This window comes from Pseudomonas helleri (genome assembly GCF_001043025.1).
In the GTDB taxonomy this organism is placed as follows: domain Bacteria; phylum Pseudomonadota; class Gammaproteobacteria; order Pseudomonadales; family Pseudomonadaceae; genus Aquipseudomonas; species Aquipseudomonas helleri.
The window spans coordinates 346,029-402,026 of the sequence record NZ_JYLD01000004.1; the positions used below are offsets into that span (position 1 = coordinate 346,029).

At 57.1% G+C, this 55,998-nt stretch carries 57 protein-coding genes and 1 tRNA gene (1 of these 58 cut by a window edge); 24 read left to right on the plus strand and 34 right to left on the minus strand.

The features are described 5' to 3' along the window. Positions 1–404 precede the first annotated feature (404 nt). From TU84_RS09205 to TU84_RS09215, 3 genes are all read left to right on the plus strand, one after another. On the plus strand, positions 405–1,031 hold the full coding sequence (locus TU84_RS09205) for a response regulator transcription factor (protein ID WP_048368731.1): 627 nt from the start codon (positions 405–407) through the stop codon (positions 1,029–1,031). A gap of 8 nt (positions 1,032–1,039) precedes the next feature. Next, positions 1,040–4,663, plus strand: coding sequence for a transporter substrate-binding domain-containing protein (locus TU84_RS09210; protein WP_048368732.1), 3,624 nt, complete (start codon positions 1,040–1,042; stop codon positions 4,661–4,663). A gap of 96 nt (positions 4,664–4,759) precedes the next feature. After that, complete coding sequence (locus TU84_RS09215) at positions 4,760–7,711, plus strand: HD domain-containing phosphohydrolase (RefSeq protein WP_048368733.1); 2,952 nt, start codon at positions 4,760–4,762, stop codon at positions 7,709–7,711. A gap of 15 nt (positions 7,712–7,726) precedes the next feature. Here the strand turns inward: TU84_RS09215 and TU84_RS09220 are convergent, their stop codons facing one another. Further along, positions 7,727–8,209 carry a GAF domain-containing protein gene (locus tag TU84_RS09220; protein ID WP_048368734.1) on the minus strand — a complete coding sequence of 161 codons (483 nt, stop codon included), beginning with the start codon at positions 8,207–8,209 and terminating at the stop codon, positions 7,727–7,729. Beyond that, positions 8,202–9,095, minus strand: a complete 894-nt coding sequence (locus TU84_RS09225) for an ATP-binding protein (RefSeq protein ID WP_048368735.1) — start codon at positions 9,093–9,095, stop codon at positions 8,202–8,204. Before TU84_RS09225 ends, TU84_RS09220 begins: the two co-directional genes overlap by 8 nt. Positions 9,096–9,271: 176 nt before the next feature. On the opposite strand from TU84_RS09225, the gene TU84_RS09230 reads away from it, so the two are divergent. Beyond that, positions 9,272–11,590 carry a response regulator gene (locus TU84_RS09230; protein WP_048368736.1) on the plus strand — a complete coding sequence of 773 codons (2,319 nt, stop codon included), beginning with the start codon at positions 9,272–9,274 and terminating at the stop codon, positions 11,588–11,590. Between the two features lie 692 nt (positions 11,591–12,282). Here TU84_RS09230 and TU84_RS09235 read toward each other — a convergent pair. Next, complete coding sequence (locus TU84_RS09235) at positions 12,283–12,765, minus strand: glutathione peroxidase (protein ID WP_048368737.1); 483 nt, start codon at positions 12,763–12,765, stop codon at positions 12,283–12,285. Between the two features lie 23 nt (positions 12,766–12,788). Next, positions 12,789–13,184 (minus strand): peptide-methionine (R)-S-oxide reductase MsrB, encoded by a 396-nt coding sequence (gene msrB, locus TU84_RS09240; RefSeq protein ID WP_048368738.1) that lies wholly within the window; start codon positions 13,182–13,184, stop codon positions 12,789–12,791. Positions 13,185–13,396: 212 nt separating this feature from the next. Between msrB and TU84_RS09245 the strand changes: the two genes are divergently transcribed. The 3 genes from TU84_RS09245 to TU84_RS09255 all read left to right on the plus strand — a co-directional run bounded on the left by TU84_RS09245 (position 13,397) and on the right by TU84_RS09255 (position 16,769). Next, on the plus strand, positions 13,397–14,608 hold the full coding sequence (locus tag TU84_RS09245; RefSeq protein ID WP_048368739.1) for a pyridoxal phosphate-dependent aminotransferase: 1,212 nt from the start codon (positions 13,397–13,399) through the stop codon (positions 14,606–14,608). Between the two features lie 313 nt (positions 14,609–14,921). Then, positions 14,922–15,809, plus strand: a complete 888-nt coding sequence (gene htpX, locus TU84_RS09250) for a protease HtpX (protein ID WP_048368740.1) — start codon at positions 14,922–14,924, stop codon at positions 15,807–15,809. A 192-nt stretch (positions 15,810–16,001) separates the two neighbouring features. Next, positions 16,002–16,769, plus strand: coding sequence for a DODA-type extradiol aromatic ring-opening family dioxygenase (locus tag TU84_RS09255; RefSeq protein WP_048368741.1), 768 nt, complete (start codon positions 16,002–16,004; stop codon positions 16,767–16,769). A 200-nt stretch (positions 16,770–16,969) separates the two neighbouring features. Here the strand turns inward: TU84_RS09255 and TU84_RS09260 are convergent, their stop codons facing one another. Continuing rightward, positions 16,970–18,640 (minus strand): DEAD/DEAH box helicase, encoded by a 1,671-nt coding sequence (locus TU84_RS09260; protein WP_048368742.1) that lies wholly within the window; start codon positions 18,638–18,640, stop codon positions 16,970–16,972. Between the two features lie 371 nt (positions 18,641–19,011). Further along, a complete protein-coding gene (locus tag TU84_RS09265) occupies positions 19,012–19,767 on the minus strand; it encodes a spermidine synthase (RefSeq protein WP_048368743.1) in 756 nt (251 codons plus the stop codon). A 157-nt stretch (positions 19,768–19,924) separates the two neighbouring features. On the opposite strand from TU84_RS09265, the gene TU84_RS09270 reads away from it, so the two are divergent. Beyond that, complete coding sequence (locus tag TU84_RS09270) at positions 19,925–21,271, plus strand: class II 3-deoxy-7-phosphoheptulonate synthase (RefSeq protein WP_048368744.1); 1,347 nt, start codon at positions 19,925–19,927, stop codon at positions 21,269–21,271. Between the two features lie 106 nt (positions 21,272–21,377). Here TU84_RS09270 and TU84_RS09275 read toward each other — a convergent pair whose 3' ends face one another. After that, the gene (locus tag TU84_RS09275; RefSeq protein WP_048368745.1) at positions 21,378–21,557 is read right to left on the minus strand and encodes a DUF1127 domain-containing protein; all 180 of its coding nucleotides are present in this window, start codon (positions 21,555–21,557) and stop codon (positions 21,378–21,380) included. 95 nt (positions 21,558–21,652) lie between these two features. Here TU84_RS09275 and TU84_RS09280 point away from each other — a divergent pair, with 95 nt between their 5' ends. Continuing rightward, positions 21,653–22,510 (plus strand): LysR family transcriptional regulator, encoded by an 858-nt coding sequence (locus tag TU84_RS09280; protein ID WP_048368746.1) that lies wholly within the window; start codon positions 21,653–21,655, stop codon positions 22,508–22,510. Here TU84_RS09280 and TU84_RS09285 read toward each other — a convergent pair. From TU84_RS09285 to earP, 3 genes are all read right to left on the minus strand, one after another. Continuing rightward, positions 22,500–23,252 carry a sulfite exporter TauE/SafE family protein gene (locus TU84_RS09285; RefSeq protein WP_048368747.1) on the minus strand — a complete coding sequence of 251 codons (753 nt, stop codon included), beginning with the start codon at positions 23,250–23,252 and terminating at the stop codon, positions 22,500–22,502. The two genes, TU84_RS09280 and TU84_RS09285, sit on opposite strands and share 11 nt — an antisense overlap. A 140-nt stretch (positions 23,253–23,392) precedes the next feature. Further along, a complete protein-coding gene (locus tag TU84_RS09290; RefSeq protein WP_048368748.1) occupies positions 23,393–23,962 on the minus strand; it encodes an elongation factor P in 570 nt (189 codons plus the stop codon). A 49-nt stretch (positions 23,963–24,011) separates the two neighbouring features. After that, a complete protein-coding gene (gene earP, locus TU84_RS09295) occupies positions 24,012–25,145 on the minus strand; it encodes an elongation factor P maturation arginine rhamnosyltransferase EarP (protein WP_048368749.1) in 1,134 nt (377 codons plus the stop codon). A gap of 105 nt (positions 25,146–25,250) precedes the next feature. Between earP and TU84_RS09300 the strand changes: the two genes are divergently transcribed. Then, positions 25,251–25,733, plus strand: a complete 483-nt coding sequence (locus TU84_RS09300) for a GreA/GreB family elongation factor (protein WP_048368750.1) — start codon at positions 25,251–25,253, stop codon at positions 25,731–25,733. A 10-nt stretch (positions 25,734–25,743) separates the two neighbouring features. Here TU84_RS09300 and TU84_RS09305 read toward each other — a convergent pair whose 3' ends face one another. Beyond that, positions 25,744–25,995 carry a hypothetical protein gene (locus TU84_RS09305; protein ID WP_048368751.1) on the minus strand — a complete coding sequence of 84 codons (252 nt, stop codon included), beginning with the start codon at positions 25,993–25,995 and terminating at the stop codon, positions 25,744–25,746. A gap of 178 nt (positions 25,996–26,173) precedes the next feature. Between TU84_RS09305 and TU84_RS09310 the strand changes: the two genes are divergently transcribed. The 3 genes from TU84_RS09310 to TU84_RS09320 all read left to right on the plus strand — a co-directional run bounded on the left by TU84_RS09310 (position 26,174) and on the right by TU84_RS09320 (position 28,238). Then, positions 26,174–26,494, plus strand: coding sequence for a DUF883 family protein (locus tag TU84_RS09310; protein ID WP_048368752.1), 321 nt, complete (start codon positions 26,174–26,176; stop codon positions 26,492–26,494). Between the two features lie 149 nt (positions 26,495–26,643). Beyond that, positions 26,644–27,846: an MFS transporter gene (locus TU84_RS09315; protein ID WP_048368753.1), complete on the plus strand. Its 1,203-nt coding sequence runs from the start codon at positions 26,644–26,646 to the stop codon at positions 27,844–27,846. Between the two features lie 95 nt (positions 27,847–27,941). Beyond that, positions 27,942–28,238 carry a DUF6388 family protein gene (locus tag TU84_RS09320; protein WP_048368754.1) on the plus strand — a complete coding sequence of 99 codons (297 nt, stop codon included), beginning with the start codon at positions 27,942–27,944 and terminating at the stop codon, positions 28,236–28,238. 49 nt (positions 28,239–28,287) lie between these two features. On the opposite strand, the gene TU84_RS09325 is transcribed toward TU84_RS09320, so the two are convergent. Then, the gene (locus TU84_RS09325) at positions 28,288–28,827 is read right to left on the minus strand and encodes a DUF4142 domain-containing protein (RefSeq protein ID WP_048368755.1); all 540 of its coding nucleotides are present in this window, start codon (positions 28,825–28,827) and stop codon (positions 28,288–28,290) included. A gap of 216 nt (positions 28,828–29,043) precedes the next feature. Here TU84_RS09325 and TU84_RS09330 point away from each other — a divergent pair, with 216 nt between their 5' ends. After that, on the plus strand, positions 29,044–29,919 hold the full coding sequence (locus tag TU84_RS09330) for a LysR substrate-binding domain-containing protein (RefSeq protein ID WP_048368756.1): 876 nt from the start codon (positions 29,044–29,046) through the stop codon (positions 29,917–29,919). Between the two features lie 94 nt (positions 29,920–30,013). Here TU84_RS09330 and TU84_RS09335 read toward each other — a convergent pair whose 3' ends face one another. The 4 genes from TU84_RS09335 to fae form a co-directional block, all read right to left on the minus strand. After that, on the minus strand, positions 30,014–31,378 hold the full coding sequence (locus TU84_RS09335) for an MFS transporter (RefSeq protein WP_048368757.1): 1,365 nt from the start codon (positions 31,376–31,378) through the stop codon (positions 30,014–30,016). A 142-nt stretch (positions 31,379–31,520) separates the two neighbouring features. After that, a complete protein-coding gene (locus tag TU84_RS09340; protein ID WP_048368758.1) occupies positions 31,521–32,954 on the minus strand; it encodes an NAD-dependent succinate-semialdehyde dehydrogenase in 1,434 nt (477 codons plus the stop codon). After that, positions 32,951–33,985 (minus strand): aldo/keto reductase, encoded by a 1,035-nt coding sequence (locus tag TU84_RS09345; protein ID WP_048368759.1) that lies wholly within the window; start codon positions 33,983–33,985, stop codon positions 32,951–32,953. The genes TU84_RS09340 and TU84_RS09345 overlap by 4 nt, the downstream gene beginning before the upstream one ends. A 10-nt stretch (positions 33,986–33,995) precedes the next feature. After that, complete coding sequence (fae, locus tag TU84_RS09350; protein WP_048368760.1) at positions 33,996–34,508, minus strand: formaldehyde-activating enzyme; 513 nt, start codon at positions 34,506–34,508, stop codon at positions 33,996–33,998. 125 nt (positions 34,509–34,633) lie between these two features. Between fae and TU84_RS26030 the strand changes: the two genes are divergently transcribed. Beyond that, positions 34,634–34,786 (plus strand): hypothetical protein, encoded by a 153-nt coding sequence (locus TU84_RS26030; RefSeq protein ID WP_153432905.1) that lies wholly within the window; start codon positions 34,634–34,636, stop codon positions 34,784–34,786. A gap of 80 nt (positions 34,787–34,866) precedes the next feature. On the opposite strand, the gene TU84_RS09355 is transcribed toward TU84_RS26030, so the two are convergent. From TU84_RS09355 to TU84_RS09370, 4 genes are all read right to left on the minus strand, one after another. Continuing rightward, positions 34,867–37,077, minus strand: coding sequence for an OsmC domain/YcaO domain-containing protein (locus TU84_RS09355; protein ID WP_048368761.1), 2,211 nt, complete (start codon positions 37,075–37,077; stop codon positions 34,867–34,869). A gap of 190 nt (positions 37,078–37,267) precedes the next feature. After that, entirely contained in the window at positions 37,268–37,642 is a 375-nt protein-coding gene (locus tag TU84_RS09360) for a type II toxin-antitoxin system VapC family toxin (RefSeq protein WP_048368762.1), read from the minus strand. Then, entirely contained in the window at positions 37,639–37,866 is a 228-nt protein-coding gene (locus TU84_RS09365) for a type II toxin-antitoxin system Phd/YefM family antitoxin (protein WP_048368763.1), read from the minus strand. Before TU84_RS09365 ends, TU84_RS09360 begins: the two co-directional genes overlap by 4 nt. 230 nt (positions 37,867–38,096) lie before the next feature. Next, positions 38,097–38,444, minus strand: a complete 348-nt coding sequence (locus tag TU84_RS09370) for a DUF6124 family protein (RefSeq protein WP_048368764.1) — start codon at positions 38,442–38,444, stop codon at positions 38,097–38,099. A gap of 465 nt (positions 38,445–38,909) precedes the next feature. Between TU84_RS09370 and TU84_RS09375 the strand changes: the two genes are divergently transcribed. The 4 genes from TU84_RS09375 (at position 38,910) to TU84_RS09385 (ending at position 40,220) form a co-directional block, all read left to right on the plus strand. Then, positions 38,910–39,173, plus strand: coding sequence for a CopG family ribbon-helix-helix protein (locus TU84_RS09375; RefSeq protein WP_048368765.1), 264 nt, complete (start codon positions 38,910–38,912; stop codon positions 39,171–39,173). Continuing rightward, positions 39,136–39,426: a type II toxin-antitoxin system RelE/ParE family toxin gene (locus tag TU84_RS25505; protein ID WP_082148654.1), complete on the plus strand. Its 291-nt coding sequence runs from the start codon at positions 39,136–39,138 to the stop codon at positions 39,424–39,426. Before TU84_RS09375 ends, TU84_RS25505 begins: the two co-directional genes overlap by 38 nt. A 277-nt stretch (positions 39,427–39,703) precedes the next feature. After that, on the plus strand, positions 39,704–39,943 hold the full coding sequence (locus tag TU84_RS09380; protein ID WP_048368766.1) for a type II toxin-antitoxin system RelB/DinJ family antitoxin: 240 nt from the start codon (positions 39,704–39,706) through the stop codon (positions 39,941–39,943). Further along, a complete protein-coding gene (locus TU84_RS09385; RefSeq protein WP_048368767.1) occupies positions 39,933–40,220 on the plus strand; it encodes a type II toxin-antitoxin system RelE family toxin in 288 nt (95 codons plus the stop codon). Before TU84_RS09380 ends, TU84_RS09385 begins: the two co-directional genes overlap by 11 nt. Before the next feature lie 154 nt (positions 40,221–40,374). Here TU84_RS09385 and TU84_RS09390 read toward each other — a convergent pair whose 3' ends face one another. Continuing rightward, positions 40,375–40,830, minus strand: a complete 456-nt coding sequence (locus TU84_RS09390; protein ID WP_048368768.1) for a GNAT family N-acetyltransferase — start codon at positions 40,828–40,830, stop codon at positions 40,375–40,377. 146 nt (positions 40,831–40,976) lie between these two features. Further along, positions 40,977–41,066: transfer RNA gene (locus TU84_RS09395), tRNA-Ser, on the minus strand. Between the two features lie 118 nt (positions 41,067–41,184). On the opposite strand from TU84_RS09395, the gene TU84_RS26035 reads away from it, so the two are divergent. From TU84_RS26035 to TU84_RS09410, 4 genes are all read left to right on the plus strand, one after another. Then, positions 41,185–41,382, plus strand: a complete 198-nt coding sequence (locus TU84_RS26035; RefSeq protein ID WP_157403793.1) for a hypothetical protein — start codon at positions 41,185–41,187, stop codon at positions 41,380–41,382. Then, complete coding sequence (locus TU84_RS09400) at positions 41,375–42,064, plus strand: crotonase/enoyl-CoA hydratase family protein (protein WP_048368769.1); 690 nt, start codon at positions 41,375–41,377, stop codon at positions 42,062–42,064. The genes TU84_RS26035 and TU84_RS09400 overlap by 8 nt, the downstream gene beginning before the upstream one ends. Positions 42,065–42,282: 218 nt before the next feature. Further along, positions 42,283–43,065, plus strand: a complete 783-nt coding sequence (locus TU84_RS09405) for a lysophospholipid acyltransferase family protein (RefSeq protein WP_048368770.1) — start codon at positions 42,283–42,285, stop codon at positions 43,063–43,065. Between the two features lie 83 nt (positions 43,066–43,148). Beyond that, positions 43,149–44,120 carry a magnesium and cobalt transport protein CorA gene (locus TU84_RS09410; RefSeq protein WP_048368771.1) on the plus strand — a complete coding sequence of 324 codons (972 nt, stop codon included), beginning with the start codon at positions 43,149–43,151 and terminating at the stop codon, positions 44,118–44,120. Between the two features lie 90 nt (positions 44,121–44,210). Here TU84_RS09410 and TU84_RS09415 read toward each other — a convergent pair whose 3' ends face one another. The 11 genes from TU84_RS09415 to TU84_RS09465 form a co-directional block, all read right to left on the minus strand. After that, positions 44,211–44,939, minus strand: coding sequence for an amidotransferase (locus TU84_RS09415; protein WP_048368772.1), 729 nt, complete (start codon positions 44,937–44,939; stop codon positions 44,211–44,213). 601 nt (positions 44,940–45,540) lie between these two features. Continuing rightward, entirely contained in the window at positions 45,541–45,882 is a 342-nt protein-coding gene (locus TU84_RS09420; protein ID WP_048368773.1) for a ribonuclease E inhibitor RraB, read from the minus strand. A gap of 276 nt (positions 45,883–46,158) precedes the next feature. Further along, the gene (locus TU84_RS09425) at positions 46,159–46,764 is read right to left on the minus strand and encodes an START domain-containing protein (RefSeq protein WP_048368774.1); all 606 of its coding nucleotides are present in this window, start codon (positions 46,762–46,764) and stop codon (positions 46,159–46,161) included. Between the two features lie 47 nt (positions 46,765–46,811). After that, positions 46,812–47,066 (minus strand): YkgJ family cysteine cluster protein, encoded by a 255-nt coding sequence (locus TU84_RS09430; protein WP_048368775.1) that lies wholly within the window; start codon positions 47,064–47,066, stop codon positions 46,812–46,814. 141 nt (positions 47,067–47,207) lie between these two features. After that, complete coding sequence (locus TU84_RS26585; protein ID WP_277620854.1) at positions 47,208–47,381, minus strand: hypothetical protein; 174 nt, start codon at positions 47,379–47,381, stop codon at positions 47,208–47,210. Positions 47,382–47,778: 397 nt separating this feature from the next. Beyond that, complete coding sequence (locus TU84_RS09440) at positions 47,779–49,218, minus strand: aminotransferase-like domain-containing protein (RefSeq protein WP_048368777.1); 1,440 nt, start codon at positions 49,216–49,218, stop codon at positions 47,779–47,781. Positions 49,219–49,456: 238 nt separating this feature from the next. Beyond that, entirely contained in the window at positions 49,457–50,272 is an 816-nt protein-coding gene (locus TU84_RS09445; RefSeq protein WP_048368778.1) for an OmpA family protein, read from the minus strand. Next, positions 50,269–50,625: a DUF4398 domain-containing protein gene (locus TU84_RS09450; protein WP_048368779.1), complete on the minus strand. Its 357-nt coding sequence runs from the start codon at positions 50,623–50,625 to the stop codon at positions 50,269–50,271. The genes TU84_RS09445 and TU84_RS09450 overlap by 4 nt, the downstream gene beginning before the upstream one ends. A 9-nt stretch (positions 50,626–50,634) precedes the next feature. Next, complete coding sequence (locus TU84_RS09455) at positions 50,635–51,453, minus strand: substrate-binding periplasmic protein (protein ID WP_048368780.1); 819 nt, start codon at positions 51,451–51,453, stop codon at positions 50,635–50,637. Positions 51,454–51,593: 140 nt separating this feature from the next. After that, complete coding sequence (locus TU84_RS09460) at positions 51,594–52,523, minus strand: electron transfer flavoprotein subunit alpha/FixB family protein (protein WP_048368781.1); 930 nt, start codon at positions 52,521–52,523, stop codon at positions 51,594–51,596. Positions 52,524–52,525: 2 nt separating this feature from the next. Further along, a complete protein-coding gene (locus tag TU84_RS09465) occupies positions 52,526–53,275 on the minus strand; it encodes an electron transfer flavoprotein subunit beta/FixA family protein (protein WP_048368782.1) in 750 nt (249 codons plus the stop codon). A gap of 525 nt (positions 53,276–53,800) precedes the next feature. Between TU84_RS09465 and TU84_RS09470 the strand changes: the two genes are divergently transcribed. Continuing rightward, the gene (locus TU84_RS09470) at positions 53,801–55,465 is read left to right on the plus strand and encodes an electron transfer flavoprotein-ubiquinone oxidoreductase (RefSeq protein WP_048368783.1); all 1,665 of its coding nucleotides are present in this window, start codon (positions 53,801–53,803) and stop codon (positions 55,463–55,465) included. An 83-nt stretch (positions 55,466–55,548) separates the two neighbouring features. Here TU84_RS09470 and TU84_RS09475 read toward each other — a convergent pair whose 3' ends face one another. Then, on the minus strand, positions 55,549–55,998 hold the 3' portion of the coding sequence (locus tag TU84_RS09475; RefSeq protein WP_048368784.1) for an AraC family transcriptional regulator. Its footprint extends 444 nt past the window's final position; 450 of the gene's 894 nt are visible here — the last part of the coding sequence; the start codon falls outside the window, past its right edge — the gene reads right to left on this strand; it ends in the stop codon at positions 55,549–55,551.

Genomic DNA, 55,998 nt, shown 5'->3' on the forward strand with positions numbered 1-55,998 from the left:
GCATTACCTTGTGGTCGTTGCTGAAGGAACAACCACAAGGTAATGAACACATAAGTTGTAACCGTTTTTATTTTTTAAACACTCTGCAGTTCAATACCCAGAAAGAATGACGTTATCGAGCATTTAAATCCGGGCAAAAAATTCACCATACAAAAACAGAAGCATATGTAGGAATAATCCTAATCTTAATAAGATTCTATAAACACACTAACGACAAAACAGCCATCAAACGATTCAGCACGATATTAAACCGCCGTCACCCCCCCGAACAATTCGTGAGTTCACGCCTTATTTAATGTAGGAATATTCCCATACTACGTTTGTAGGCTGATCGCTTCGTGTCTACATCCATATATCTGAGCTAAGGTGCGCGCTTTCTATGCAGCTCTTTATGGGAATTCAATATGAACACGATTTTTATTGTCGACGATCATCCAGTTATCCGCTTGGCCATTCGCATGTTGTTAGAACATGAAGGTTATGAAATAGTCGGTGAAACCGACAATGGCGTAGATGCTATGCAAATGATTCGCGAATGTGTCCCTGACCTGATCATTCTCGATATCAGCATCCCAAAACTCGACGGACTGGAAGTACTGGCGCGCTTTAACGCCATGAACTCAACCCTCAAAACCCTTGTCTTGACGGCCCAGTCACCGGCGTTGTTTGCCATGCGCTGCATGCAGTCGGGGGCAGCAGGATATGTGTGTAAACAAGAAGAACTCAGTGAACTTGTCAGTGCAATTAAGGCTGTATTCTCTGGCTACAATTACTTCCCCAGCCAAGCATTGACTCCTGAAAATATTGAAGGGCACAACTCTTCGGAGCTTGAGCTGTTCAAATTAGTCAACGACCGGGAACTGATGGTTCTCAAGCTCTTCGCCCAAGGCAAAACAAACAAGGAAATCGCCACCGGCATGTTTCTTAGCAATAAAACCGTGAGCACTTATAAAAAACGGCTCATGCAAAAACTTAAAGCCAATTCTTTGGTCGACCTCATCGAATTGGCTAAACGCAACGCCCTAGTGTGAGAAACAGGATGCCCATGCGGTTAACGTATTACTTTTATCTGCTCGCAGGACTGCTCCTGTGCGCCCCCGTGTTTGCCGAGTTACCTAAACCCGAAAGCTTTCCCCTGCTCAGCCGCTCGGGCACCTATCACATGGAAGTCCCGCTGGATAAACAACAGCGTTACTGGCTACACGAAAAACGTGAATTACAGTTGGGGGCCTCCGCCCCCGACTACCCACCGTTTGACATGACCGTCAGCGGTCAGGATTTCGAAGGCCTGACCGCTGATTACGCAGGCATCCTCGCTAAAGCACTGAATGTATCAATCAAGGTCAAACGCTTCGCGTCTCGCGATGCCGCCATCAAGGCACTGGAAGACGGCAGCATCGACGTGCTGGGCACGTCGAATGGTTTTGAAGCGGCCAATCAAAACCTGCTGCTGTCAGCCCCCTATGCCATCGACCAGCCGGTACTGGTCACCCGTGAGGGAGAGACCCGCTCTCTCTCTGACGGCCTGGCGGGCCTGCGGCTGAGCATGGTCTACCACTATTTGCCACTGGATGAGGTCAAGGCGCTTTACCCCAACGCCATCATCCAGTCTTACCCTTCTACGCAAAATGCCATTAACTCGGTGGCGTTCGATCAGGCCGACGTCTTTCTGGGTGACACGATCTCCACCCATTACATGATCAACAAGGGCTATTTGAAGAACATCAAAATGGCCAATTTTGGCAAGCATGAAGCTCACGGCTTCAGCTTTGCCGTACGCCGCGACAACTCGCAATTACTCGACATTATCAACGCCACTCTGCTTGCCGTGCCCAATAGTGAACGCGAAAGCATTGCCAAACGCTGGAACGCCGGCAGCGACCTGCTGCTCACCGATCAAAAACTGCAACTCACCGAGCGCGAAGAACGCTGGCTGGTCAAACACCCGGTGGTCAAAGTGGCGGTCAATGAAACCTTGGCACCCCTGACTTTTTTTGATGCCGACGGCAATTTCCGCGGCATTACCGCAGATCTCCTGGAAGTGATTCGCCTGCGCACCGGGTTGCGCTTTGAAATCCAGCGCGAGCGCAGCCTCAGCACCATGATGCGCATGGTTCAGCAGCACGACACCGACATCATTTCGGCCATCAGCCCCTCCGCTTCGCGAGAAAGCGCATTGGCCTTCAGCCGTCCCTATCTAGAAAACTCATTTGTGTTGCTCAGCCGCAAAGGCGCGGAGCAACCCGCCAGCCTCGATCAACTGGCCGGCAAGCGTCTGGCGTTGACCCACGGCAACCCGCTGACCGACTACCTGGTTGCCGAGTACCCGCAGATCACCCTGGTCGAGACCGATGACATCTACCAGGCCACTGAATTACTAGCCGAAGGTAAAGCTGATGGCGCCGTCAATACGCTGGTCATTGCCAACTACCTGCTCGCCTCGCAACTGTTCCAGGACCGCTTGCAGATCAGCACAACCCTGGGCACTCAACCGGCCATGTTCTCCCTCGCCACAGCTCGGGATGCCACCGAACTCGGCTCCATACTCAATAAAGCCCTGCTAAGCATTGGCCCCGACGAGCTGGGCGTGATCAACAGCCGCTGGCGCGGCTATGTGCCGGCATCCGACAGCTACTGGCGCAATTACCACCGCCTGATTTACCAGATCATTATTGGCACCAGCCTGCTGCTGTTGCTGTCATTGGTCTGGAATGCCTACATGCGCCGCCAGATCAATCAGCGTAAAAAAGCCGAGCGCGCGCTCAGCGACCAGTTTGAATTCATGAGTGCGCTGGTCAATGGCACCCCGCACCCCATTTATGTGCGTGACCGCGCCGGCATTCTGCAAACCTGCAACGACAGCTACTTGCAGGCTTTCTCGGCCCGTCGCGAAGACGTGATCGGCAAAAACGTGATGCAGACCCAAAGCCTGCTCAACAATCAGCATGAAGCCCATGACTATGAGGCGGATTACCAGCGCGTGATGCGCGAAGGCACGCCGATGATCGTTGACAGACCGCTGCATATCGGTGGCAAGACGCAAACCATTTACCACTGGATCCTGCCATATCGGGACTCATTGGGCGAAGTTCAGGGCATTATCGGCGGCTGGATTGATATCAGCGACCGACGCCAATTAATGGATGAACTGCGCGCCGCCAAAGAACAGGCAGATGACGCCAACCGCGCCAAAAGCACTTTTCTGGCGACCATGAGCCATGAAATCCGCACACCGATGAACGCCGTCATCGGCATGCTTGAACTCACTTTGAAGCGCGCCGATCAGGGCTATCTGGAACGCCCCTCCATTGAGGTCGCCTACAACTCGGCCAAAGACTTGCTGGAGTTGATCGGCGACATCCTCGACATCGCCCGCATTGAGTCCGGGCGGCTCAACCTGAGCACGGAGCGGGTGAACCTGCGTGAGCTGGCCAACTCGGTGGTACGGGTGTTTGATGGCCTGGCCCGGCAAAAAAACCTCAGCTTGGTGCTGATCTTTACCCCCGAAGACAATGCCCCCGATGTGCTGATCGACCCCCTGCGCTTCAAGCAAATCATGACCAACCTGGTCAGCAATGCGATCAAGTTCACAGAACGCGGCCAGGTCACACTTGAACTGAAGATGCTGGCGACCGGCGTTGCCGACGAGGTGGAGTTGCTGCTAAACGTCAGCGACACCGGGATTGGCATCAGCACCTTCGATCAGGCCCGCTTGTTTGAACCCTTTGCCCAGGCAGAAAACTGCGGGCAACTGGCGCTCAGCGGTGCGGGGCTGGGCCTGGTTATTTGCCGCAGCCTGTGCCAGATGATGGGCGGAACTCTGAACTTGAACAGCCAACCCGACATCGGTACGCAGATCCACATCAAGCTCAACGTCAAGACCCTCGAACCGTGCGCCGAAGCCGTGGCGCAAGAACCGGCCATTGCACCCGCCGTTCGGCAGTTGAATGTGCTGGTGGTGGATGACCACCCAGCCAATCGCTTGCTGATGTGCCAGCAATTGAGTTACCTGGGGCATCAGTTCACCACGGCGCACAATGGCGCAGCCGGGCTTGAGCTGTGGACAGGCGGCGCTTTCGACCTGGTGATAGCCGACTGCAACATGCCCGTCATGAACGGCTACGACCTGACACGTGCTATTCGCCGTCACGAACACGCCGCACAGCACGCGCCTTGCACCATCCTGGGCTTTACCGCCAATGCTCAACCCGAAGAGCGCCAGCGCTGCCTTGAAGCGGGCATGAATGACTGCCTGTTCAAACCCATCAGTTTGACCTTGCTGAGCCAGCGATTAACCGCCCTTGAGCCGCTGACGTGCGCAAAGGACGTCTTCAACATTGAAAATCTCTACGCACTGTCCGGCCAGGATGACAAGCGGATCAAGCTGCTGCTCGAAGAGCTGTTGCGCACCAACCAACAGGACCTCAACACTCTGAGCAAACTGAATGTTGAAGACGGCCAGGAACCCTTTGCCGCCATTGCGCACCGGATCAAAGGCGCAGCGCGTATCGTCGGGGCCGTGCAACTGATCAACCAGTGTGAACGTCTCGAACACGCCAGCCAGGCCACTCTCCAAGACTGCAGTCTGGGCGTACAACACGCCATGAGGACGCTCGAGCAGACATTGCTGCGCGAGCTGGCCCAGCGTGACGCTGCCACCTGACTGTTTGTTTGCACAAAACGGCCAATCCACAGGCAGATTGGCCACGGCTTACTATGCTTACAGGCATCAGCGCCCTGATGCTTACGGAGACATGTCATGCCTTTTACCGTGCCCGCCAGTCAGCGTCAGTTCCCGCTGCATATTCATATCAGCGTGGTGTTCACCTTACTGCTGCTCCTGATGGGCGTCGCACTGGGTGTTTTCAATTACCTGCAAAACACCCGCATCATCCTCGACAGCAGCCAGAAGCTGTTCGACCAGATCGAGCAGGATGTGCAGCTGGATCTGCTGAACACCTATCAGCCGCTGCGCAACACTTTGAACTTGCTGGCGCGCAACCCGGCGGTGCAGACCGATCAATTCGATGCACGGATGGAGCTGCTCCCCACCTTCGTCCAGGCACTGGATGACAACCCGGCATTGTCAGCGCTGTATATGGGCGACAATCAGGGCAATTTTTTCCAGGTCCGCCCTTTGCGCACAGAGGCGATCAAAAATCGCCAAAAAGCCCCCGCCCAAGCTGCCTATGAGGTGTGGTCCGTGCAACGTTCGGGCAAACCCTTGGGTACCGAATCAACCAAGCTTTTTTATGACGAGTCGTTAACGTTGCTGGCACAGCGCACCGCCATTAATGACAGCTACGACCCGCGCAAGCGCAGTTGGTATATCCCAAGCCATGCCAGCATTGATCAATCCACCACCAGCCCCTACTTGTTTTTCTCCACCGGCGAAATCGGTACCACCCTGTCCAAGCGCAGCTCGGCCAAGACGGTGATCGCCGCCGACCTGACGCTGTCTGAGCTGTCCAGTACCCTCGCCAAACACCTGATAACCCCCAGCACGCAAATCGTCCTGTTCGATGGGAGCGGTCAGGCGGTGGCGTACCCGGACGCCGCCAAGCTGTTAAGCGAAGAAAGTCCCACGCAATTGGCCAAGGTCACGTCCCTCAATCCGGCCCTGGAGCGCTTGATCAACCAGGGCGCAGACGCCAATCACCACCTTGATGACGGCCAGCGCCAATGGATCGTGTCGTTGGCCAAGGTGCAGGATGGCGGTTCCAACGGTTTGCAATTGGCGCTCATGGTGCCGGAGGACGAGTTGCTGGCCGACGCCTATCGGCTGCGCTGGCAAGGCACGCTGGTGGCGTTGGCAATGTTGCTGCTGTGCTTGCCATTGGGCTGGATGACTTCGCGCTTGTTGGTCAAACCGCTGAAAGGTCTGGTGCAGGAAGCCAACGCGATTCGCAGCTTCGATTTCAATTACCCGCTGCAGCAGCAGTCCCCCGTGCTGGAGATCCATCAACTGGCCGTATCGATGCGGCGAATGAAAGAAACCCTCGCCAGTTTCTTTGAGATCACTGCCAGCCTCTCGGCGCACACCCGCTTTGAGCCACTCCTGCAGTCGGTGATGGTTGAAATGATCAAGATTGGCCAGGCTCAGGCAGGTTTGATCTACCTGACTGAAAACGACAGTGCCGACCTGGAACTTAAAGGCCTGATCATCAATGACCAACCGTACGACCTCGGCACCCTGGCCCATGCCGTGATCAACCCGCAAAGCGATCAAGCCCCGCAATGGCTGCGCAACCTGAGCCAAGGTCAGGACAGCGTGGTGTGCACCCTCGACCTCGAACACGCGGGCGAACTGGCACCGGTGATGCGCGAGCTCGACAGCCAAAACATCCATGTGATCGGTATTCGGCTGCATAACCGTCACCGCGAAACCGTGGGGGTGCTGGCCTTGATCCTCAACAACAGCGACCCCCATGCCGAACAGGAACCGCTCAGCGCAGAACGCATTGCCTTTATCAAAGCGGTGTCCGGGGCGGCGGCGGTATCGATTGAGAGCCAGCGCCTGCAAGAGCGCCAAAAACAGTTGCTCAATGCCTTTATTCAATTGGTGGCCGGGGCCATCGATGCCAAGAGCCCGTACACCGGCGGCCATTGCCAGCGGGTTCCGGAACTGACCTTTATGTTGGCCAAGGCCGCTGAACAGGACCAAAGCCCGCAGTTTGCCCACTACAAACCTACCGAAGAAGAGTGGGAAGCCCTGCACATTGCCGCCTGGCTCCACGATTGCGGCAAAGTCACGACCCCAGAATACGTGGTCGACAAAGCCACCAAACTTGAAACTCTGTACGACCGCATACACGAAATTCGTACCCGATTTGAAGTGCTCAAGCGCGATGCGTGGATCAACTACTGGCAAGCATTGGCCAACGGCGGTGACGAACCGTCTTTGGCGCAACAGCGTGACGCCCGTCTGGCCGAGCTGGATGATGATTTTGCTTTTGTCGCCCGCAGCAATGTCGGCGGTGAAGCCATGGCTGAGGCCGATCTACAGCGTTTGGACAGCATTGCCCGGCAAACCTGGACCCGCACTCTGGATGACCGGCTGGGTGTGTCATGGGAAGAAAACAAGCGCCAGGCAACCCGCGAAGAGCAGAGCTTGCCGGTGACTGAAAGGCTGCTGGCTGACAAGCCTGAGCATGTGTTTGCGCGCAATGAATCAGAACTGATTGCCAGCGATAACCCATGGGGGTTCAAGCTGGAGGTGCCGCAGCACAAGTTCAATCGCGGCGAGCTTTACAACCTGAGCATCACCCGGGGCACGCTGACCGCTGAAGAGCGCTACATCATCAACAATCACATTGTGCAAACCATCCTCATGCTCAGCCGTCTGCCCTTCCCCAGCTATCTGGGCGACATTGCCGAAATTGCCGGTGGGCACCATGAACGGATGGATGGCAAGGGTTACCCAAAACGCTTGAACCGGGACGAAATGAGCCTGGCGGCGCGGATGATGGCGATTGCGGATATTTTCGAGGCCCTGACAGCCTCGGACCGGCCTTACAAGCGGGGCAAAACCTTGAGTGAGGCATTGAAGATCATGGCGGGCATGTGCCTGGACGGGCACATAGATCCGCCCTTGTTTGAGCTCTTTATGCGCGAGCAAGTGTTTATGCAGTACGCCCGCCGCTACCTTGAGCCGCAGCAAATCGACCCGGTCAATGTCGACGAACTGCTGCTCAAGGCGGGCGTCAGCTGACGGATGCTGCGTTGATCAGCAGTCGCTCAAACGCAAGAAAATCGCCGCCAGCGCTTCAATGCCCTGTTGATCCTGCTCGGTGAAGCGGCCAATGCTCGGGCTGTCCAGGTCCAGCACACCGATCAAGCGGCCGTCCTTGATCAACGGCACGACCAATTCGCTGTTCGAAGCGCTGTCACATGCGATATGCCCGGCGAATGCGTGCACATCTTCAACGCGCTGGGTCAGCCGGGTGGCCGCGGCGGTGCCACACACACCACGGCCAAACGGAATACGGACGCAGGCGATCTGACCCTGGAACGGCCCGAGTACGAGTTCTTCGTTGCGGTTGAGGTAAAACCCGGCCCAATTCAAGTCTTCAAGCTGGTTAAACAAAAACGCGGAAAACTGTGAGGCGTTGGCAATAAAGTCCCGCTCATCGGCCAGCAAAGACTCCAGTTGAGCCTTCAGCAGTGCGTAGCCGTCCAGGCCCTCGCCGGTGGCGTTTAAATCAATCATTCGTCTGCTCCAACAATTTCAAACCAACCCAGTAGCGCGCGAACTGATAAGCACAGCGGCCATTACGATTGCCGCGTCCGGTTGCCCAGCGCACGGCCAAAATATCCAGCGCCTGATCGCGTTGCCACTGCAGCCCGGCCTTACTGGCCAGCACGTTGATCCAGTGTTCAACCACGCTCAGGTAATGTTCTTGAGTAAACGGATAAAACGACAGCCAGAGCCCGAAACGGTCAGACAGGGCAATCTTGTCTTCCACGGCTTCATTGGGGTGAAGTTCACCGTCAACGTTCTTCCAGTTTTCGTTGTCGCTCTCTTTTTCGGGCACCAGGTGCCGACGGTTCGACGTGGCGTACAGCAGAACGTTGTCCGGTGCCTGTTCCAGCGAGCCATCAAGCACGCTCTTCAGCACCCGGTAATCGCTCTCACCCGACTCAAAGGACAAGTCATCGCAAAACAGCACAAAACGCTGCGCCAAACCTTGTAACTGCTCGACCACCCGCGGCAGGTCCGCCAGGTGATCACGCTCGATTTCAATCAGCCGCAACCCTGCGCCCGCATATTCAGCGAGCAAGGCGCGAATCAGTGAAGACTTGCCGGTCCCGCGTGAGCCCCACAGCAAGGCGTGGTTAGCCGGTAAACCATCAAGAAACTGTTTGGTGTTGCGCCCCAGTTGATCGAGTTGCTTGTCGACGCCGATCAAGTCAGTCAGGCGCATTTCCAGGCTGACGTCCAACGCCAGCAAATACCCCGTACGGCCATCACGCTGCCAGCGTGCAGCCAGGCAGTTATCCCATTCAATCGCCTGGCGAGTCGCTGGCAACAAAGGCTCAAGGCGAGCCAGAACGGCTTCGGCGCGCTCCAGAAAAGCACTCAGTTTAGGATCCATTTCATCTCCACAAACAGCTGCACAGTGATTGCGCATTGATACGCCAGACGCTGAACGTTCATTCGACGTGTAGGACGATTCGGGTAATTGAAAAAACCGCACGCCCACCAACAAGTTACCCCACACTTCGACTATTCTTGCGACCGGTAAGGGAATGGGAACAGGTGCAGCACCCAATGGACATAAAATTCACCCATCGTCTGTCTTTCAAGCAAGCAAGGCTGACAGTGCTGGTCGGGTTTGCTCTGGGGACAATGCTGAGCCTGGTGCAAATCGGTATCGATTATGCCAGTGAAAACGCTGCCATCAACCGGGAAATCCAATCCCTGCTGGACATCAGTCACAATCCGGCGTCGCGCATTGCCTACAACCTAGATACAGAACTCGCCCAAGAGCTGGCCATGGGGCTGCTGCGCTCGCCAGCCATCACCGGCGTGCAGATCAGTGATAACGACAAAAACACCCTCGCGCAGGTTCGCGACTCTCCTGATGGCGGGCGTTATCGTGCCCTGAGCGATTTTTTGTTTGGTGACACCCGAAACTTCGACGACCGGCTGTATTTCAATCATTTACCCGAACAAAGCGTGGGTGAGTTGCACCTTGAGGTGGACACCTACCCCTTTGGTGCGCGCTTTTTGCAACGCGCCGAAGTCACCTTGCTCAGCGGTTTTGCCCGCAGCTTTCTGCTGACCTTTATTCTGCTCGGTCTGTTTTACGTCATGCTGACCCGCCCGCTGGTGCGCGTCATTGGTGAACTGAGCAACACCAAGCCGGGCCACCCGAACCCCTCGCGCGTGCAATGCCCGCCGGGCCATAAAGATGACGAGATCGGGGTCTTGGTCGATGCGACCAATCAGCAGTTTGATGCCGTCACCCGTGAAATAGAGCAACGCCGCGCGGCTGAAAACCGCCTCACCGAATACCTCGCGCAACTGGAGAATATTGTTTCGGCGCGCACCCAGGAGCTGGAGGCCAGCAACATCCGTCTGAGCCACTCCAACGAAGAGCTGGAAGCCGCCCGCAGCACCGCCCTTGAAATGGCCCAGGCCCGGGCTGCGTTTCTGGCCAATATGAGCCACGAAATTCGCACCCCCTTGAACGGCCTGCTGGGCATGCTCGCCCTGAGCCTGGACGGCCCGCTGAACGCCGAGCAGCATCAACAACTGTCGATTGCCCACGACTCGGGCAAAGTGCTGGTCGAACTGCTCAATGACATCCTTGACCTGTCCAAATTCGACGCCGGCCAATTAGAGCTGGAACACATTGCATTCGACCTCAGCACGCTGATTGAAGACACCGCCAAGCTGCTCTCGCAGAACGCGGCGCCCAGCGTAGAACTGACGTGCCTGATCGACCCGGCCTTCCCGGTACTGGTCATGGGTGACCCGACCCGCGTGCGGCAAATCGTCAGCAACTTGCTCTCCAACGCACTCAAATTCACCCGCTTTGGCCGTGTCGATGTGCGCTTGAGCCGGCACGACGACCTGGTGCATATCGAGGTATGCGACACCGGAATCGGTATCGCCCAAGAAGCCCAAGCGCGTATTTTTCGCCCGTTCACTCAGGCGGGAGCCGGCATCACACGCCAGTTTGGCGGCACCGGCCTGGGGCTGGCCCTGACCCGCAGCCTGTGCGAAGCCATGCAGGGGCGGCTGACCATCAGTTCCGAGATCGGCTTTGGCAGCCAGTTCTGCGCCGAACTGCCCTTGCCCTGCCACACCCCGGCAATCCCCTTCAAACCGCTTAACGGGCGGGTCATTGCAGTGAGCGCCTCAAGCAGCGGCCTCAGCGAACTGCTCAGCAACTACCTGCCGCTGTGGGGGCTGGAGTATGAACGCTACTCACTGGGGCAATCCCTGGAGGGCGTCGACACCGAGTTGCTGATCACCGATTGCTCGGAATGCTTGTCCGAACTGCGCCCGGCCATCAGCGCGCCTATTTTGCTGGTCACCGCCTATGGCAACTTTATGCCCGGCGACCAGGTCAACGCCCTCGCCCCGCTGCAACAAAAAGCCCGCCCCCTGTCGCGCCTGGCGCTGTACCAGTCGGTGCAGCATTTGTTGCAAAAAGAAGGTGACGAAAGTCCCAGCCTCCCGGTCAGCAGCGACCCGGTGCTGCACCGCGCGCGGATACTTCTGGTCGAGGACAACCCGGTCAACCAATTGGTGGCCAAGGGCATGCTGAGCAAACTGGGATGCGAGGTGGTGATAGCGGCCCATGGTGGCGAAGCCCTGGGGCAACTGGAGCACAGCTACTTTGACCTGGTGCTGATGGACTGCAACATGCCAGTGATGGATGGCTACGAGACCAGCCGAAGGATTCGCCAGAGCGGCCGCTGGCCAGACCTGCCGATTGTGGCCCTGACCGCCAATGCCATGCCCGAAGAGCGCGAACGCTGCCGTGCGGCAGGGATGAACGACTACCTGGCAAAACCGTTTCGACGCGAAGAACTCGCGGCGCTGCTGGAAAGCTGGGTGCCCGTGAAAGATCTGTAGGAGCGGCCGCCCCGTCTTCGACGCCGCGCTGTCGCGCAGCAAACAGGACAGCGAATATCTTCAGCATCCCCCAATCGGTTCCCTCTCCTTCGGGAGAGGGCTAGGGTGAGGGGGCTCTTGATTTTTTGTACATATCCATTGCTGCGGCAACGGCCACTTAGGGTTCCGGCCTTACGCCGTGCCACTTTGAAAAGCGCAAAGTGGCCAAACGCTTTTTGCCCCAACCCCTCGGTGCCTCGCTTAGGCTCGGCATGCCCTCACCACAGGCCTTGCTCCGTGGGCCCGCCGCGATCGGCCATCCCTGGCCGTGTCGCGGCTAACCCGGCGTCCTGCCGGGTTACCCTCTGCGCAAAACCTGCGTTCGGCCAGCGTGGTTTAACGGGGCCTCTTAGATCAAGATCACAAGCCAGATCAAGATCAACAGCTCGCGAGCAAGCTCGCTCCTACAAGGCCTTAGGAATCAATTACTTATTTTATGTTTAATAAGAGCGAGCTTGCCTCGCGATCTGTTGATCTTGGTTGGGTCAGCTTCGCTACCCATCGCAGCCTTCGTACCTCGGCAGCGGCTACAAGCCGGACGTAGCCTCGCAAGGCTCGTCAACTGCTACGGGCAGTTCAATTTGTAGGAGCGAGCTTGCCTCGCGATCTCTTGATCTTTAAAAGATCGCGAGACAAGCTCGCTCCTACAAAGGTTATTTCAGGAGCTTCTCAATATCGGCCTTGAGGGCGCTGGGCTTGGTGGCCGGGGCGTAGCGCTCGACTTTGCCGTCCGGGCCGATCAAAAACTTGGTGAAGTTCCATTTGATCGCTTCCGAACCCAACACCCCCGGCGCCCGCTTTTTCAGCTCGACAAACAGCGGGTGCGCGTTGTTGCCATTGACCTCGACCTTTTTGAACAGCGGGAAGGTCACACCAAAGTTCACTTCGCAGAACTCTGAAATCTCTGCTTCATCCCCCGGTTCTTGCTGGCCAAACTGGTTGCAGGGGAAGCCAAGAATCACCAGACCCTGATCCTTGTATTGCTGCCACAACGCCTCCAACCCTTTGTACTGTGGGGTGAAGCCACATTTACTGGCGGTATTCACCACCAGCACGGCCTTGCCCGAGTAATCCGCCAGAGTCTTTTGCTCGCCGCTGAGGGTGGTACAGGGAATTGTGAGCAATGTATCAGTCATGACAGCACCTCAAGGAATGGGCATCAAGCACGTGGAACCAGGTCCAGGCACACCGAATTGATGCAGTAGCGTAGCCCGGTCGGCGGCGGACCATCGGGGAATACGTGACCCAAATGCGCATCACACTTGGCGCACACCACTTCGGTGCGGATCATGCCGTGGCTCACGTCGCGGATTTCTACCATCGCGCTCGCACCAATGGGCTCATAGAAGCTGGGCCAGCCGCAGCCCGAATCAAATTTGGCGCGCGAATCAAACAACGGTTCATTGCAGCAAATACAGTGATAAACGCCATCGGTTTTGGTGCCGTTGTATTTACCCGAAAACGGTCGCTCGGTGCCTTTAAGACGGCACACGTTGTACTGCTCCGGATCGAGCATGGCCTTCCATTCGTCCAGGGTTTTGTTCAACTTTTCCATGGTTCTACCTCTGCAACTGAAAAACCCCGACCGGTGGCTTTTCCAGGGGGCGGGTGGCACGTATGATTGCGCCTCGTTATGCGCCAGTCTGGCACCCGCTCTGTAAGCATTCAAACGGATTCTTGAAGCCTAGCGGTGTTCGCCAACGCAGAATTTCCCAGTGCACAGGTGCCCACCTTGCCTGGATCGTTCATTTTCGGGATCCCATCGCCATGCAGGTCAGCAAATCAAACAAGCTCGCCAACGTCTGTTATGACATTCGCGGCCCAGTGCTCAAGCACGCCAAACGTCTGGAAGAGGAAGGCCAACGCATCCTCAAGCTGAATATCGGCAACCCGGCACCTTTTGGTTTTGAAGCGCCGGACGAAATCCTGCAGGACGTTATCCGCAACCTGCCAACTGCTCAGGGCTACAGCGACTCCAAAGGCCTGTTCAGCGCGCGCAAGGCGGTGATGCAGTACTACCAGCAAAAGCAGGTCGAAGGTGTCGGCATTGAAGACATCTACCTGGGCAACGGCGTGTCCGAGCTGATCGTGATGTCGCTGCAAGCGTTGCTCAACAACGGTGACGAAGTGCTGGTGCCGGCGCCGGACTACCCGCTGTGGACCGCTGCCGTGACCCTGGCCGGTGGCCACCCGGTGCACTACCTGTGCGACGAGCAAGCCAACTGGTGGCCAGACCTTGAAGACATCAAGGCCAAGATCACCCCGAACACCAAAGCCATGGTGATCATCAACCCGAATAACCCGACGGGCGCGGTGTACTCCAAGGAAGTGTTGCTGGGCATGCTCGAACTGGCACGCCAACACAACCTGGTGGTGTTCTCGGACGAGATCTACGACAAGATCCTCTACGATGACGCCGTGCACATTTGCACCGCTTCGCTGGCCCCGGACGTGCTCTGCCTGACCTTCAACGGTTTGTCCAAATCGTACCGGGTGGCGGGCTTTCGTTCCGGCTGGATCGCGATCTCCGGCCCCAAGCAAAACGCCCAGAGCTACATCGAAGGCATCGACATGCTGGCCAACATGCGCCTGTGCGCCAACGTGCCCAGCCAGCACGCCATCCAGACCGCACTCGGCGGCTACCAGAGCATCAATGATCTGGTGCTGCCCAACGGGCGACTGCTGGAGCAGCGCAACCGCACCTGGGAACTGCTTAACGACATTCCTGGCGTCAGTTGCGTAAAACCCATGGGCGCGCTGTACGCTTTCCCACGCATTGATCCGAAAGTCTGCCCGATCCTCAACGACGAAAAATTCGTTCTGGACTTGTTGCTCTCGGAAAAACTGCTAGTGGTCCAGGGCACCGCGTTCAACTGGCCTTGGCCGGACCACTTCCGTGTGGTGACCCTGCCACGCGTCGACGAACTGGACATGGCCATCGGTCGAATCGGTAACTTTCTGAAGACCTACCGTCAGTAATTTCCGAACATGCTGTGCGACAAATGAAAAGTCGCACAGCATGTGTCCACTGAAAGAATCTTCATTTGTTAGCTTTCCCGACTTTTCCTGCACACCCGAAAAACCTAAAACCTGGCAAGGCCTTTAATTTATTGGCTTTGAGCCTGACTTTTGCCTGAATAAAGGGTCCATTCATATTAGGAAATATCTGGCGCCGCGCTCAATTCGACCTGTAGGACACAGTTTGAAATAGTCACTTGGTTGAATAGCCTGAGGCAGCACCTTATATACCCGCATGCGGCAACACCCTTAAGACGAGGAGATTCTTACAACCATGATGCGCATTCTGCTGTTTTTGGCCACTAACCTGGCGGTCGTGCTGATTGCCAGCATCACCCTGAGCCTGTTCGGCTTTAACGGGTTCATGGCGGCCAACGGGGTTGATCTGAACCTCAATCAGCTGTTGGTGTTCTGTGCGGTCTTTGGTTTTGCAGGGTCTTTGTTCTCGCTGTTCATTTCCAAATGGATGGCGAAAATGAGCACCAGCACCCAGGTGATCACTCAACCTCGTACACGCCACGAACAATGGCTGATGCAAACCGTTGAACAACTGTCCCGCGAAGCCGGGATCAAAATGCCTGAAGTGGGGATTTTCCCTGCTTACGAGGCCAACGCGTTTGCCACCGGCTGGAATAAAAATGATGCGCTGGTAGCGGTTAGCCAGGGCTTGCTTGAGCGATTTTCGCCCGATGAAGTGAAAGCCGTACTGGCTCACGAAATCGGCCACGTCGCCAATGGCGACATGGTGACCCTGGCCTTGGTGCAAGGCGTGGTGAACACCTTTGTGATGTTCTTTGCCCGCATCATCGGCAATTTCGTCGACAAAGTGATCTTCAAGAACGATGAAGGCCGTGGCATTGCCTACTATGTCGCGACCATTTTCGCGGAGCTGGTACTGGGCTTCCTGGCCAGCGCCATCGTGATGTGGTTCTCGCGCCGACGCGAATTCCGGGCTGACGAAGCCGGTACTCACCTGGCCGGGACTGGCGCCATGATCAGCGCCCTGCAGCGCCTGCGCTCCGAGCAAGGCCTGCCGGTGCACATGCCGGACACCTTGTCTGCCTTTGGTATCAATGGCGGCTTGAAGCAAGGCCTGGCGCGGATGTTCATGAGCCATCCGCCTCTGGAAGAACGTATCGACGCACTGCGTCGTCGTGGCTAACCGCTACGGGCTTACTCAAAAGGGCGACTTCGGTCGCCCTTTTTTGTGCCTGCTGTTCGGATATTGCCGACACGCCTGCTTAAGGGCGCTGAACCAACCTTTAAATTCGATAGATAAGCACTAAAACTTATATTGGATTTAGATCAATGATCAGGTTGAAGATGGCGCATCCAAACCTTGAGGACCCTCACCATGCTGCCTAGCCTGTACATTTCACACGGCTCTCCGATGCTGGCACTGGAACCCGGTGAAAGCGGCCCGGCCTTGAAGCGCCTCGCCGCGCAATTTGCGAAGCCCAAGGCCATCGTGCTGCTTTCGGCTCACTGGGAAAGCGCCGACCTGCGGGTTGCCAGCCACCCTGCGCCAGAGACCTGGCATGACTTTGGTGGCTTCCCACGTGCGCTGTATGCCGTGCAATACCCGGCGCCGGGCGATCCCGCTCTAGCCGCACGGATCGTGCAACTACTGGCCACACACGGCCTGCCAGCGCAACTGGATGCCAAACGCCCTTTCGACCATGGCGCCTGGGTGCCGTTGTCATTGATGTACCCGGCAGCCGACATTCCCGTGGTGCAGGTGTCGCTGCCCAGCCAATCGGGCCCTGCGGGCTTGAATGAAGTGGGTCAGGCGCTGGCAAGCTTGCGCAGCGAGGGGATCTTGATTATTGGTTCCGGCAGCATCACCCATAACCTGCGCGAGCTGGACTGGCAGGCGGGCCCGGAAAGCGTCGAACCATGGGCCAAAGCGTTTCGTGACTGGATGATTGAAAAGCTCGCCGCCGACGATGCGGCAGCTTTGCACCAGTACCGGCAACAGGCGCCGTTCGCCGCCAAAAACCACCCGAGCGATGAACACCTGTTGCCGCTGTACTTTGCCCGGGGCGCGGGCGGCCCGTTCAGCATTGCGCATCAGGGCTGGACCTTGGGCGCACTGGGGATGGACATCTACCGGTTTGGATAATGATGCGCCAAACCTCTGTGGGAGCGGGCTTGCTCGCGATGCAAACAACTCGGTACATCAGTTGCACCTAGTCGATCCAATCGCGAGCAAGCCCGCTCCCACCCCCCTGATCGAGGGATCAATCGCACCTTTAACCGCAGGCAAAAAAAATCCCCGAACCAGTCGGGGATTTTTTAGTGATCAATCACAGCACGCTGTGATTAATCTTCGCGGTAGCGACGCAGCTTCAACTGCTTGCCAGCGACACGAGTGTCTTTGAGCTTGGCCAGCAGTTTTTCCAGGCCTTCTTCCGGCAGTTCTACCAGGCTGAAGCTATCACGCACTTGAATGCGACCGATTGCTTCACGTGCCAGGCCACCCTCGTTGAGGATAGCGCCCAGCAGGTTCTTGGCAGCGATACCATCACGCGCACCCAGCGCGGTACGGCAACGAGCACGGCCTTCAGCCAATGGAGCCGGAGCACGACGCTCGCGATCACCACGGTCTGGACGGTCGCCACTGCGCTCCGAACGCTCACGTGGAGCACTGTTCGGCACCAGCGGGCGCTCACGCTCAATAGCTGCCAGGGTCAGAGCCTGACCGTTGGTGGCTTTGCGCAACAGAGCAGCGGCCAACGCACGCGGGCTGCAACCGATATCGGCAGTCAGACGATCCAGCAGGTCGCCGTGAGTCGATTCAGCATCAGCAACCAGTGGCGCCAGGCTGTTGGTCAGTTTCTTGATGCGGGCATCAAGGACTGCCTGAGCATCCGGCAGGCGGACCTCAGCAACCTTTTGACCGGTTACACGCTCGATCACTTGCAGCATGCGGCGCTCACGTGGAGTCACCAGCAACAGTGCACGACCTTCGCGACCGGCACGGCCAGTACGGCCGATACGGTGAACGTAGGACTCTGGATCGTAAGGCATGTCAACGTTGAACACGTGGGTGATACGTGGAACGTCAAGGCCACGAGCGGCTACGTCAGTCGCCACAACGATGTCCAGACGGCCATCTTTGAGGGAGTCGATAACGCGCTCACGCTGGTTCTGGGCAATGTCACCGTTCAGCGCAGCGGCTTTGTAGCCTTTGGCTTCCAGGGCGCTGGCCAGGTCCAGGGTAGCTTGCTTGGTACGCACGAACATGATCAGCGCGTCGAAGTCTTCAACTTCCAGCAGGCTCAATACAGCCGAGGTCTTCTGGTCAGCGTGAACCAACAGGTGAGCCTGTTCGATCGCGGTAACGGTCTGAGTCTTGGTCTGGATTTTAACGTGCTGCGGGTCACGCAGGTGACGCTCGGCAATGGCACGGATCGACTGCGGCAAGGTGGCCGAGAACAATACGGTCTGACGGGTAGCAGGCAAAGCCTTGAAGATCACCTCAAGGTCATCCATGAAGCCCAGCTTGAGCATTTCGTCAGCTTCGTCGAGAACCAGGTGGTTCACGGTCGCCAATACTTTTTCGTCGCGACGCAGGTGGTCGCACAGACGGCCCGGAGTGGCAACAACGATTTGTGCGCCATTACGGATTGCTTTCAGTTGTGGGCCCATGGGCGCGCCGCCGTAAACGGCCACAACGTTAACGCTAGGCATTTGCTTGGCGTAGGTTTCGAAAGCGGTTGCTACTTGCAGCGCCAACTCACGGGTTGGCGCCAGGATCAGGGCTTGCGGTTCGCGCTTTGCAGGATCGATGCGATTGAGGATAGGCAGGGCAAAGGCGGCGGTTTTACCCGTACCGGTTTGCGCCTGACCAATCATGTCGTGACCGGCCAAAATGATCGGGATCGATTGCTGCTGAATAGCCGAAGGCTCTTCGTAGCCAGTCGCGATGACGGCTGCAAGAATGTTCGGGTTAAGATCAAAAGCGGCGAAGCCGCCGGTTTCCTGGGTCATGGGTCTGCCTCTAAGTGCATCCGCAAAGACCCATGCTCCAAAGCTGCGCATGCCGTGTAAGACTACAAGAGTCGCCCTGGCTGCTTTGTCGGCGGGGATTTGCGAAAACGTTAAATGAATGGAGCGTTCAGGGTAGTCCGCGAAACGGACGAGCAGCCGAAGCGTACTTCGGGAAGTGCAACACCTAAACGTGGCCCGGCTAAAGGCCGGCGCGCACTATACCGGATTTATCACAAAAAAAAAGCGCTTTTTTAACAGTCGATCGTCTGCAAGCCTCTGTAGACCGGGCTTTTGCGATAATTTGGGCTTCGCAAAACGGGGCGTGGCCCGGCAATTACGGGCCTGTCGCTAAAACGATTCACCGTGGCGCTTCAGGTCGCAGGGCGAATAGCCTTGATCAACGCTTCGAGCGAATAACCCAAACGCGGCGCCAGGGCCTGTGCGCGAGCGGTCAGTGCGTCAATGTCCAGCGCCTGATCCAGATCGTCGGGCACCAGCAAGATGACGTTGCCCTCTTTGACCGGCAGCTCCCAATAGTGACGATGGAACAAGCCCCGCAACAAGGCGGCGCCCAGCGGTTTGCCGTCGTCGGTGGCCCACTGGTTGATCACCAGCCAGCCGTTGGGCTGGAGTTTTTTCTGGCAGTTCTCCAGGAAGGTCCAGGCCAAATGACCAGGCGCCGGCCCCAGGTCGTTGTAAAGGTCGACGAAAATCAGGTCGGCAGGCTCGGCGCTGGGCAAGAGCTCCACCGCGTCACCAATGCGAATGTACAGCCGCGGGTCGTCGTCCAGCCCCAAGTGCTCAATGGCCAGGCGCGGTACATCCGGGCGCAGTTCAATGGCTTCGACGTCTTCCAGAGGCAAAAACTTGAGGCAGGCCTGAGTCAGCGTCCCGGCACCCAACCCCAGAAACAGGGCGCTCTCTGGCGCTTCATGGCACAAGGCACCAATCAGCATGGCGCGGGTGTAGTCGTATTCCAGCCAACTGGGGTCCGTGGTGAACACGCAGCTCTGCTCGATCGCATCGCCAAATTCGAGGAAGCGGTAGTCTTCCACTTCAAACACTCGAATCATGCCGAAGTCATCATGGACTTCAGCGAGCAGGCGCTCTATGCGCTCCTCAGACATTGCCTCTCCTCGCCGCGCCCGGCACACACGGCCAGCGCGCTAAAAACCACCACTCGATGCCGAGCGCAAAGGCACGATTGTCGGCCATTGCAACGCAACAGGTCACGCACTAATTGCTGCTAACATGCGCCATCCCCTTTCGACACTAGAGTCTGCGATGAGCCAACCCTGGAGCCCTGACAGCTGGCGCGCCCTGCCGATCCAGCAACAACCCCACTACCCTGACGCGGCCCACTTGTTGCGGGTCGAGCAAAGCCTGGCGAGTTACCCGCCACTGGTGTTTGCCGGAGAAGCCCGCGAACTGCGCCGTCAGTTTGCCGAGGTCACCCAAGGTCGGGCGTTTCTGTTGCAGGGCGGCGATTGCGCTGAAAGTTTTGCAGAGTTTTCGGCAGCCAAGATTCGCGACACCTTTAAGGTGTTACTGCAAATGGCCATTGTCATGACCTTCGCGGCGGGCTGCCCGGTCGTCAAAGTCGGGCGCATGGCGGGCCAGTTCGCCAAGCCGCGCTCGGCCAACGATGAAACCATCAACGGCGTCACGCTGCCGGCGTATCGCGGCGACATCGTCAACGGTATCGGTTTCGATGAAAAAAGCCGCGTGCCTGATCCAGAGCGCCTGTTGCAGTCTTATCACCAGTCCACCGCAACCCTGAACCTGCTGCGCGCCTTTGCCCAGGGCGGTTTTGCCGACCTGCACCAGGTGCACAAGTGGAACCTGGACTTCATCGCCAACTCGGCGCTGGCAGAAAAGTACAGCCAACTGGCCGACCGTATCGACGAAACCCTGGCCTTCATGCGCGCCTGCGGCATGGACAGCTCGCCGCAACTGCGTGAAACCAGCTTCTTCACCGCCCATGAAGCGTTGCTGCTGAACTACGAAGAAGCCTTTGTGCGCCGCGACAGCCTGACTAACGATTACTACGATTGCTCGGCACACATGCTGTGGATTGGCGACCGTACCCGCCAGCTGGACGGTGCCCACGTGGAGTTTCTGCGCGGCGTGAACAACCCGATCGGGGTTAAAGTCGGCCCGACCATGAACACCGAGGAATTGATCCGCCTGATCGACATCCTCAACCCTGACAACGATCCGGGCCGTCTTAACCTGATCGTGCGTATGGGCGCCAACAAGGTCGGCGACCATTTGCCGCAACTGATCCGCGCCGTCGAAGGCGAAGGCAAAAAAGTGCTGTGGAGTTGCGACCCGATGCACGCCAACACCATCAAGGCCAGCAGCGGCTACAAGACCCGCGACTTCGCGCAGATCCTTGGCGAAGTGAAGCAGTTCTTCCAGGTACATGAAGCCGAAGGCAGCTACGCCGGCGGGATTCACATCGAAATGACCGGGCAGAACGTCACCGAGTGCATTGGCGGCGCCAATCCGATCACCGAAGACAGCCTGTCAGATCGCTATCACACCCACTGCGACCCGCGCATGAACGCCGATCAGTCGCTGGAACTGGCGTTCCTGATTGCCGAAACGTTGAAGCAGGTTAAGCGCTAAAAACCGTACGAGGCAGGTTGTTCGCGATGCAGACGACTCTATTTTTCAGCTAAATCGAGTGGATGACATCGCGAGCAAGCCCGCTCCCACAAGGCCCTGCTCTAACTCACTTCTTCAACGGATCATCCCAAAACGGGCGATAGCTTTCGGTTTCGATGTCTGCCCGGCTCAAGCCCAAATCCTTGAGCCCCGCATCACTGATTCGCCGCAGCGCCGCCCGCTCGCGGGACAGTTGATACCAACGCGCAATACGCGCCATCCACGCATTTTCTTTTAGACCTTTCATCACCTGAGCCTCCTGGGGGATGGCTCAAGTCTCTGCCCAGGCATAAGATCAATCCAACGAATGTTTCTTATGCGACCCATTTGCGAGATTGATGAATGGCCGGTTTTCCGAGTATCGACACTGACTTGCTGCGCACTTTCGCTGCGATTGCCGATCACGGCGGTTTTACCCGTGCCGCAGAAGCGGTCAATCGCACGCAATCGGCGGTGAGCATGCAAATGAAGCGCCTGGAAGAGGACGTGCTGCACTGCACGCTGTTCCAGCGCGATGGCCGTACAGTCAGCCTCACGCCAGAAGGTCAGGTGCTGCTGGGGTATGCGCGGCGCATCCTCAAGCTGCACAGTGAAGTGTTCAATACGCTGAGCCTGCCAAAAATGGTTGGCAACGTGAAAATCGGCTCGCCGGACGATTACGTTATGCGTTTTTTACCCGGCATCCTGTCGCGCTTTGCCCAGGACTATCAGCTGATCAACGTCGAGGTGCATTGCGAGCCATCCGTGCTGCTGTTACAGCGCAACGATCTGGACCTGACCATTGTGAGCCGCGAGCCCGGCACGGAGACCGGGCAGATCCTGCGTCAGGAGCGCTTTGTGTGGATGGTCGCCGAAGGCTTCGCCCCCCACGAACGCACGCCCATGCCACTGGCCATGTTCAATACCGACTGTTTTTGCAGCACTTGGGCGTGCAATGCTCTGGACATGGCGCAGCGCGAGTACCGGATTGCCTACACCAGCGCCAGCCTGTCGGCGATCAATGCAGTGGTGAGCACCGGGCTGGCGGTGACGGCCCAGTTGCAAAGCCTGCTGCCAGCAGACTTGCGCATCATTGGCGAGGCAGAAAACCTGCCCCAGTTGCCGTCTGCCAGCATCGTGCTGCTGCGCAAACACAACAGCGCGGCCTCGCCGATTATTGAGTGTTTTGCCGAGTACATCGTCGAAGGCTTTAAGCTTTAATAGCCAGCAACGCCGCACACAGCAGCAAAAAGGCGCAGTACATTCCCCGCAGCATGCGCTCTGGCAGCGCATGCGCCAGCTTGACGCCCCAACTGATGCTCAGCAGACCGCCGATGGCCATGGGGATGCCCATCAGCCAGCTCACTTCGTCGTGCACCGCGTACGTCAGCAATGTGACCGCCGTGCTGGGCGCCGCCAGCGCCAGCGACAAACCTTGGGCCATCACTTGCGTGGTGCCAAACACGCTGGTGAGCACCGGGGCCGCGACCACTGCGCCGCCGACCCCAAACAGCCCGCCCGTGGTGCCTGCCAGCGCGCCGAGCACCCCGTACCAGGGCCAGCCATAGCGCGAACCGGCCACCGGTTGCGCGGGCGAGCTATAGAGCTTGATCAGGTTGTACAGCGTGATGCACAGCAAAAAGACGATAAAGCCCCAGCGAATCAGCCGCGCATCGACGCCAACCGCAAGCATTGCGCCCAGCCAGGCAAAACAAAAACTCATCAACACCAGCGGCAATGCCTGGCGCAGGTCAATTTTGTTGCGTTGGTTGTAGCGGTACAGCGCCAGAAATACGTTAGGAACCGACATCACCAGCGCGGTGCCCTGGGCAATTTGCTGGTCCAGACCAAACCACAAACCCAACACCGGGATCGCGATCAAGCCGCCACCGATCCCGAACAACCCGCCCAGCGCCCCAAGGGCAAGGCCCAAGGCCGTGTACATTGCAAAATCTATAAACATCACAGCCCCTCAATCAGAGCGGCCATGCTAACCAGTCACTGACAGGGGGCAAAGCTTAAAACCGCACCTTAAGCGTAATTTCATGAATAAAAAAACCCGACGTTGAAGTCGGGTTTTTTATCGTGCGGTTTACGCCAGAATTACTTGGCGCGGCCCTTGTAGGAACCACCTTCACGGGTATCGATCTCGATCATGTCGCCGATTTCGATAAAGTCAGCAACGCTCAGCTCGGTGCCGTTTTTCAGTTTGGCAGGCTTCATCACCTTGCCCGAAGTGTCACCGCGAGCGGAGCCTTCGGTGTAGTCAACCTGACGCACGATAGTGGTCGGCAGCTCTACGGAAACCAGACGCTCTTCGAAGAATACGGCTTCGCAAACGTCGGTCATGCCTTCTTCAACGAATGGCAGAACGGCTTCGATGTCTTCAGCGTTCAGCTCGTACATGGTGTAGTCAGTGGTGTCCATGAACGTGTAGGTGTCGCCGCTGATGAAGGACAGGGTCGCTTCTTTGCGATCCAGGATCACGTCATCCAGCTTGTCGTCAGCGCTGTATACGGTTTCAGTCTTGTAACCAGTCAGCAGGTTCTTCAGCTTGGTCTTCATGATTGCGCTGTTACGACCAGACTTGGTGAACTCAGCTTTCTGAACCAGCCAAGGGTCGTTGTCGATACGAATCACTGTACCGGGTTTAAGCTCTTTACCAGTTTTCATTACGAGTATCCGAATTTGGATTGAGATTTACAAAAATCTAGGCCGCGTATCATATCCAATTTCTATAAAACAGTACTAGCGCTTGCGCAAGATCAGCCTGCAATGACTGCTCCAGACACCATTTCTCGGCGTGTTCGGTGATTTCTGACCAGTGTTCCTGCACGCCATTCCAGCTCGGCGCCATGTCTGAGCCGGCATTCCAGGCATGCCACAGGCCGGTAAAGGCTTGAGCGGCAGCGGGCGACAGGCCTTTGATGTACAGCGCCAGAAACGCATTGAGTTTGACCCAGTGCGCGTCTTCTTCCTGCTCGTAGATGTGCCACAGCAGCGGGCGCCCTGCCCATTGCGCGCGGACAAACGAGTCTTCGCCGCGCACCGCGTTGAAATCACAGCTCCATAACAGGCGGTCGTAATCTTGCTGTCGGACGAACGGCAACGCCTGCACGGTCAATGACCCGCGCTGCTCCACACGCCCCAGCGCCAGCGCGTCGATTTCAAGCCAACGCAGCAGGTCGCCCATAATCCGCCCTTGCGGCACAAGCAGGTGAATGGCCGTAGCCCCCGACGCCATGGCGTTCAGCCAACTGGCCAGCCCGCTGTTTTCGTAGGCAAACAGGGAGATCAGGCGGGCATTGTCCGCCGCCACAACGCCCAGGCTGTGCAAGAAAGCCTGTTTGGCGTGCGGGTCTTGCTCAAAAGCGCGGCGTCGGGCCAGCAAGTCAGCTTCGCGCAGCAAGCCGCCCGTCCCGGCTTCAAAGCCCGGAAAGAAGAACGTGCGCTTCAGGCCATCCGGCCGCAGGGACGCCAGACCGTGGCAACCGCTGACCCAGTCTTCAGCACTTAAATATTCGAGGTTGAGCCACAGCACCGGGGTTTGCCGGGCTTTTATGGCCTGTAGATAGTCGTCGGGCAAGGTGCAGGCGAAGGCTTCGATCACCACATCGGCGGCCTCTACCGGTTGCCAGTCCTTGGGCCACAGACGCACGTCAACGCCCTGCTGCCACTGCTGGGCAGCGCTGGCATCGGCCTCAGGGCACAGCGGCACAAAGGCTTGCAGATCATCAACCCACAGCCGCACCGGCACCTGATGCTCGGCCACCAGTTGCCGGGCCAAACGCCAGGTCACACCAATATCGCCGTAGTTATCGACCACACTGCAAAAAATATCCCAGGAGGCTTTCATTCCGGGCTCCACCAGTTAAAGGGCTGATTGTCTGCGCAAATCAGCGTGTACAGAAGGCTTGGGCCAAGGCGACAATCGCCGCTCGTTTCCCTTCAAGCCACCTTTATGAACAAAACCGCCGTGTACCAGCAGATGCTGGAAAAACTCGCCATCGACCTCGACGTGCTCCAGCGGGCGGCGCAAACCGCTTATGAAGCCGCGACCCACGAAGAAAACATCGCCGAAAACAAATACGACACCCTCGGCCTTGAAGCCTCGTACCTGGCCACCGGCCAGGCGCGCCGGGTTGAGGAAATCCGTCAGGCATTGAAACACTGCCAGGCCATGACCCTGGCGCCGTTTGATCCCGCTCACGGGGTTCAGTTGGGCGCGCTGGTCAAGCTGGAAGCTGACAACGGCAGTGAACAGTGGCTGTTCCTGGCCCCGGACGCGGCCGGGCTCAAGCTTGCCCATGACGGCCAGAGCGTGACCGTGATCACCCCGCGTGCACCGCTGGGCGCGGCCTTGATCGGCAAGCAGGTGGACGATGAAGTGCAGATCAAGGTCGGCGGTGCAGCACAGGGGTTTATTGTCTGCGAGGTTGATTAGCGCATGCGTATTACTTGGCGGCCATCAGGCGGTTGACTTCACTGCGCACCATGTTGGCGTATTCGGGCGGCGACATGGCGTCCAGCTCCGAACGCACCCATTCTGCCCATTTGCCCTTGCGTTTGGCGCGCTCGCCAAACAGGCGGGCTGCATCGCCTTTGGCTTTGCCCAGGTTGCTTTGCCACAGTTCGTACAGACGGGACTTTTCATCCTCAAGCGCAGCACGCTCAGCGAGTGACTTATTGGCGAGGTTGAAGCTCATGAGATTTTCCTGCTGCGTAAATTAGGCGACATCTTACACCCTCAAAAGAAGTGTCTCAGCCTGGATTTTTACTACGCTCACACCTCGGTTTCACAATGCGTTGAAAAATCGATGCAACTTTTTAGCATTGGGTTGACTCCATTAGTCATCACCCCATTCACCTGCAAGGAGTACCGCAATGGCTCGAAAAAATGCCGTACAAGCCGCTGAAGATCAAATCAAGGATCAAGCATTCAGCGAGCTTCAAGAATTGATCGCCGAATCTGACAAGCTGCTCAAGGACAGCGCGTCGCTGGTAGGCGAAGAAGGCGAAACCCTGCGTGCACAGGTTGGCCTCAAGCTCAAGCAAGCCCTGGACTCGGTCAGCAACGTGCGTGAGCGCAGCAAGCCGGTGGTCGATGCCACCGAAAACTATATCGGTGGCCACCCATGGCAAACCGTAGCGATCTCGGCCGGTGTCGGCCTGGTGGTCGGCCTGCTGCTGGGTCGTCGCAACTGATCCAGCGCTAGCACGGTTACCAAAGCCCCGCGTTGTCATGACGCGGGGCTTTGTCGTTTAAAAATCAAAATTCTCGACATATTCAGTGACATCTCGCGCAGGCATTCCGGATACTTCACGCCATTCCACTCTTATCAAAGAGACAGTCAATGTCCGAATCACCTGCTGCCACTAAACCTTTAAGCACTGCCCTGATCCTCCTGATGGCGGTTGCCACCGGCCTTGCGGTCGCCAGCAACTACTACGCCCAACCGCTGCTGCACACCATCGCCCAAGAGCTCGGCCTGAGCATGGAAAGCGCCGGCACCGTGGTGATCACGGCGCAATTGAGTTACGGCGCGGGCCTGTTTTTGCTGGTGCCGCTGGGCGACCTGTTTGAACAGCGCCGCCTGATCGTCACCATGACCGTGCTCAGTGCGGCCGGCCTGTTGCTCAGCGCTTTTGCGCCGTCATTGACCTGGCTGCTGATTGGCACGGCGGTCACCGGGATGTTTTCGGTGTCGGCGCAAGTGCTGGTACCGATGGCCGCCAGCCTCACCGACCCGCAAAGCCGTGGCCGTGTAGTCGGCACGCTGATGAGCGGCTTGCTGCTGGGCATTCTGTTGGCCCGCACCGTGGCCGGGGCGCTGTCTTCGGCCGGTGACTGGCGCAGTATTTACCTGCTGGCCGCAGGCTTGATGTTTATCAGCGCCATTTCGCTGTTTTTCGCCTTGCCCAACCACCACCACAGCGCAGGCCTGAGCTACCCGAAACTGCTGGGGTCGGTGTTCAAGCTGTTTGTCGAAGAACCCGTGCTGCGCCTGCGTTCAGTGCTCGGCCTGCTGACCTTCTCGCTGTTCGCCTTGTTCTGGACTCCGCTGGCGTTTCTGCTGGCCGTACCGCCTTACAACTACTCTGATGGCGTGATTGGTCTGTTTGGCCTGGCAGGCGCAGTGGGTGCCGTGGCGGCCAACTGGGCCGGGCGCATGGCCGACCGTGGCCGCGGGCAAATGGCGACCACCGTGGGCCTGCTGGTACTGCTGGCCTGCTGGCTGCCGATGGCGTTTGCCGGTCACTCGCTGATCGCCCTGCTGATTGGCGTGCTGGCGCTGGATTTTGCCGTGCAACTGGTGCACGTGAGCAATCAGAACGCGGTGTTCCAGGTGCGCCCTGCGGCCCGGAATCGACTGAACGCCGGTTACATCACCTGCTACTTCATTGGCGGTGCATTGGGCTCGTTGATCGGCGCACAAACCTATCCGGTGTATGGCTGGGACGGCATTGTGGTGGTCGGCGCCGTGATCTCGACCCTGGCGTTGGCCATCTGGGGCTTTATGTTGCAGCGCGAAAGCAAGCTGCAACCTGTGGGCTAATGGCACTTTTCATCAGGGGGTGAAGTCGCTAGCATGCGAAAAACGCCCTGACGACGGTCTGCCCCGCAGACCGTCCTAATGATCCGAGACGCCATATGATCCCAAAAGAATCCCGTAACGAACTGGCCCTGGATACCTTCATCAAGGCGCACCCGCATCTGCTGGAAGAAATGAAAGAGCTGAGCGCCGAGGACCGCCAGCAGCAAATTTTATGGGCCTTTGAAGACGAAGCCGAAAGCCGTGGCCTTGAGGCCTGGGAACTGGCGCTGCAACTGATCGCCCGCAGCCCCGAAGAACTCAAAGCCATGCGCCTTGAAGTGCATCAGGAAGTGGCCGAAGCCCTTGAGATGAGCTGGGAAGAGTACTGCGGTTTCAACGACATCGCTGTCTGACCTGAGCTGACGTAGCGGTGCCAAACCCACCGCTACGCCATTAACGCTGTCACTCCGGCAATACTGCGCCATCACCTTTGTGGTGCGCCGAGACCAGCCTTTTGGCCATGTCCAGGTGCATTTGCAGCTTGGGCAGGTACTTCTCGGCAAAGGCCTGAAGCTCGGGTGAGGCAGGGTCATCAATCTGCTGTTTATACAGCTCGATCGCATCCTCGCTGGCCTTGACCTGATTGGCCGCATAGGCGGCATCAAAGGAATCGCCTTCCTGCACTTGCAACATCAGTTTTTTGGCTTTGCTGAGGATTTCTTCTTGATCAGCGACCTTTAAGCCCTGCTTTTGCGCGATGTCTTTTAAATCGCGATTGGCATCGGTGTAGTCCTTGATCACCTCCACCGCGTAACTGCCGACGTCGGTTGAAGACGACTTACTGATCGCCATGCGGCTGGTTTCAATCGCCGCAATGCCTGCCGCAGACGATTCGTCGACAAAATCTGCCGGGCTTGCAGCGACCGCACTGCCGATCACAAACAGGGCGTAGGCCAGGGCACATCCAGCCATAAAGCGTTTAGGGGCCATCAGGGGTTTCATTGCGTCCTCCAGTAAAAGGCAGGTTTATGTCCTGCACAGAATCTGAAGGCCCATGACGGCAAAGGTTTAGATGAGATGTGATTTTCTGACGAGTGGGGCCGCTTATCGCCGCCCGTGACAACGGCTACAATCCGCCACAGAAGCAAGAAACCTCCTACATAACAATAAGCCCGCCCTACCCTTCTGGCGTAGAAGGCCGGTGCGGAGCAAAGCGTCATGCGCCAATTGCCGTCGCTCAACACGCTGCGCGTCTTTGAAGAAGTCGCGCGGCATCGCAGTTTCAGCCAGGCGGCGTTAAGCCTTAACGTCACCCAAGGGGCTGTCAGCCGACAAATCAAACAGCTTGAAGACTACTTGGGTGTGGCGCTTTTCGTGCGCACGCCACAAGGGTTGTCGCTGACCGAAACCGGCGTGAGGTTGTCGCCGCAGTTGGCCGAGGCGTTCGATCACATGGAGCGCGCCTTGCAGGCCGTGCGCGTGCCAAACCTGCGCCAGCGCCTGCGTATTGTCGTGCCGCCCACTTGGGGCACGCGCTGGTTGTCGGCGCACTTGCGCGCGTTCTGCGAACGTTACCCGGACATCAGCTTGAGCGTGACCAACACCAGCGCTCACGACAGCCTGGGGGAAGTGGACTGCATCATCCATTGGGGCCTGGAAGCGGACAGCCATTGCAGCAGCCAGTTACTGGTCATGGAGCGCCACATTGCCGTCGCCAGCCCGGAACTGTTCGTCAACGGCCAGCCGCCCGATGTGCGCACCCTGCCCTTGCTGCACATCCTGCACGATGGCAAACGCTTGAAGGTCTGGGAAAACTGGCTGGCCGCCATGGGCCGTGACGACGTCGATGCGGCCCGCGGGCTGGAGTTCAGCACGCTGGACCAAGTGATCCACACCGCAGTTGCCGGGGGCGGACTGGCTGTGATCGACCGCCAGATGATCGAAAAAGAACTGGCCAACGCCAGCCTGCTGCCGATCACCCCCGTGGAGGTCATCGGCCCGTATGGCTATTGGCTGAACGTGGCGCACGACAAACAAGGGTTGTCGAAAGTGCGGCTGTTTACTGAATGGCTGGGGTTGGTGAGTAACCCTTAAAACAGGGATGCCTGACACGTGTAGGAGCGAGCTTGCCTCGCGATCTTTTGATTCGTTAAAAGATCGCGAGGCAAGCTCGCTCCTACGGCTTGTACTAGACCGTCGCCACCACTTTAACTGCCACTGGCGCGCTTTCTTGCACAGGGCTGTGGGCCTTGCACGCTTGGCTCAGGGTCAGGGATTTGGTCTCGGGGGCCCATGCCCATGAGATCAGCGCACCAAACGCCAGAATCGCCGCCAGGATGCCAATGGTCGGGCTCATGCCAATCCCCACCACGCTCACCGGCAACAGGAAGGTACTCACCGCCGAGCCCAAGCGACTGACCGCAGTCGCCAGGCCAATACCGCTGGCGCGCACTTCGGTCGGGAAGCTTTCGGCCGGGAACACGCCCACCAGGTTACTCACCGCAGACAGCACCAGGGTGAAGATGCCAAACGCCAACACCATCAAGAACGCGGCGCTGCTGGGCAGGATCGCGAGAATCAACAACGCCACCGCCAAAATGATGAACGAGTTGATCAAGAAGCCCCGGCGCGAGAATTTCACCGTGCACCAGATGCCGATCAATGCGCCGACGATCAGCAGCAGGTTGAGCATCAGTTCAGTGCCAAAGCCTTCAGCCAGGCCCATGGTTTTGAGGATGGACGGCAGGAAGGTGTAGATCGCAAAGTACGGCATCACGATGCACACGAAGAATAGGCAGTTGAACGCGGTGCGCTTGCGGTATTCGCGGCTGAACAGCACGGCATAGCCCGAGCGGGTTTCGCCGGACGGGACTTCATCCAGTTCGACGTTGTCGCCCAGATGCTTTTTAACGATGGCCCGCGCCTCGGCAATGCGCCCCTGGTTGACCAGCCAGCGCGGCGACTCTGGGGTGCCGATGCGGGCAATCAGAATCAAACCCGCCGGGATCGCAGAGGACGCCAGCATCCAGCGCCAGGCGTCATCGCCCAAACCGAGCATGGCGGTGCCCACAAAGGTGGCCGCCACGTAGCCAAAGGTCCAGATCACGCTGAACGAACCGAGCATCACGCCACGATGTTTTTTGGGGGCAAACTCGGCCAGCATGGCGTGGCCCACACTGAAGTCACCGCCCAAGCCGATGCCGATCAAGACCCGACACAAAAACAGCCCCATCGCCGTTTCGGCGTAGAACTGCATGACCGAAGCCACGGTGATCAGCACAAAGCTGACCAGGAAAATCTTTTGCCGACCGACCTTGTCGGAAATCCAGCCAAAGAACAGGCTGCCGAGAAACAGCCCGATCAGCGCTGAAGCACCGATCAACCCCTGCCAGAACGCATCCAGATGCATTTGTGGGCTGATCAGGGTAAAGGCGATGCCAATCAAACCCAGGATGTAGCCGTCTGTGAAGTGGGCGCCAAAGGTCAGCCCGGCGATTTTAAGGTGAAAGCGCCCGATGGGCAGGTCGTCGATTTTTACAGGTTGAGCGGACATGTTCGTCTCCAATTTTTTTTATTGACGGAGAAACCGATTGCTCTAGCTTTTCTTTGAATGGCTTGTGTGGGAGCCGGCTTACTCGTGAAAACGACAGATCGCCTTCGCGAGCAAGCTCATTCCTACAGAGGTAGTGCCGGGCTCAAAGACCGCCCATCAACAGGTACTTCAGTTCCAGGTAATCATCCAGGCCGTATTTGGACCCTTCACGGCCCAGGCCCGACTCCTTGATGCCGCCAAACGGTGCGACTTCGGTAGAGATAATCCCTTCATTGATCCCGACCATACCGGCTTCCAGCCCTTCGGCCATGCGCCACACCCGGCCAATGTCACGGCTGTAGAAGTAAGCCGAGAGCCCGAACGGTGTGTCGTTGGCCAGCGCCAGCACTTGGGCTTCATCCTTGAAGCGAAAGCACGCCGCCACGGGGCCGAAGGTTTCTTCCTGGGCGATCAGCATGTCGTTGCTGGCCTCCGTCAGAATGGTCGGTTCAAAAAAGGTCCCGCCGAGGGCGTGGCGACGGCCGCCGCACAACACCTTGGCGCCCTTCTCGACCGCATCACCGACATGGGCCTCGACTTTGGCCAACGCCGCCGCATTGATCAGCGGGCCTTGCTCAGTGTCACCTTGCAAGGCATCGCCCACGCGCATGGCCGCAACGGCTTCGGCCAACTTGGCGGTGAAGGCGTCGTACACGCCGTCTTGAATAAAGAAGCGGTTAACGCAGACGCACGTCTGCCCGGTGTTACGGAACTTGGAGGCCATGGCGCCTTTGACGGCTGCGTCCAGATCGGCATCGTCAAACACGATAAACGGCGCATTGCCGCCCAGTTCCAGCGAGACTTTTTTCAGCGTGTCTGCCGCTTGGCGCATCAGCAGTTTGCCGGTGCGGGTGGAACCGGTGAACGACAGTTTGCGCACAATGCTGGACGCTTGCAGCGCCCCGCCGATGGCCACGGCGTCCCCTGAAACGATGTTGAACACACCGGCCGGGATCCCGGCCTGTTCAGCCAGTACGGCCAGGGCAAAGGCAGACAGCGGGGTTTCTTCCGACGGCTTGAGGATCATGGTGCAACCGGCTGCCAGCGCCGGGCCGACCTTGCGGGTGACCATCGCCAGCGGGAAATTCCATGGTGTGATGGCCGCCACCACACCAATGGCTTCCTTGACCACTATGATCCGCGCATCCGCCTTGTGGCTCGGGATCACATCGCCATACGCGCGCTTGGCTTCTTCGGCAAACCACTCCAGAAAGCTTGCGGCATACACCACTTCGCCCATGGCCTCAGCCAGCGGCTTGCCTTGTTCGCGGCTGAGCAGAGTGGCCAGGTCCTTCTGGTTGCTCAACATCAGTTCGCCCCAGCGCTTGAGACGCTGGCTGCGCTCTTTGGCGGTCAGCTTGCGCCAGGCCGGCAAGGCACGATTGGCCGCATCAATCGCCAGTTCGGTTTCTTCAGCGCCCGCCTTTTGCACGTTGGCGACCAAATCGCCCGTGGCCGGGTTGAACACCGGGTAAGTCGGGCCACCACTGGACCATTGGCCATCGATGAAATTGCCGTGACGGATCAGCGCGCTCATGCCACCGCCTCCGTCAGGGTGAAACGTTCGTGGGCCGGGCGAGCCGAGCGCAGGATGCGTTTACCGGCGGTGTAATCATTGATCACGTCGCACGGGGTGTAATTGCGCTCCAGTTCGTACAGTTCATCGGCATCGAGCTGGGTTTCGAGTGCAGCCAGGGCGCTGTCGAACTGCGCCGTGGTGTCGGCCCCCACTAGCATGCAATCGACACCCGGATGGTTGGCGACCCACGCCTGGGCGATTTGGGCATTGGACACACCCCGGGCACGCGCTACACGCTGCACCGAATGGGCGATTTGCCAAGACGCCTCGTCGCTGTACATCTGCTGGGTAAAGAAGTCGGTCTGGTTGCGCGTCGATTGCGCATCGCCGGTCAACAGGCCGCGGGCCAACGGACTGAACACCGAGACGCCAAGGCCCTGATCGCGGCAAAACGGGATCATCTCGCGCTCTTCTTCGCGATAGGCGCAGTTCAATTGCAGCTGCATATTGATCGGTTTGACCCAACCATTGCGCTCGCAGGCCATGAGGATCTTCGCCAACTGCCCGGTGAGCATGGTCGAGACGCCGATGTAGCGGGCTTTGCCGGAGCGCACGATGTCGTTCATGGCGCTCATGGTTTCTTCAACCGGGGTGTTCACATCGAAGTAATGCAGCATGAACACGTCGACGTAATCCATGTTCAGACGCTTAAGGGAGGCGTCGATGCTGTCCATGATGTGCTTGCGCGAATGGCCGCTGGCATTGATCCCGGTGCGGGTGCCGTAACCCACCTTGGTGGTGATGACCAGGTCTTCGCGACGGGCCAGGCGCTTGACGATACGGCCGACCACTTCTTCACCGACGCCAGCCGAGTAGAAGTCTGCCAGATCGATGAAGTTGACCCCGTTATCCAGCGCGTGCGCGACAATCGGCTCGCTTTGCTTTTCATCGAAAATCCACGGCTTCCAGTCCGGGGTGCCCATGTTCATGGTGCCCAGGCACAGGCGGGAGACTTCAAGGCCGGAGTTGCCCAAACGAATGTATTGCATGGCGCAGACCTCAGGCTTTTGGCGTGTAGAAAGGGTTGGAAATGTGCTCGACCACGTCCGCCAGTTGCGAGGTGTACGGCAGGCCGGTCAGCGCTGCACGAATCGCCGTGCGGCAAGCGTTGTAGTTGTTCAGGTACACCGCATCCAGGTCATCACACGCCGGGTTGACCCAGTTGGCGGTGACGATGGCCCACTCGTCTTCGGCTTCCGGTGGCAAGGTGCCGTCCAGCAGCGCTTCGAGAACCGCCTTGGCGATACCGGCCTGGGACGCGCCCCACGTCGCGTTGCCATGCAGGTCGCTGCTGATCTCGGCTTTGTTGACGTACAGGGTCATAGGCTTGACCGGGATGTTGGGTTGCGCAATCACCATGAACGGGCAATGCCCTTGGCTTGGCGACGCCAGGCTGTTGGCGAAGGCCTGACCCGCCGGGCCGTTGCGCGGCCCGATCAAAATGTTGATGTGCGCGGCGTTCACGCCAGGGCCTTCGAAACCTTCACCGATGTACAGGTCGAGTGCTTTCATGGGTCATTACTCTTTGGACGATGCGTTATTGTTGGGATCAGTCGTGCAGGCCGGTCGGACGACAGGCAAGGCGAACAGGGACAGTCAAAGAGCGCAGCGCAGGGCTGGCGAGAAGGGAATCCGTCATGGTTGCAGCGCTCTTTTTTGTTGTGGTTGAGCTGTTGCTGCAATTTTTAGCACTGGCGCAGGCGCAGGCTGTAACCATTAAAAGTCATGGGGGTATGCGTTTAGGTCATAGCCTGCTGGCTATGGAGTACAGGAAGGAAGGCGGGGGATGAAAGAGGGTAAGAATGTGTAGGAGCGAGCGATCTTTTAAAGATCAAAAGATCGCGAGGCAAGCTCGCTCCTACAGTCGGGGTTACAGCGAAATGCCGGCTGCCTTGGCCCGGGCGGCGTGCAGTTTTTTGTAGCTGTCGATCAGGCGTAAGTGCCGGTCCAGACCTTCCAGCTTCATGCTGGTCGGGGTCAGACCATAGAAGCGCACGCTGCCGTCAGCCGAGCCGATGGCGGCGTCCATGCGCTCGTTGCCGAACATGCGCCGGAAGTTGACTTCGTAGTCTTCCAGCTCCAAGTCTTCGTCCAGGTACATCTCCAGCACCGCATTCACGGCTTGGTAGAACAAGCCACGCTCGACGGTGTTGTCGTTGTACTGCAAGAACATTTCGACCGCCTCTTTCGCCTCTTCATGTTGCTGCAAGGCGAGGTAGATCAGCAGTTTCAACTCCAGAATGGTCAGTTGGCCCCACGCGGTGTTGTCGTCGAACTCTATGCCGATCAAGGTAGTGATATCGGTGTAATCGTCCAGCTCACTTTCCACCAGACGCTCAACCAGATCTTTGAGCGCCGCCTCATCCAGACTGTGCAGGTTGAGGATGTCTTCGCGGAAGAACAGCGCCTTGTTGGTGTTGTCCCAGATCAGGTCATCCACCGGGTAAATCTCGGAGTAATCCGGCACCAGAATGCGGCACGCCTTGGCGCCGAGGTGCTCGTAGACCGCCATGTACACTTCTTTGCCCATGCCTTCGAGAATCCCGAACAAGGTCGCGGCCTCGTCAGCATTGGCGTTTTCGCCCTGGCTGGTGAAGTCCCACTCGACAAATTCGTACTCCGCCTTGGCACTGAAGAAACGCCACGACACCACACCGCTGGAGTCAATAAAGTGCTCGACGAAGTTGTTCGGCTCGGTCACCGCGTGGCCCGCAAAGGTAGGCTGCGGCAAATCGTTGAGGCCTTCAAAACTGCGGCCTTGCAGCAGCTCGGTGAGGCTGCGTTCCAGTGCCACTTCAAGGCTTGGGTGAGCGCCAAACGAGGCGAACACACCACCGGTGCGCGGGTTCATCAGGGTTACGCACATTACCGGGAACTCACCGCCCAACGACGCATCCTTCACCAATACCGGAAAGCCCTGCTCTTCCAGCGCCTGAATGCCCGCCAGAATGCCCGGATATTGCGCCAGCACCTCGGCCGGTACATCCGGGAGCGCGAACTCGCCTTCAATGATTTCGCGTTTGACGGCCCGCTCGAAAATCTCCGACAAGCACTGCACTTGCGCTTCAGCCAGGGTGTTACCGGCACTCATGCCGTTGCTGAGGTAGAGGTTTTCGATCAGGTTGGAGGGGAAATACACCACCTCGCCGTCCGACTGACGTACAAACGGCAGTGAGCAAATGCCGCGCTCTTCATTGCCGGAGTTGGTGTCGATCAGGTGTGAACCGCGTAACTCGCCATCGCGGTTGTAGATTTTGCGGCAGTAGCCGTCGAGGATTTCAGCGGGCAGCTCATCTTTGCGCCCCGGCTTGAACCAGCGCTCTTCCGGGTAATGCACAAACGGCGCATTGGCGATCTCTTCGCCCCAGAACTGATCGTTGTAGAAGAAGTTGCAGTTAAGACGCTCGATAAACTCGCCCAGCGCCGAGGCCAACGCGCCCTCTTTGGTCGCGCCCTTGCCGTTGGTGAAACACATCGGCGATTGCGCATCGCGGATATGCAGCGACCAGACATTCGGCACGATATTGCGCCACGACGCGATTTCGATCTTCATGCCCAAGTCGGCCAAAATGCCCGACATATTGGCGATGGTCTGCTCCAGCGGCAGGTCCTTGCCCGCGATAAACGTGCCACCGCAAGCTGCGGAGCTGGACGCTGGCATCAACAACGCCTGAGCATCGGCGTCGAGGTTTTCGACCTCTTCAATCACAAACTCAGGCCCGGCCTGCACCACCTTCTTCACCGTGCAGCGGTCGATGGAGCGCAAAATGCCTTGGCGATCCTTCTCGGAAATATCGGCGGGCAACTCGACCTGAATCTTGAAAATCTGGTTGTAGCGGTTTTCCGGGTCAACAATATTGTTCTGCGACAGACGAATATTCTCGGTAGGAATATTGCGCGTCTGGCAGTACAGCTTCACAAAATAAGCCGCGCACAGCGCCGACGACGCCAGAAAATAATCGAATGGACCCGGCGCCGAACCATCGCCCTTATAGCGGATAGGTTGATCGGCCACCACCGTGAAATCATCGAACTTGGCTTCAAGTCGAAGGTTGTCGAGAAAGTTGACCTTAATTTCCATGAGGGAATTACCAGAATAACGGGCTAAAAAATATGGGCGCCATTATCCGATTTTTCAGCCGGAAGTCCCGCCCTTTTCCCAAATGCCTGCCAAGCCGCCATTCTGTAGCGCGAGCTGGCGTCGTGATGTTTTGAGCTTAAAGGTCAGGGGAAGTGACGCGACGGGAGGTGTTTTCAGCTCCCTCAAAGGTTCAAACAATGATGGTGTGCGGGTAAGCATGCATAGCGCTGTCATGTGTTACCAGGCTAATACCTTCAGCCAGTGCTTGAGCTACCAAGATGCGGTCAAACGGATCTCGATGAACATTCGGCAGAGCGCCTACGGTCAACCCATGCTCGGACGTGATAGCCAACTCAAGGTAACCCGCATCCAGGAGCACCTTGCGTAGTACCGCTGGGATAACACCGGTACGCTCGGCACCTTTAATGGTCAGTTCCCAAATACTGGCGGCGCTGAAATACAAGGTATTGGCCTCATCGTCTATAAGTTGAGCCGCCGCTTTGGATAATTTGACGTCATCGGTGGCGGCCCATACCAGAATGTGAGTATCGAGCAATAACCTCATGCCTTACCCTCAAACATATCTGCAATTTCAGCATCCATGGCGTCTGACGCTGCGGTATTGAATGTCACCCCCGCCAGCATGCCGCGACGCTTAGGGGCGGTAATAGGAACCAGCTTGGCCACGGGCTTACCTGCCTTGGCGATAATGATTGTTTCCCCCCCCGCCGCTGCTTCGACAAGCTGCGAGAAATGCGTTTTCGCTGCATGGATGTTATGGGTCTGCATACTGCTCCCTCCCAGTTGATTGGCTAATGCAGTTATTCTAGTCCACTAACCGGACTAAACCTAACTCACAACCTGCCTTTCATCGGCACACACCAACAAAACCAAGGTGCAGTACATTCGGAGCCAATTCCTGGAGATAACAGAGCCGGATTTAAAAGTGATCTGCCAAGGGCATACAAAAGACCGCAACAACAGAAGTGACGCGCCTGCTGCACTCAGGCGCGTGCTGCTTAGTGCGTCGTTAAACCGTCCAGCGATTTGTCGACGTACGCTTTGGCCAGCTCCACCAAATGCATGACCGACAACACCAGATGGCGCGGGTGCCCGCTCAAGCCATTCCCCGCCTCACTCGCCGAAGCACCCGCGCAGCGCAACAAGTCTGACGCTTGGGCCAAAGCCGCTTCTAAATTGACGCTGTCCGGGATGGCATACGTGGCCTGATCCACGTGCCGTGGAGGCTTATGGTTGTGCAGGTAGTAATCGAGGGCGCGATCCGTGGCGGCACGGTCTAACGACAATGCATCGCACTGAGCAGCATCTTGCAGGGTTATGGGTGGATCAGGGACTAGCTTTTTCATTGATACAACTCCCAGGGTCTCTTAAGGAGCTGTCACTTATCGCTACTAAACGAATGGGTGGCAGCCGTACGCAGGTTAGTAGACCGGTGCCCCAGGAACCCGGCGCGCCACAAGGGCGCCCTGCGCACGGCCACCATAAAACGCTGGCCGAAAAAAAGCGCCTCGCGGAGGTGGCGCCTTGCGCCTGGGGGAACACGGGCTACTAAACCCGACCGCTGATTTTCAGCGATGGGCCGAGACTATTCCCCGAACTGCACAGGCACAAGCGAATGGAAGTTTCTAGGATGTTTCACCGGATTGAAAGGGAAGCGTCGTACGAAACGGCTGATTTTGAGCCTGTACGCTAACCGTGAAACAGCGTTGCGTTCGTCTGAAGTCAACACACGCTACTGTTCTAACGATTGCTCAGGGTTTACAGTTCTGGAATTCGTATACGGTGTATACATTTGAACTTAGGAGCCAATCATGGCATCGCCTGTGTTGTCATTCCGTGTTGAAGAAGGATTGGTCGAACAACTTGACCAGCTTTCACAAGCCACTGATCGCGACCGCCAGTACCACCTCAAACGTGCGTTGGCCCGTTACATTGAGGCCGAGTCTTGGCACATCAAAGCCATTGCCGAAGGCATAGCCGACGCCGACGCAGGCAAATTGACCGATCTCAGCACCATCAAAGCCAAGTGGGTGGACCGTGCCAAACATCGCACTGACAGACAAAGCGAGCAGTGATCTTGACTCGATTCACGAATATTACGAGTCACGCTTAGGCGCTGCTGCAGCGGATGCCGTACTTGGCCAGATCATCGAAACACTGGAGCAACTGCAAACGTTCACCGGCCTCGGGCGCCCTTCACAGACGCCCGATGTTCGGGAGCTGATTCTGGGCAAATTCCCGTTTATTGCGCCGTACCGGCTGATGAATAGCGAGGTGCAGGTTCTGCGTATTCTTCATCAGAGGACTGAGCGGCAAGATGATTGGTAAGGCTGCTACGGCCTTGGAAAGATTAAATATCAAAAAAGCCAGGTTGACTGGAACAAGTGAACGGATATTCCCAAGATATTTCGCCAGATTGAAAGAGAAGCGTCGTACGAAACGGCTGATTGTGTGCAGCTAAGCTCACCTGACGGATCAACCTCTATTTGATCTAGTCACGGGAGGCAAATTGAATAATGTGAAAAGCTCTACTGCCGAATGGCACTTGCAAAATAAGCTCGCTAGCACCACCGTAATGACAAACGTCATTACAGGAATCAAACCCATGGCATCTATCAACATACGCGTGGACGATGATCTCAAAGCTCGCGCCTATCAAGAGCTTGAACGCCTGGGTGTCACCCCCTCAGAGCTGATGCGCCAGGCCTTGCAGTACGTAGCAGAACGCGGCCAATTGCCCTTTCGCCCGGTGCTCATGACCGAGGAAGACGAAGCGCTCCTGAACACCGTTCGTGAACGCTTGGCTGACCCTAAACGGGTCAAAGTGACACTGGATGACCTTTAGCCTTGAGTTTGACCAGCGCGCACTCAAAGAGTGGCAAAAACTCGGAGATACGGTCAGGCAGCAATTTAAAAAAAAGCTGGCTGAAATATTGATTAACCCACGCGTAGAGGCCAACCGCCTGCGCGATTTACCCGACTGCTACAAAATCAAGCTGCGCAGTGCGGGCTACCGCCTGATCTATCAGGTCATTGATCAAGAAATTGTCGTGTTCGTCGTTGCCGTGGACAAACGCGAAAACGATGCTGCTTATGACAAGGCACAAGAACGTCTTAAATAGAATCAACCAGCTTAGGATTCTTAACTAACAATCCCAGTGCGTAGAGTCTTGAAAAACACTAAAACCCTCCCCGCCCACTCCCCAGACTTGCCCCAGAAAAAACAGCGGTTCGTGTTTACCTAACGCTGCGGGAAAAGCGGATGAGCACCACGGACTAACCCGCAAGCGGCTTTTCCATAATGATGGTGCGCTCAGCCCCATAAAATTCGTCCCGGATCGTTTGATAGCCCAACGCCGCGTAGAAGCTCTGCGCTGTAATCGACGATGGCACTCGTAAAGAGCCAACACCAGCGCTGACAGCAGTCGCGTGAATGACATCCATCAACGATCGGCCGATACCTTTACCTTGGTGGGCAGGATCAACGAAAACACTTCTAACTACATTACCGTCGAGGCTTGCAGTGCCAGCAATAGTCTCGCCCAGCAAGGCTACGAAAACCTTGCGCTTGTCGAGTAATGCGCTGACAGCTTCAGGGGCAAAGCTGCGCTCAACCTGGGCAATGATCTCAGGCGAATAATCCTGTGAATTTGTGCCACGCAGAGCGGCGATCACGACACGGCTTATCGCAACTGAATCGTCCAGGGTTGCGGAGCGAATCTGACAGTCCATTTGGAAACCTCGATCATTAACGATCCAGCTTAGCTCAAGGCAAAGCGCCTTCACCCACGGCTAATCCCTTAACCTTTTTCCAGACGCCAGAAACCACAAACCCCCGACTTTCTCTTCGAAAATCAGGGGTCTGTGTTTACTTAATGTGGCGGTGAAGGAGAGATTCGAACTCTCGATACAATTTCTTGTATACACACTTTCCAGGCGTGCTCCTTAAGCCACTCGGACACTTCACCGTATCTCTTCAAACATGTTCTGTCTGTCGAGGCGCGCTAATGTAGTCGAAAGCTTTCGATATGACAAATGTTTTTTTCAGAATTTTCATGCGCTTACGGGTTTTGCTGGTTTTTTGGCATGAGCGGACCCGGCGATTCTGCCATTTTCAAGCCTTGGCACCGCAGCGCCAACACGTTGAAGCTCAGGCACGCTGGCGTCTATATAGAAGGTGCCGGGCTTTTGGCTGACTGGTCAGTCAGTCACGGCGCTTTACCTGTGCCGTGGGGCTGGGTAACGTCTGACTCACTTAAATACAAGGAATTGCGCCATGAGTGACTTGATTGCTTATCACCTGGAAGACGGTATCGCGACGCTGACGCTGAGCAATGGCAAGGTGAATGCTATTTCCCCGCAGGTGATCACTGCCTTTAACGCGGCGCTGGACCAGGCTGAGCTGGATCGTGCAGTGGTGATTATCACTGGCCAGCCGGGGATTCTGTCGGGCGGTTATGACTTGAAGGTGATGACGTCCGGTCCTGAGCAGGCGATTGAGTTGGTCAGGCAGGGCTCGACGTTGGCACGTCGCTTGTTGGCGCACCCGTTCCCGGTGGTGGTTGCGTGCCCGGGGCATGCGGTGGCTAAAGGCGCATTCTTGCTGCTGTCGGTGGATTACCGGGTTGGCGTAGAAGGCCCGTTCAGTATTGGCCTGAACGAGGTGCAAATCGGCATGACCATGCACCACGCCGGTATCGAGCTGGCCCGCGACCGCTTGCGCAAGTCGGCTTTCCATCGTTCGGTGATTAACGGTGAGATGTTTAACCCGATCTCCGCAGTCGATGCCGGCTTCCTGGACCAGGTGGTCAAGCCTGAAGAGCTGCACGCCACGGCGCTCGAAGTGGCCCGCCAGTTGAAGAAGATCAATATGAAGGCACACAAGAACACCAAACTTAAAGTGCGCAAAGAACTCCTGGAAACCCTCGACAGGGCAATCGAGCTGGATCAACACCACGCGCTCTGACCTTATCGCTTGATCGATATCCCGATTGCACTGAGCAGTCGGGATGCCTCCCTCCCCCGCGTCTCATCTTTGTATCGTCAGCACCTCTGGCTGGCACTTATCAGCCTTTGTTGAAACATATGCTTAAACATCAGCAATCTCCTGCGTGTATCGGGGTAATTGCCGTTTACAGTGCACGTCCGTACACTGCGCCACCTTTTGTTTTGATGAGCCTGTAAATGCTACTTTCGTTTCGCATGGTGTTGATGAGTGTGCATTTTGTGGTTGCGGGTGTTCTCGGCGTGCTGCTGGGCATGTGCCGCCCTTTCAATCCTGATAACAGCCGGCTGTGCGCGCGGCTGTATGCGTGGCCTTCAAAATGGATTTTGGGCTACAAGCTCAAGACTGAAGTCGGCCCGCTGATGGACAAGCCACAAAGCTGCGTGGTCATCGCCAATCATCAATCCAATTACGATCTGTTTGTGTTCGGCAACGTGGTGCCGCGCCGTACGGTGTGCATTGGTAAAAAGAGCCTCAAATGGGTACCGCTGTTCGGCCAGTTGTTCTGGTTGGCGGGCAATGTGCTTATCGACCGTGGCAACGCGCAAAAAGCACGCAAATCAATGCTGACCACGACACGCACCTTGCAGGAAAAAGACACGTCGATCTGGGTCTTCCCGGAAGGCACGCGCAACTTGGGCAAGTCGTTGCTGCCGTTCAAAAAGGGCGCGTTCCTGATGGCAATTACTGCCGGGGTGCCAATTGTGCCGGTGTGTGTCAGTACCTACAGCCAGCACCTCAAGCTCAACCGCTGGCACAGTGCCGATATTCTGATTCGTTCTTTGCCTGCCATTCCTACGGCGGGTTTGACCCAAGATGACCTGCCACGGCTGATGGAGCAGTGCAGCGAGCAGATGCTCGCCTGCATCGAAGCCATGGATCGCGAGCTGCTGGCCCAGCATAAGCTGCCTCAGCCTGCACTCCCCGCCCGCAAAACAACGGCGTCTAACCCGAACGTCTGAACGTTTGTCACGTCAAAGTGGTTGATTGCACGCTAAGCTGCACCTTCGTGCCATAACCCTTTGATGAAGAAGCGATTAGAACTATGGGGAGAGTTGTTGCTGCTGCGGTGTACAGCGAAGGCAAAAAGGTCACCGATATTACGCTGGATGAAGGTAGCGACTGGGCTGCAAAGCCCGGCCACTTCGTCTGGATCGGCCTGGAGCAGCCCAACGCACAAGAGCTGAGCAATTTGCAGCGTCAGTTCAATCTGCATGAACTGGCCATCGAAGACGCCTTGGAGCAACACAGCCGGCCAAAGCTCGAAACCTTTGGCGACGCACTGTTTATCGTCACGTACTCGCCGATTCGCCATGAAGGCAAATTAGAGTTCGTTGAAACGCATATCTTTGCCGGCAATGGTTACATCATTACCAGCCGCAATGGCCATTCCGCCTCATACCGCTCTGTGCGCCAACGCTGCGAGGCCCGCCCGCTGCTGTTGGAGCATGGCGAAGACTTTGTGCTGTATGCCTTGCTGGACTTTGTGACCGAGAGCTATCAGCCCGTCAGTGAAGCCATTCACGCCGAGATCGAGCAGTTGGAACGCACGATCATGGGCAATACGCTAAATGAGGCCGATATCGTCAAACTTCATGATTTGCGCCGTGATGTGCTGCGATTGCGGCGCTATGTGGCGCCCATGGTTGAAGTCAGCGAAGAGCTTCAGCGCCTCGACTTCCCGTTTATCGACAAGAACATGCGTCCGTATTTTCGCGATGTGCAAATTCATGTCACCCGGCAGATGGAAGACCTCACCACCCTGCGTGACATCGCCAGCCAAACCATTGAAATCGTGGTGCTGCTGGAGTCGTCACGGCAAAGCATCGTGCAGCGCAAATTCGCCGCCTGGGCAGCCATCTTGGCGTTCCCTACGGCGGTGGCGGGCATTTACGGGATGAACTTTCAGAACATGCCGGAGCTGACCTGGCATTACGGCTATTTCGGCGTACTGGGGTTTATTGCGGTGGGCGTGACGGGGCTGTGGACAAGCTTCAAGCGTTCGGGCTGGTTGTAGAGATCGCAAAAAACTGTAGGAGCGAGCTTGCCTCGCGAGCTTTTAGAAGATCAAAAGATCGCGAGGCGAGCTCGCTCCTACAGTGCGGTGTTAGAGCGCTTTAGCTTCAGGTTTGTTCGCCACAAAACGCATCATCCACTCGGCAACAGTCTTGCCATGGTGGTCATGTTCGAGGCTGGCGATGCCTTTGTTGTAAACCTGTTCGCCCAAATGCTCCTGGCGCAGGTCGAGCAAGGCCCGGGAATAGTCGTGAATGAACTCCGGGTGGCCCTGGAAGCACAGCACTTGGTCATTGATGTGGTAAGCCGCAAACGGGCAAAACTCACTGGAGGCCACTACTGTGGCGTTTTCCGGCAAGGCGGTAACTTGATCCTGATGGCTGATCAACAGTGTCAGGTCTTCAACCACAGGGCTCATCCACGGTGCCTTGGCAGCCAGTGTGTATTGATGGGTGCCCACGCCCCAGCCTTTGGTCGCCCGCTCACTCTTGCCACCCAGCAATAGCGCCAGCAATTGGTGGCCGAAGCAGACACCCAACAGCTTGTCACCCCGTTCATAACGCGTCAGCAGGTACTCTTTAAGGGTTTGAATCCAGGGATCGGTACCAAAAGAGTCGGCCTTGCTGCCGGTCACCAGGTAGGCGTCGAACACTTCATCATCCGACGGGTATTCGCCATTCACCACGTTGTAGATGGTGAACTCTGCAGGAATGGGCTGCTGGGAGAACAGGCGCTTGAACATCTGCCCGTAGCCTTGGTAGTGATCAATAAATTCAGGACGCAGGATGTCCGTTTCCAAAATGCAGATGCGTAGCGACATAAAAATACCTGGCACGATAAAGGCGAAAATAATGACGACAACTCGCTAGAGCCTGCCCTGAAACAGCAATTGATGGCAAGTACTGCGCGTACTGAAACCTTGGACAATCACCCACCGCTCGCAATGTGCAGGCAAAATAAGTTCCCGGACGAACGGTAGGTGACTAATGATTTTAAACATCAGGGGGTCGATTGCGTCTAGCAACGGCCTCGCAGGGCATACACAAATTGTCTAATAGCGTTTTAAAAACTTATTGCGCTTGGATGATTTGAAAAGGTTCTAAGCCGCGTGTTATGCGGCCTCTAAGGTTAAGCCTGTCAACGGGCAAGACGCTTTCCAAGGATATGAGCCCTTACCGTGGAGCAATGCAATTCAGGAATAACAAAAAAAGGCAGGTCGCCATGTTCAAACACACGAAAATACGTCAAGCCGGGCTTATCCTCTTCGCTACAACTTTGCTGTTGATTTTGCCGAACCTGACCAAGGTCATCGGCTAAGGTGTCGCTTTTGTGTGCGAGTCCTCGGCACTTAAACGATCTCAATCCACAGAAACCAAAACGGCTAGCCCTAAGGCTAGCCGTTTTTACATCCACAATTGACGTCAGTTCAGCAGGCCACGCACCTCCTGCTTGACGCCCCAGCCTTCAACAATGCCACCCAGCGGCGCTACAACCGCTTCGAAGTTCTGTTCAAAATCTCCGATACCGCCATAAGTTGCGTGCATCACCTTGCTTAACTCAAGGTGCCAGGCGCCGTCCTCACCCACATTGATCTGGGCATTAAAGGACTCACCACAAAATTTGCCTGCTGCTCTGCGCGCCCGCTCCTCATCCGGGAAGATTGCGTAAAACTCAATGGGATGGATACGTGCAAAATCAAAACCGCCTTCTTTCATGCGGCGCAGCACAAAGCTGCTGAGGTCTTCTTGATGGGCTGTGCTCATGAAACGTCCTCCTCGCAATGGATAGACATTCAGCGCTCTCGTCACACCAGCAGATGTGCCGGAGCAGAGAGAATAAGCATGTAGCGAACAAGATCAGAACCAGTCGAATACTTCGCTGGTCTGGGTGCAGAGTAGACCTTACGGATAATCTCTGCCAAGGGGGAAATTTAAATTTTGTGCATTTAAATGAATGACATTCACACTCAAAAACACAGGGCCCGGCACCTGGACAGATGCGCTGTCCAGGACCAGCCCTATGGCCGTACGGGCCGCGTGTTACTTCTCAGCGCGCTCTTTGAGCCCCTGAAGGGTTTTGAACGGTGCATCCACCACGAACTTGTTGGCAATCAGGGCCGGGACGCTGCCGCCAGGCTCGGTGTGGACTTGGTAGGTGACTTCAGTCAGGTTGTCGCCTTTAGGGACCAGCTTCCAGAAACCGTCCACCTGAGCCACCCGCACGAAGCCTTTTTCTTCAGGCTGATAGGTCGGTACGCCTTTGAGGGTACGGGTCAGCGTGCCGTCCGGGGCAACCGATGAGGTGACCTCCAGAATCGAGTCACGCGGGGTTACAGGCCACGGCGTATTGAATTGGGTGTAAGTCCAGCTTTTGTCACCTTCATGCTTGAGCAGCTTCTGGGTTTTGCATTCGTGAATCCAGGCACACGCCCCCGCCACGTCTTCTTGCAGGCCCTGGATTTTGGCCAGCGGCGCTTTGATCAGTGCCACACCCTGGTAGGCCTTGTAAGCGGAGCCCGGCACTTCACTCAATGAGACTTTAATGCCGTCTTCGTTTTTCGCCACTTTCCAGTCTTCTGCCTGGGCCGCGCCCACCAGCAGAACACTCAAACCACACGCCATTGCCACTCGATGTAACGAACCCATTGTCTTATTCCTTATTGTTAAAGGTCTGTTCACTGAACACGAATGCACTAAGCCGCCGTCACCTGTTCCCACCAACCGATCAGGTTAATGGCCTCTTGCTGACTGCTGCCGCATACCTCGATGTCAGCCTTGAACGCGCCGCACACGGCGGGACGCTCAGGTTGGCCGAACAAACCACACAAGTAATCGACAGACAGATGCAGGCAGCGTTCCCCCGCGGGTTTGCCATCAGGCATGCCAGGGATCGGTGTACTGATGGAGGGTGCTATACAACAAGCGCCACAGCCTTCACGGCAATTCATGACGTTAGCTCCTCGTTAGGGGCAAAGTGCATTGATGACAAGGGATAGTACTCGCTGGAACGGGCGTTTGAAATTGACCGTTCAGCAGAATATCAGTGACTGATTAGTCAGTTTAGAAGTCCGTTTTCGATGCTGGGGCACTTATTGTTTGAATTCAAAATCGAGGGCGGCACCATCGATTTCATTCTGCCGCGCCTCGTTACGTAACTGCAGGCCCATTTCATTGCTGAGCAGGCGCCCGTTCAATTGGAAAGGGCTCTCCTCGGCCTGCTTTTCAACAAACATATTGGGCAGCAACGGTTTGTGCGCAGGCATGGGGACGGCGCCTAAAGGGCGCAACTGGCGGACCATCTCGGGCGGCAAGCTCAAATCAACTTTGCTGGTCGGCACGCGCTTTTTGGTGGCCTTCGCAGGGGATTTGGGTTTCGCAGGCGGGGGTTTCTTGGCCGGTGCCTTTTGCGCTTTGGCCGCAGGCTTGGGCGGGGTATGAGCGGCTTCAGGGTGGGCAGTGACTGTTTGGGGTGCCGACGGGTTCGCTGGCGCAGCTATCGCGCCAAACGCAGTCAACACGCCTGCCAACACGAGTCCTACACAATATGTCGCTCTCATAACTCCCACGGTTTTCTTCGTTCAGGCACGCATGCTCGCGCTTTAAGCCGGCCGAGACAAGCCGAATGTAACCAAATGGCCATACCGCGCAGCGTTTACCCTCTTAATAGAGGCCTGCGGTCTCCTGGCACAATTGGTTAGCAAGCATGCCCAACGTCATCAGTGCCCGCTCGGCTTCTTTGTTCCAAGGTGTGCCACAGTTGAGTCGAATGCAGTGATTAAACTGCTCGGTGTTACTGAAAATCAGCCCCGGCGCGATACTGATACCCTGCTGCAAGGCGCGCACGTGCAGCTCTTGGGTGTTCACCCGGCCCGGCAAACTGACCCACAAAATAAACCCGCCACTAGGGCGCGACATCTGCGTGCCTTCCGGGAAGTACTGCTGAACGGCCAACTGGAATGCGCTGAGGTTTTTCCGGTATTCCTGCCGGATGTAGCGTAAATGGCGGTCGTAACCGCCGTTTTCAAGGTAAGCCGCCACCCCCATTTGCGTCACGCTGCACGCCGAATGGGTGGTGAACGTTTGCAGACGTTGGATTTCCTGCTGATATTTCCCCGCAATCATCCAGCCGATTCTTACGCCCGGTGACAACGTTTTAGAGAAACTCGAGCAATAAATCACGCGGTCGAGGCGATCGTAGGCTTTCAACGCTTTAGTGCGCCCCACCTCAAACATCAGTTCGCCATAGATATCATCTTCAACGATCTGGATATCGAAATCTGACGCCAGGCGCAGCAGGTGTTTTTGCCGCTCTTCCGGCATGGTGCCACCCAACGGGTTGCTCAAGCGCGTGGTGAGTACCAGCGCTTTGATCGACCACTGATTAGCCGCCAATTGCAGGGCTTCAAGGCTCATGCCGGTGGCTGGGTCGCTGGGGATCTCGATGACTTTCAAGCCCAGCAAATCGGCCAGTTGCAACAAGCCGTAATAGGTTGGCGATTCGGCCGCGATCAGGTCACCCGGACGGGTCAGCGCCCGTAATGACATTTGCAGGGCATCCACACAGCCGTGGGTGATGATCACTTCCGAAGGGTCGACCACCACGCCAGCATCCCGCATACGGATCGCCACCTGACGGCGCAACGGCTCAAAGCCTGGGCTGAACATGTAGCTGAAGGCACGCGGGCTATGAAAACGGGTGACCTTGGCCAATTGCTGGTGCAGCGCGCGCACGGGCAAGTAATCGACACTCGGCACCGCAGCCCCCAGCGGAAACACGCCTTCGCGCCGCGATTCGACCAATACTTGCTGAATGATGCTGCTGCGTGTCACCAGACCTGGGCGCTCAACACGCGCGATGTCCGGCGTGGGCGCCGTCAGGGCCGGGGTTTGGTGCACGTAATAACCCGATTGCGGGCGCGCCCGGATCAAGCCTTGGTCTTCAAGATTGGCGTAGGCCTGCAACACCGTCGCATGGCTCACATTTAGCTGTGAGCTCATCTTGCGCACCGAGGGCACACGCTCCCCCGGCTGGTAGACGCCACGCCGGATATCCTCAGCCAGCTGCTGAGCAATACGTTGATAAAGCAAAAGGTTGGTCATGGCGCGGCACTCGATGTTCAGGCATTTTTTTTATATGAAGCATTTTTGTGATGAACAATACCGGAACAGTTTAGAAGTGTACGGGCACAGTTGCCACTATTCTGAGCCGTACAGTGCAGACCGCGGGTTAACTGTATGGGTGAGCGGCATAGAACCTGTAGGAGCGAGCTTGCCTCGCGATCTTTTGATCGTTTAAAAGATCGCGAGGCAAGCTCGCTCCTACCAGACGGTATTGCGCTTAGCGAGCGGCGCCCAATTGGCCTTTATCGTCAGAGAAGACGATTTCAACCCGACGGTTTTGCGCCCGGCCGCGCTCGGTGGCGTTAACGTCCACCGGGTACTGGTCGCCATAACCGGCCACTTGAACGCGCTTTTCGTCGATCCCCAGGTCGACCAGCGTATCGGCTACGGTCTGGGCCCGCGCCAGCGACAGGGTGAGATTGTCTTCTGTACCACCGGTGTTGTCGGTGTAACCCTCAATGCGCACGATGCGCTTGGGGTTCAGTTGCAGAAACTGCACCAGCTTGAGGACTGTGCGGTTAGCCGAGTTTTTCAGGTCCGCTTCGCCGGTATCAAACAACACGTCGCCCAAGGTCATGACTAAACCACGGTCAGTCTGCGTGGTCGCCAGGCTGATGATTTGCTCTTCCAGCCATTTGCCCTGCTGCTGAACACTCAACAACTTGGCTTCGCGCAAGGCCAGTTGCAGGCGCTGACGCTCTAGCTCGAGCTTGGCCGCACGCTCCTCATTGAGCACTTTTTGCGTGTGCTCACGGGCAATCTCGCTATAACGCTGGCTGAGGTATGCGTAGTGCACCACATCATCGCCACTGCCCCAGTAGCTGGACAATCGGTCGGCGCGAGCCAGCGATTCACCGGCGCGAATCACGTCTTTAGGCGCGATGCGCAAGACGTTGCTGTCTTCTTTAACCGCCTGGAAATCGCTGTTGGCCTGCTGCAAGGCCTGCTCGCCACTGTGATGCCCGGCGCAACCGGCCAGGCTGATGCTGCCTAACAACACGGCACTGCTGAAAACACTGGATTTGAGACTCATTGGGCCTCCGCCAGTTGTTTGCGCAAGCGGGTAATGCGGGTGTTGAGCACGTTCAATTGTTCCTGGCTTTTTTGCGTCAAAACCCGCGCCTCGGCCAGGCGAGCATCAAGCTCAGCCTGCTCGGCCTGCAGGCGCGCGTCTTTGTAAGACTCTTCAAGCATATCGGCCTGAGCATGGGCCAGCTTGTCTTCAGCCTGTTTGAGTTCAGGCATATCGTCGGCATTCGCGCCGACCGCCCTGGCTTGCTCCAAGGCTTGTTCGCTCAAGCGTATTTGTTGATTCGGTGCAGGGTCGTTCGCACACCCCGCCAGAGCCATAACAGCCAGGGCTGCGAAAAGAGGTCGAATCGTCACTAAAAATTCCTACTGTTTTGGGGCGCTGAGCGGTTGCTGCAGTTGCGATTTCCACCGCTCCAGATTGCGTTGCAAAGCGGCCTCGGCCATGCCGGAGGCGGGCAATTCTGTCATCTTTTTGGCGAGCTGTCCGCGCAACCACGGCTCATTGCACGCTGAGTCATGGGAGATCGCCAAAAACAGCCCCGGCTGATCAATCGGTTGCGAATGCGCTTGCAAGTCATCGGCGATGCCCAAGGTTTGCGCCGTCGCCATGCCGGCATAACGCCCGGCCAACACGTATTCGACCTGGCCCAGCAACAGCTTTTGAAACGCCTGGGTCAGGCCGGGTTGCGGCTTTAGGGTGAGCTGACGTTGCGCAAAAGCATCAAAAGATTCGGTCAGCCGGGCCTTCTCGGAGAGCGCGCCAGTATGCCCGTGCAAGTCAGCCGGCGTTTCGTAGTGCAAGGCCGAGTCTTTGCGCGTCCACACCAGGTAATCGTTACGCACCAGCGGCGGGTGGATGTAATCCAGGGAGTTCAGCCCGGCCAGGGTCAGCGGCGTATCAAGCAGCATGTCCATGCGCCCGGTGCGCACTTCGTCCTGAGCCTGGGAACGCTTGCCCGCATAAAGCACCTCAACCTTGATGCCCAGCTCTTCGGCAGCGTGCTGCAACAGATCGGCACTGGCACCGATCAAATGGGTGGGATTGGCGGGGTCGCGCCACAGATACGGCGGCGCATCGGGGCTGCCGGTCACGATCAGGCGCTCGCATTTACCCGCAGCCTCGGACAGCAAAGGCATCAATGCCAACCCCAATAACAACCTGCTTACCTTACGCACATCCATATTCCTACGCTCCACGTGGATCATTCAAACGCATAAAAAAAACCCGGTCATTCAGGCTGTTAAGAGAAAGCTGAACACTGGGTGCTCTGCCCTTCCTGACAGCCCGGATAACCGGGCTCTTTATAAGTGAAGCGACTGGATTAAACCAGTTTCTCCAGCTCAGGTACTGCTTCGAACAAGTCCGCCACCAGACCGTAATCGGCTACCTGGAAGATCGGCGCTTCTTCGTCCTTGTTGATCGCAACGATCACTTTGGAGTCTTTCATACCGGCCAAGTGCTGGATCGCGCCGGAGATACCGACGGCGATGTACAGCTGTGGCGCAACGATTTTGCCGGTCTGACCGACCTGCATGTCGTTCGGTACAAAACCTGCGTCAACTGCAGCACGCGAGGCGCCCACAGCAGCGCCCAGCTTGTCGGCCAGAGCGTACAGGTGTTTGAAGTTGTCACCGTTTTGCATGCCGCGACCGCCAGAAACGACGATTTTGGCTGCGGTCAGTTCAGGGCGGTCCGACTTGGCCAGCTCTTCACCAACGAACGACGAAGTACCTGCATCGTGAACCGCTGCCACGGCTTCAACAGCAGCCGAACCACCTTCAGCAGCAACCGGGTCGAAACCGGTCGCACGCACGGTGATCACTTTGACTGGCGCAGTCGACTGCACGGTCGCAATGGCGTTACCGGCGTAGATTGGGCGAGTGAAGGTGTCAGCGCTGACCACCGAAACGATCTCGGAGATCTGGTCAACGTCCAGCTGCGCAGCAACGCGCGGCAGGATGTTTTTGCCGTTGGAGGTCGCGGCAGCCAGGATGTGGCTGTAGCCTTTACCCAGCTCAGCGACCAGCGGAGCAACGTTTTCTGGCAGTTGATGCGCGTAAGCGGCGTTGTCTGCCACCAGCACTTTAGCCACGCCAGCAATTTTTGCGGCCGCTTCAGCGACTGCGCCAATGCCTTGGCCTGCCACCAGGACGTTGATATCGCCACCGATTTTGGCAGCGGCGGCTACGGTGTTCAGTGTGGCTGGAGCCAGTACTTTGCCGTCGTGTTCTGCGATTACCAAGATAGTCATTGTTAGATTACCTTCGCTTCGTTTTTCAGTTTCTCGACCAGTTCAGCCACCGACTTGACCTTGATGCCCGCGCTGCGTGCAGCCGGTGCTTCAACTTTCACGGTTTTGTTGGTCGAAGCCGTCGAAACGCCCAACGCGTCTGGCGTCAGCACTTCCAGCGGTTTCTTCTTGGCTTTCATGATGTTTGGCAGAGACGCGTAGCGCGGCTCGTTCAAACGCAGGTCGGTGGTGACGATGGCCGGCAGGCTCAGCGAAACAGTTTGCGCGCCGCCGTCGATTTCACGGGTCACAGCAACCTTGTCGCCCGACACTTCTACTTTAGAAGCGAAGGTACCCTGACCGTAACCGGTCAGCGCAGCCAGCATTTGGCCCGTTTGGTTGTTGTCGCTGTCGATGGCCTGTTTACCCAGGATCACCAACTGAGGCTGTTCCTTGTCGACCACAGCCTTGAGCAGCTTGGCCACGGCCAGCGAGGTCAGGTCTTCGGCGGATTCGACGAGGATGGCGCGATCGGCACCCAGAGCCAGCGCGGTGCGCAGTTGCTCTTGAGCGGTAGTCGGGCCGATGGAGACGACGACGATTTCAGTCGCAACGCCTTTTTCTTTCAGGCGTACGGCTTCTTCCACAGCGATTTCGCAGAAGGGGTTCATCGACATCTTGACGTTGGCGAGGTCAACGCCGGAATTGTCCGCCTTGACGCGTACTTTAACGTTGTAATCGACCACTCGTTTGACAGCTACAAGAACCTTCATGGATTCCTCGTTACTCTCCGGTGAAAAGAAAGTCGCCTAGGCGAACCTGGCGGTTGATGCTCATCAGCACAAGGGCACCTCCAAAGATCGTTGCTATGCCCTTCCCGTGCGACCGTCTGTCAGGTGTGACTACCAAGTCATCCACCAAAAGGACGTGTAAACTCCGCTCAAAAAATGTCAGGCTCCTGCACGCTTATGCCTGTGCCCTGTCTTTAGAGGTGCTCTTGAAACCAACAATCAGCCTACGGCGAGCGCAAAACCGCCCGTATCTTGACCGGAACACCATTTGCGGTCAATACAGCAAATCGGCCACTTTAGAGCCGCGTGTCATTGATTTGTCTGGCTTGCAGCGAATTCAAACAAACGTTTGTATTGGACGCTGCTAGTGGTGTAGATATAATGCGCGCCCATAGAGAGAGCGGCGCCTCATCCATTGCGTCTTCGACTGCAAAGCGAGGGAATAATGGATGAAACGCCAAACCTCCAATTAGAAAACACCGTTGAGCCTTGAGTAGGAGATAGCCTGTGGAACGCGAATACATGGAATTCGACGTGGTCATCGTCGGCGCCGGCCCTGCCGGTTTGTCCGCCGCCTGCCGTCTTAAGCAGAAGGCCGCCGAAGCCGGTAAAGAAATCAGCGTCTGCGTGGTTGAAAAAGGCTCCGAAGTCGGCGCTCATATTCTGTCCGGTGCGGTATTTGAACCCCGCGCCCTGAACGAATTGTTCCCGGACTGGAAAGAACTCGGCGCACCGCTGAACACACCGGTGACCCGTGATGACATTTATGTACTGCGCAGCGACAGCACTGCGACAAAAGTACCTGACTTCTTTGTGCCTAAAACCATGCACAACGAAGGCAACTACATTATTTCCCTGGGCAACCTGTGCCGCTGGCTGGCTCAGCAGGCCGAGAACCTGGGCGTAGAAATCTACCCGGGCTTCGCCGCCCAAGAAGTGCTGTTCGATGAAAACAACGTGGTTCGCGGGATCATCACCGGCGACCTGGGCGTTGACCGCGAAGGCAAGCCGAAAGAAGGTCTGTACACCCCCGGCATGGAACTGCGCGGCAAGTACACCTTGTTCGCAGAAGGCTGCCGCGGCCATTTGGGCAAGCAACTGATCGAACGCTTCAAGCTCGACAGTGACGCAGACAGCCAGCACTACGGCATCGGCCTGAAAGAAATCTGGGAAATCGATCCTGCCAAGCACCAGCCTGGCCTGGTCGTACACACCGCAGGCTGGCCGCTGGACATCACCAGCAACGAAAACACTGGCGGTTCTTTCCTTTATCACCTGGAAAACAACCAGGTCGTGGTCGGTCTGATCGTCGACCTGTCCTACAGCAACACCTTCCTGTCGCCGTTCGATGAGTTCCAGCGCCTCAAGCACCACCCGGTCCTCAAGCAGTACCTGGAAGGCGGCAAACGCATCAGCTACGGCGCACGCGCACTGGCAAAAGGTGGCCTGAACTCGCTGCCAAAAATGGTCTTCAACGGTGGCGCACTGATCGGATGCGATCTGGGCACCATGAACGTGGCCAAGATTAAAGGCAGCCACACCGCCATGAAGTCCGGCATGCTCGCTGCCGACGCCGTGGCCGACTCGCTGTTTGCAGGCTCCGAAGGCGGTGACGCACTCAACACTTACGTTGAGTCTTTCAAAGCCAGCTGGTTGTACGAAGAACTGTTCGCCAGCCGTAACTTCGGCCCGGCGATGCACAAGTTCGGCCCGCTCATGGGCGCAGGCTTCAACTGGGTCGATCAGAACTTCTTCGGCGGCAAACTGCCGTTCACCCTGCACGACACCAAACCAGACTATGCCTGCCTGAAGCTGGCCAAAGACTGCAAGAAGATCGACTACCCGAAACCGGACGGCAAACTCAGCTTCGACAAACTCAGCTCGGTCTTCCTCTCCAGCACCAACCACGAAGAAGAACAGCCGTGCCACCTCAAGCTGCGTGACGCGAGCATTCCGATCAACGTTAACCTGCCGCTCTACGACGAACCTGCCCAGCGTTACTGCCCGGCTGGCGTGTATGAAGTGATTACTCAGGAAAGCGGCGAGAAGCGTTTCCAGATCAACGCGCAAAACTGCGTGCACTGCAAAACCTGTGACATCAAAGACCCGTCGCAGAACATCACCTGGGTAACCCCGGAAGGTGCTGGCGGCCCGACTTACCCGAACATGTAAGTCCGTAGGAGCGAGCTTGTCTCACGATCTTTTGATCGTTTAAAAGATCGCGAGGCAAGCTCGCTCCTACAGCGTCCGGGCGCTCAGCACACCGAGCTTTCACACCCCGGGCTGCGCTCAAAATAGCGTTTGTACTCGCGACTGAACTGCGAAGTACTCTGGTAACCCACCCGCTCGGCCACTTGCGCCACACCCAAGCCTTCATTGCTTAACAGCAGTTGTTGCGCCCGCAACAGGCGCAGGCGCTTGAGGTACTGCACCGGCGACAGCAATGTGCTGCGCTTGAAGTGCTCATGAAAGGTCGACGCGCTCATGTTCGCGCAACGGGCCAAGGTCTCAACATTCAACGGCTCGGCAAAATGCTCATGCAAATGGGTCAGCGAGGCCGCGACCCGGGCAAACTGACCCTGCTGCTCAACCAACGCCCGCAACACGCTGGCTTGCGGACCGCGCAAGGCGGCGAACAAGACTTCGCGCAAGCGCGCCCGCCCCATGATCCGGCACTCCAGCGGGTCATGCAGGCAGCGCAATAA

Coding starts and splice junctions, on each gene's coding strand:
- TU84_RS09205 (WP_048368731.1), top strand. CDS start 405: ATGAACACGATTTTTATTGTCGACGATCATCCAGTTATCCGCTTGGCC.
- TU84_RS09210 (WP_048368732.1), top strand. CDS start 1,040: ATGCCCATGCGGTTAACGTATTACTTTTATCTGCTCGCAGGACTGCTC.
- TU84_RS09215 (WP_048368733.1), top strand. CDS start 4,760: ATGCCTTTTACCGTGCCCGCCAGTCAGCGTCAGTTCCCGCTGCATATT.
- TU84_RS09220 (WP_048368734.1), bottom strand. CDS start 8,209: ATGATTGATTTAAACGCCACCGGCGAGGGCCTGGACGGCTACGCACTG.
- TU84_RS09225 (WP_048368735.1), bottom strand. CDS start 9,095: ATGGATCCTAAACTGAGTGCTTTTCTGGAGCGCGCCGAAGCCGTTCTG.
- TU84_RS09230 (WP_048368736.1), top strand. CDS start 9,272: ATGGACATAAAATTCACCCATCGTCTGTCTTTCAAGCAAGCAAGGCTG.
- TU84_RS09235 (WP_048368737.1), bottom strand. CDS start 12,765: ATGACTGATACATTGCTCACAATTCCCTGTACCACCCTCAGCGGCGAG.
- msrB (WP_048368738.1), bottom strand. CDS start 13,184: ATGGAAAAGTTGAACAAAACCCTGGACGAATGGAAGGCCATGCTCGAT.
- TU84_RS09245 (WP_048368739.1), top strand. CDS start 13,397: ATGCAGGTCAGCAAATCAAACAAGCTCGCCAACGTCTGTTATGACATT.
- htpX (WP_048368740.1), top strand. CDS start 14,922: ATGATGCGCATTCTGCTGTTTTTGGCCACTAACCTGGCGGTCGTGCTG.
- TU84_RS09255 (WP_048368741.1), top strand. CDS start 16,002: ATGCTGCCTAGCCTGTACATTTCACACGGCTCTCCGATGCTGGCACTG.
- TU84_RS09260 (WP_048368742.1), bottom strand. CDS start 18,640: ATGACCCAGGAAACCGGCGGCTTCGCCGCTTTTGATCTTAACCCGAAC.
- TU84_RS09265 (WP_048368743.1), bottom strand. CDS start 19,767: ATGTCTGAGGAGCGCATAGAGCGCCTGCTCGCTGAAGTCCATGATGAC.
- TU84_RS09270 (WP_048368744.1), top strand. CDS start 19,925: ATGAGCCAACCCTGGAGCCCTGACAGCTGGCGCGCCCTGCCGATCCAG.
- TU84_RS09275 (WP_048368745.1), bottom strand. CDS start 21,557: ATGAAAGGTCTAAAAGAAAATGCGTGGATGGCGCGTATTGCGCGTTGG.
- TU84_RS09280 (WP_048368746.1), top strand. CDS start 21,653: ATGGCCGGTTTTCCGAGTATCGACACTGACTTGCTGCGCACTTTCGCT.
- TU84_RS09285 (WP_048368747.1), bottom strand. CDS start 23,252: ATGTTTATAGATTTTGCAATGTACACGGCCTTGGGCCTTGCCCTTGGG.
- TU84_RS09290 (WP_048368748.1), bottom strand. CDS start 23,962: ATGAAAACTGGTAAAGAGCTTAAACCCGGTACAGTGATTCGTATCGAC.
- earP (WP_048368749.1), bottom strand. CDS start 25,145: ATGAAAGCCTCCTGGGATATTTTTTGCAGTGTGGTCGATAACTACGGC.
- TU84_RS09300 (WP_048368750.1), top strand. CDS start 25,251: ATGAACAAAACCGCCGTGTACCAGCAGATGCTGGAAAAACTCGCCATC.
- TU84_RS09305 (WP_048368751.1), bottom strand. CDS start 25,995: ATGAGCTTCAACCTCGCCAATAAGTCACTCGCTGAGCGTGCTGCGCTT.
- TU84_RS09310 (WP_048368752.1), top strand. CDS start 26,174: ATGGCTCGAAAAAATGCCGTACAAGCCGCTGAAGATCAAATCAAGGAT.
- TU84_RS09315 (WP_048368753.1), top strand. CDS start 26,644: ATGTCCGAATCACCTGCTGCCACTAAACCTTTAAGCACTGCCCTGATC.
- TU84_RS09320 (WP_048368754.1), top strand. CDS start 27,942: ATGATCCCAAAAGAATCCCGTAACGAACTGGCCCTGGATACCTTCATC.
- TU84_RS09325 (WP_048368755.1), bottom strand. CDS start 28,827: ATGAAACCCCTGATGGCCCCTAAACGCTTTATGGCTGGATGTGCCCTG.
- TU84_RS09330 (WP_048368756.1), top strand. CDS start 29,044: ATGCGCCAATTGCCGTCGCTCAACACGCTGCGCGTCTTTGAAGAAGTC.
- TU84_RS09335 (WP_048368757.1), bottom strand. CDS start 31,378: ATGTCCGCTCAACCTGTAAAAATCGACGACCTGCCCATCGGGCGCTTT.
- TU84_RS09340 (WP_048368758.1), bottom strand. CDS start 32,954: ATGAGCGCGCTGATCCGTCACGGCAATTTCATCGATGGCCAATGGTCC.
- TU84_RS09345 (WP_048368759.1), bottom strand. CDS start 33,985: ATGCAATACATTCGTTTGGGCAACTCCGGCCTTGAAGTCTCCCGCCTG.
- fae (WP_048368760.1), bottom strand. CDS start 34,508: ATGAAAGCACTCGACCTGTACATCGGTGAAGGTTTCGAAGGCCCTGGC.
- TU84_RS26030 (WP_153432905.1), top strand. CDS start 34,634: ATGGTTGCAGCGCTCTTTTTTGTTGTGGTTGAGCTGTTGCTGCAATTT.
- TU84_RS09355 (WP_048368761.1), bottom strand. CDS start 37,077: ATGGAAATTAAGGTCAACTTTCTCGACAACCTTCGACTTGAAGCCAAG.
- TU84_RS09360 (WP_048368762.1), bottom strand. CDS start 37,642: ATGAGGTTATTGCTCGATACTCACATTCTGGTATGGGCCGCCACCGAT.
- TU84_RS09365 (WP_048368763.1), bottom strand. CDS start 37,866: ATGCAGACCCATAACATCCATGCAGCGAAAACGCATTTCTCGCAGCTT.
- TU84_RS09370 (WP_048368764.1), bottom strand. CDS start 38,444: ATGAAAAAGCTAGTCCCTGATCCACCCATAACCCTGCAAGATGCTGCT.
- TU84_RS09375 (WP_048368765.1), top strand. CDS start 38,910: ATGGCATCGCCTGTGTTGTCATTCCGTGTTGAAGAAGGATTGGTCGAA.
- TU84_RS09380 (WP_048368766.1), top strand. CDS start 39,704: ATGGCATCTATCAACATACGCGTGGACGATGATCTCAAAGCTCGCGCC.
- TU84_RS09385 (WP_048368767.1), top strand. CDS start 39,933: ATGACCTTTAGCCTTGAGTTTGACCAGCGCGCACTCAAAGAGTGGCAA.
- TU84_RS09390 (WP_048368768.1), bottom strand. CDS start 40,830: ATGGACTGTCAGATTCGCTCCGCAACCCTGGACGATTCAGTTGCGATA.
- TU84_RS26035 (WP_157403793.1), top strand. CDS start 41,185: ATGAGCGGACCCGGCGATTCTGCCATTTTCAAGCCTTGGCACCGCAGC.
- TU84_RS09400 (WP_048368769.1), top strand. CDS start 41,375: ATGAGTGACTTGATTGCTTATCACCTGGAAGACGGTATCGCGACGCTG.
- TU84_RS09405 (WP_048368770.1), top strand. CDS start 42,283: ATGCTACTTTCGTTTCGCATGGTGTTGATGAGTGTGCATTTTGTGGTT.
- TU84_RS09410 (WP_048368771.1), top strand. CDS start 43,149: ATGGGGAGAGTTGTTGCTGCTGCGGTGTACAGCGAAGGCAAAAAGGTC.
- TU84_RS09415 (WP_048368772.1), bottom strand. CDS start 44,939: ATGTCGCTACGCATCTGCATTTTGGAAACGGACATCCTGCGTCCTGAA.
- TU84_RS09420 (WP_048368773.1), bottom strand. CDS start 45,882: ATGAGCACAGCCCATCAAGAAGACCTCAGCAGCTTTGTGCTGCGCCGC.
- TU84_RS09425 (WP_048368774.1), bottom strand. CDS start 46,764: ATGGGTTCGTTACATCGAGTGGCAATGGCGTGTGGTTTGAGTGTTCTG.
- TU84_RS09430 (WP_048368775.1), bottom strand. CDS start 47,066: ATGAATTGCCGTGAAGGCTGTGGCGCTTGTTGTATAGCACCCTCCATC.
- TU84_RS26585 (WP_277620854.1), bottom strand. CDS start 47,381: ATGCCTGCGCACAAACCGTTGCTGCCCAATATGTTTGTTGAAAAGCAG.
- TU84_RS09440 (WP_048368777.1), bottom strand. CDS start 49,218: ATGACCAACCTTTTGCTTTATCAACGTATTGCTCAGCAGCTGGCTGAG.
- TU84_RS09445 (WP_048368778.1), bottom strand. CDS start 50,272: ATGAGTCTCAAATCCAGTGTTTTCAGCAGTGCCGTGTTGTTAGGCAGC.
- TU84_RS09455 (WP_048368780.1), bottom strand. CDS start 51,453: ATGGATGTGCGTAAGGTAAGCAGGTTGTTATTGGGGTTGGCATTGATG.
- TU84_RS09460 (WP_048368781.1), bottom strand. CDS start 52,523: ATGACTATCTTGGTAATCGCAGAACACGACGGCAAAGTACTGGCTCCA.
- TU84_RS09465 (WP_048368782.1), bottom strand. CDS start 53,275: ATGAAGGTTCTTGTAGCTGTCAAACGAGTGGTCGATTACAACGTTAAA.